Origin of the sequence: Ruminococcus sp. XPD3002, assembly GCA_900119535.1 — a bacterium.
Taxonomy (GTDB): Bacteria; Bacillota; Clostridia; order Oscillospirales; family Ruminococcaceae; genus Ruminococcus; species Ruminococcus flavefaciens_H.
This window is the reverse complement of sequence record FPJT01000005.1, coordinates 1-57671: the sequence shown is the minus strand read 5'-3', so window position 1 is coordinate 57671 and position 57671 is coordinate 1. Positions and strand designations below refer to the sequence as shown.

46 protein-coding genes and 2 pseudogenes (1 of these 48 running past the window's edge) are annotated in these 57671 nt (G+C 36.4%); 25 read left to right on the top strand and 23 right to left on the bottom strand.

Annotation, left to right across the window (positions count from 1 at the left end):
- From BT127_RS05890 to BT127_RS05830, 13 genes are all read right to left on the bottom strand, one after another.
- Positions 1-677 carry the 5' portion of a hypothetical protein gene (locus tag BT127_RS05890; RefSeq protein ID WP_075424103.1) on the bottom strand. The gene continues 82 nt to the left of window position 1, outside the view, so 677 of the gene's 759 nt are visible here — the first part of the coding sequence; the start codon lies at positions 675-677; the stop codon falls past the left edge of the window.
- A complete protein-coding gene (locus BT127_RS05885; protein ID WP_075424102.1) occupies positions 667-1425 on the bottom strand; it encodes a hypothetical protein in 759 nt (252 codons plus the stop codon). The genes BT127_RS05890 and BT127_RS05885 overlap by 11 nt, the downstream gene beginning before the upstream one ends.
- A gap of 315 nt (positions 1426-1740) precedes the next feature.
- Entirely contained in the window at positions 1741-1923 is a 183-nt protein-coding gene (locus tag BT127_RS05880; RefSeq protein ID WP_075424101.1) for a hypothetical protein, read from the bottom strand.
- Between the two features lie 58 nt (positions 1924-1981).
- Complete coding sequence (locus tag BT127_RS05875) at positions 1982-2197, bottom strand: hypothetical protein (protein ID WP_075424100.1); 216 nt, start codon at positions 2195-2197, stop codon at positions 1982-1984.
- A 183-nt stretch (positions 2198-2380) separates the two neighbouring features.
- Positions 2381-3001 carry a vWA domain-containing protein gene (locus tag BT127_RS05870; protein WP_075424099.1) on the bottom strand — a complete coding sequence of 207 codons (621 nt, stop codon included), beginning with the start codon at positions 2999-3001 and terminating at the stop codon, positions 2381-2383.
- 93 nt (positions 3002-3094) lie between these two features.
- Positions 3095-4141: an O-acetyl-ADP-ribose deacetylase gene (locus tag BT127_RS05865; RefSeq protein ID WP_075424098.1), complete on the bottom strand. Its 1047-nt coding sequence runs from the start codon at positions 4139-4141 to the stop codon at positions 3095-3097.
- A gap of 75 nt (positions 4142-4216) precedes the next feature.
- The gene (locus BT127_RS05860; protein WP_075424097.1) at positions 4217-4438 is read right to left on the bottom strand and encodes a hypothetical protein; all 222 of its coding nucleotides are present in this window, start codon (positions 4436-4438) and stop codon (positions 4217-4219) included.
- Positions 4439-4451: 13 nt separating this feature from the next.
- The gene (locus tag BT127_RS05855; RefSeq protein ID WP_075424096.1) at positions 4452-5492 is read right to left on the bottom strand and encodes a hypothetical protein; all 1041 of its coding nucleotides are present in this window, start codon (positions 5490-5492) and stop codon (positions 4452-4454) included.
- A gap of 53 nt (positions 5493-5545) precedes the next feature.
- Complete coding sequence (locus BT127_RS05850) at positions 5546-5779, bottom strand: tetratricopeptide repeat protein (protein ID WP_175541918.1); 234 nt, start codon at positions 5777-5779, stop codon at positions 5546-5548.
- Positions 5766-6884: a tetratricopeptide repeat protein gene (locus BT127_RS05845; protein WP_075424094.1), complete on the bottom strand. Its 1119-nt coding sequence runs from the start codon at positions 6882-6884 to the stop codon at positions 5766-5768. The genes BT127_RS05850 and BT127_RS05845 overlap by 14 nt, the downstream gene beginning before the upstream one ends.
- A gap of 37 nt (positions 6885-6921) precedes the next feature.
- The gene (locus BT127_RS05840) at positions 6922-7566 is read right to left on the bottom strand and encodes a leucine-rich repeat domain-containing protein (protein WP_075424093.1); all 645 of its coding nucleotides are present in this window, start codon (positions 7564-7566) and stop codon (positions 6922-6924) included.
- A 33-nt stretch (positions 7567-7599) separates the two neighbouring features.
- A complete protein-coding gene (locus BT127_RS05835; RefSeq protein WP_075424092.1) occupies positions 7600-8496 on the bottom strand; it encodes a leucine-rich repeat domain-containing protein in 897 nt (298 codons plus the stop codon).
- 68 nt (positions 8497-8564) lie between these two features.
- Positions 8565-10043: an AAA family ATPase gene (locus tag BT127_RS05830; RefSeq protein ID WP_075424091.1), complete on the bottom strand. Its 1479-nt coding sequence runs from the start codon at positions 10041-10043 to the stop codon at positions 8565-8567.
- A 264-nt stretch (positions 10044-10307) separates the two neighbouring features.
- On the opposite strand from BT127_RS05830, the gene BT127_RS05825 reads away from it, so the two are divergent.
- The 3 genes from BT127_RS05825 (at position 10308) to BT127_RS05815 (ending at position 13313) form a co-directional block, all read left to right on the top strand.
- Positions 10308-11453 carry a tyrosine-type recombinase/integrase gene (locus BT127_RS05825; protein ID WP_075424090.1) on the top strand — a complete coding sequence of 382 codons (1146 nt, stop codon included), beginning with the start codon at positions 10308-10310 and terminating at the stop codon, positions 11451-11453.
- A gap of 151 nt (positions 11454-11604) precedes the next feature.
- Entirely contained in the window at positions 11605-11814 is a 210-nt protein-coding gene (locus tag BT127_RS05820; RefSeq protein ID WP_075424089.1) for a helix-turn-helix domain-containing protein, read from the top strand.
- Between the two features lie 290 nt (positions 11815-12104).
- On the top strand, positions 12105-13313 hold the full coding sequence (locus BT127_RS05815) for a Fic family protein (RefSeq protein WP_075424088.1): 1209 nt from the start codon (positions 12105-12107) through the stop codon (positions 13311-13313).
- Positions 13314-13364: 51 nt separating this feature from the next.
- On the opposite strand, the gene BT127_RS05810 is transcribed toward BT127_RS05815, so the two are convergent.
- Positions 13365-14363, bottom strand: coding sequence for a serine hydrolase domain-containing protein (locus tag BT127_RS05810; protein ID WP_075424087.1), 999 nt, complete (start codon positions 14361-14363; stop codon positions 13365-13367).
- 347 nt (positions 14364-14710) lie between these two features.
- Between BT127_RS05810 and BT127_RS05805 the strand changes: the two genes are divergently transcribed.
- The gene (locus tag BT127_RS05805) at positions 14711-16021 is read left to right on the top strand and encodes an MATE family Na+-driven efflux transporter (protein ID WP_139275435.1); all 1311 of its coding nucleotides are present in this window, start codon (positions 14711-14713) and stop codon (positions 16019-16021) included.
- Between the two features lie 95 nt (positions 16022-16116).
- On the opposite strand, the gene BT127_RS05800 is transcribed toward BT127_RS05805, so the two are convergent.
- Positions 16117-16359, bottom strand: coding sequence for a helix-turn-helix domain-containing protein (locus BT127_RS05800; protein ID WP_075424086.1), 243 nt, complete (start codon positions 16357-16359; stop codon positions 16117-16119).
- A gap of 144 nt (positions 16360-16503) precedes the next feature.
- Between BT127_RS05800 and BT127_RS05795 the strand changes: the two genes are divergently transcribed.
- The 19 genes from BT127_RS05795 to BT127_RS05700 all read left to right on the top strand — a co-directional run bounded on the left by BT127_RS05795 (position 16504) and on the right by BT127_RS05700 (position 47826).
- Complete coding sequence (locus BT127_RS05795) at positions 16504-16983, top strand: SLOG family protein (protein ID WP_075424085.1); 480 nt, start codon at positions 16504-16506, stop codon at positions 16981-16983.
- A gap of 186 nt (positions 16984-17169) precedes the next feature.
- On the top strand, positions 17170-18669 hold the full coding sequence (locus tag BT127_RS05790) for a hypothetical protein (RefSeq protein WP_139275433.1): 1500 nt from the start codon (positions 17170-17172) through the stop codon (positions 18667-18669).
- A gap of 1 nt (position 18670) precedes the next feature.
- A complete protein-coding gene (locus BT127_RS05785; RefSeq protein ID WP_075424083.1) occupies positions 18671-21361 on the top strand; it encodes a hypothetical protein in 2691 nt (896 codons plus the stop codon).
- Positions 21354-22358 (top strand): hypothetical protein, encoded by a 1005-nt coding sequence (locus BT127_RS05780; protein WP_075424082.1) that lies wholly within the window; start codon positions 21354-21356, stop codon positions 22356-22358. Before BT127_RS05785 ends, BT127_RS05780 begins: the two co-directional genes overlap by 8 nt.
- Positions 22359-22363: 5 nt before the next feature.
- Positions 22364-27595 carry a DEAD/DEAH box helicase family protein gene (locus BT127_RS05775; RefSeq protein WP_075424081.1) on the top strand — a complete coding sequence of 1744 codons (5232 nt, stop codon included), beginning with the start codon at positions 22364-22366 and terminating at the stop codon, positions 27593-27595.
- Between the two features lie 155 nt (positions 27596-27750).
- Positions 27751-28062 carry a helix-turn-helix domain-containing protein gene (locus BT127_RS16450; protein WP_075424080.1) on the top strand — a complete coding sequence of 104 codons (312 nt, stop codon included), beginning with the start codon at positions 27751-27753 and terminating at the stop codon, positions 28060-28062.
- Positions 28059-28457: a hypothetical protein gene (locus BT127_RS16445; protein ID WP_075424079.1), complete on the top strand. Its 399-nt coding sequence runs from the start codon at positions 28059-28061 to the stop codon at positions 28455-28457. The genes BT127_RS16450 and BT127_RS16445 overlap by 4 nt, the downstream gene beginning before the upstream one ends.
- Positions 28458-28774: 317 nt before the next feature.
- Positions 28775-31777 carry a tetratricopeptide repeat protein gene (locus BT127_RS05760; protein ID WP_075424078.1) on the top strand — a complete coding sequence of 1001 codons (3003 nt, stop codon included), beginning with the start codon at positions 28775-28777 and terminating at the stop codon, positions 31775-31777.
- Positions 31778-31792: 15 nt separating this feature from the next.
- Positions 31793-35197, top strand: a complete 3405-nt coding sequence (locus BT127_RS17150) for an ATP-binding protein (protein ID WP_075424077.1) — start codon at positions 31793-31795, stop codon at positions 35195-35197.
- A 4-nt stretch (positions 35198-35201) separates the two neighbouring features.
- Positions 35202-35795 carry a hypothetical protein gene (locus BT127_RS05750; protein ID WP_082334915.1) on the top strand — a complete coding sequence of 198 codons (594 nt, stop codon included), beginning with the start codon at positions 35202-35204 and terminating at the stop codon, positions 35793-35795.
- Positions 35792-36451 (top strand): PoNe immunity protein domain-containing protein, encoded by a 660-nt coding sequence (locus tag BT127_RS05745; RefSeq protein ID WP_075424076.1) that lies wholly within the window; start codon positions 35792-35794, stop codon positions 36449-36451. The genes BT127_RS05750 and BT127_RS05745 overlap by 4 nt, the downstream gene beginning before the upstream one ends.
- 157 nt (positions 36452-36608) lie before the next feature.
- Entirely contained in the window at positions 36609-36827 is a 219-nt protein-coding gene (locus BT127_RS05740; protein ID WP_075424075.1) for a DUF3791 domain-containing protein, read from the top strand.
- Positions 36827-37339, top strand: coding sequence for a DUF3990 domain-containing protein (locus BT127_RS05735; RefSeq protein WP_075424074.1), 513 nt, complete (start codon positions 36827-36829; stop codon positions 37337-37339). The genes BT127_RS05740 and BT127_RS05735 overlap by 1 nt, the downstream gene beginning before the upstream one ends.
- The gene (locus BT127_RS05730; protein WP_075424073.1) at positions 37332-37562 is read left to right on the top strand and encodes a hypothetical protein; all 231 of its coding nucleotides are present in this window, start codon (positions 37332-37334) and stop codon (positions 37560-37562) included. The genes BT127_RS05735 and BT127_RS05730 overlap by 8 nt, the downstream gene beginning before the upstream one ends.
- 916 nt (positions 37563-38478) lie before the next feature.
- Positions 38479-39654, top strand: coding sequence for a type II CRISPR RNA-guided endonuclease Cas9 (cas9, locus tag BT127_RS05725; RefSeq protein WP_350339276.1), 1176 nt, complete (start codon positions 38479-38481; stop codon positions 39652-39654).
- Between the two features lie 41 nt (positions 39655-39695).
- Positions 39696-39836 (top strand): hypothetical protein, encoded by a 141-nt coding sequence (locus tag BT127_RS16730; protein WP_175541917.1) that lies wholly within the window; start codon positions 39696-39698, stop codon positions 39834-39836.
- Between the two features lie 288 nt (positions 39837-40124).
- Entirely contained in the window at positions 40125-43307 is a 3183-nt protein-coding gene (locus BT127_RS05715) for a DUF4116 domain-containing protein (protein WP_075424070.1), read from the top strand.
- A 581-nt stretch (positions 43308-43888) separates the two neighbouring features.
- Complete coding sequence (locus BT127_RS05705; RefSeq protein WP_075424068.1) at positions 43889-47323, top strand: DUF3289 family protein; 3435 nt, start codon at positions 43889-43891, stop codon at positions 47321-47323.
- Positions 47323-47826 (top strand): hypothetical protein, encoded by a 504-nt coding sequence (locus tag BT127_RS05700; RefSeq protein ID WP_075424067.1) that lies wholly within the window; start codon positions 47323-47325, stop codon positions 47824-47826. The genes BT127_RS05705 and BT127_RS05700 overlap by 1 nt, the downstream gene beginning before the upstream one ends.
- Positions 47827-48079: 253 nt before the next feature.
- On the opposite strand, the pseudogene BT127_RS05695 reads toward BT127_RS05700, so the two are convergent.
- The 7 genes and pseudogenes from BT127_RS05695 to BT127_RS05665 all read right to left on the bottom strand — a co-directional run.
- Positions 48080-48598, bottom strand: a pseudogene (locus BT127_RS05695) (recombinase family protein); the annotation flags it as partial.
- A gap of 478 nt (positions 48599-49076) precedes the next feature.
- Positions 49077-49271: a mobility-associated LCxxNW protein gene (locus BT127_RS05690; RefSeq protein WP_075424066.1), complete on the bottom strand. Its 195-nt coding sequence runs from the start codon at positions 49269-49271 to the stop codon at positions 49077-49079.
- Positions 49264-49461: a hypothetical protein gene (locus tag BT127_RS05685; RefSeq protein ID WP_318257168.1), complete on the bottom strand. Its 198-nt coding sequence runs from the start codon at positions 49459-49461 to the stop codon at positions 49264-49266. Before BT127_RS05685 ends, BT127_RS05690 begins: the two co-directional genes overlap by 8 nt.
- Before the next feature lie 11 nt (positions 49462-49472).
- Positions 49473-49784, bottom strand: a pseudogene (locus tag BT127_RS05680) (transposase); the annotation flags it as partial.
- Between the two features lie 73 nt (positions 49785-49857).
- A complete protein-coding gene (cas13d, locus tag BT127_RS05675; RefSeq protein ID WP_075424065.1) occupies positions 49858-52761 on the bottom strand; it encodes a type VI-D CRISPR-associated RNA-guided ribonuclease Cas13d in 2904 nt (967 codons plus the stop codon).
- A 635-nt stretch (positions 52762-53396) separates the two neighbouring features.
- Positions 53397-54341, bottom strand: a complete 945-nt coding sequence (locus BT127_RS05670; protein ID WP_075424064.1) for a WYL domain-containing protein — start codon at positions 54339-54341, stop codon at positions 53397-53399.
- On the bottom strand, positions 54328-55566 hold the full coding sequence (locus BT127_RS05665) for a WYL domain-containing transcriptional regulator (protein ID WP_075424063.1): 1239 nt from the start codon (positions 55564-55566) through the stop codon (positions 54328-54330). Before BT127_RS05665 ends, BT127_RS05670 begins: the two co-directional genes overlap by 14 nt.
- Positions 55567-55740: 174 nt before the next feature.
- Between BT127_RS05665 and BT127_RS05660 the strand changes: the two genes are divergently transcribed.
- On the top strand, positions 55741-57111 hold the full coding sequence (locus BT127_RS05660; RefSeq protein ID WP_075424062.1) for a hypothetical protein: 1371 nt from the start codon (positions 55741-55743) through the stop codon (positions 57109-57111).
- Between the two features lie 48 nt (positions 57112-57159).
- Here the strand turns inward: BT127_RS05660 and BT127_RS16435 are convergent, their stop codons facing one another.
- Positions 57160-57312: an RtcB family protein gene (locus tag BT127_RS16435; RefSeq protein ID WP_139275427.1), complete on the bottom strand. Its 153-nt coding sequence runs from the start codon at positions 57310-57312 to the stop codon at positions 57160-57162.
- A gap of 104 nt (positions 57313-57416) precedes the next feature.
- Between BT127_RS16435 and BT127_RS05655 the strand changes: the two genes are divergently transcribed.
- Positions 57417-57671: transposase (locus BT127_RS05655; RefSeq protein WP_175541916.1), on the top strand; the 255-nt coding region annotated here is incomplete at its 3' end.

Sequence of the window (57671 nt, the reverse complement as noted above, 5' to 3'; positions counted from 1 at the left end):
TTAGCGTCATCTTCAATCTTTCCACATTCTATGATATTTGATGCGATGTCTATGTAAAACGTACATAAGTCATAGTATTCACGTAACGATTCATTATTAAACGTATATAGGTTATGGTCATCAATGATATTCGTCAGTTCATTCATTATTACTGCAACCTGTTTGAAGGTTTCACATACTGGTGCTTCTGTTATATCGACATTCTTTGCTAAACTCGTTATCTTCCTAATTTTTGTAAACGCTACGATATACTTCTTAAAACGGTCTATAGCATCGTTAAATTTATCAAGTGCGGCGCAATAAGTTTTGTTTAATTGCATTAAGTGTAAAAGTGGATAATCCTCTGTAGAGTGTGCCTTCAGATATCTTATGAATATATTTAGGTAATCAGTACCTTCTTTACAAATCTTCACGGGATTGTTACGATGAATCCAACAAGACGTAGGAGCTTTAGCATAGAATTCATCGACAAATTTCTCAAATAAGTCGATGACAGAAGTCCACTCCTCTATGAATAAGGAAAACGTCTGAACGAATTTATCTTTGGATACATTTTCATCAAGCTCAAGAAGAGTTCCTTTCTGGATCGAATTGTAATCTTCTTCTTCGAGGACGAATTCCCCGAGGTATTCTGAAATGATGAAATGAGGCTTTGATAATAATTCATTAATGGTCATATATGACTCCTCCTTTCTGAAAAATGTTCACCTGTTGTAAAGTCGTTGACAGTTTAATAGCTTTCTTTGTGAGCTCTTCTTTACTGCCATATTCCTCATTATCAATAAAGAACTGATAGTTTTCTTTGAAGAGACGCAGTAATTGAGTTGAGGCATCAATATATAATTGAAGTTCTTCCTGAGTAAATGTGTCAAGAGTGTATTCGTCGATAATATTTGCATACGCAGACAGCATTTTTATTATATGCTCCGGAGTGATATTCTCCTCCTGTTTACTTGTTATATCCCTGATTATTTCTAGATACGTATTAAACCTCTCGGACAGTTCATTACATCTCTTTGAAAGATTTCTCAAATTACTACTTATATCGGAATAATGAGATAACTTTGCATAGCTTTTAATTTTGGCTTTATTATCTAACATATATTCCCATGCTGTTTTTGACATCGTTGAAATCTTAATGAAGATTTCGTTGGATTTTTCGATATTATGGATTCGCTTAAAAAAGCACATCCAGATTTTATTGATTTCCTTTTCAAACATGGAAATACAGAGATCTGCTTCCGGAATGTACTGCTTTTCCAGAACCTCAAAGAACTGATCCGGATCCTGATTTGTGTCGATTTCCAGAAGAACGCCCTTCTGGATAGAGTTATACTCCTCTTCCGAAAGCAGATTTTTGGCAGATATTTCGGATATGTCAAAATGTGGCTTTGATAATAGATCCTTAATCTTATTTGTATCCATAATTAAATTCTCCTTTCTGATATACGCTTTAGAGATATCATGATCATCTGATATGTAATTATATTCCAACATCCAGTATCATTTTCATCTAAGCACAGAATGCAGTAGATCTGTTAAAGGTCTCTACATAATTGCAATTGAAGCTATGATGCTTTTTTGAAGTTTTCATTAATTGAATCCATACAACTCACCCTTTCACTTGCTTCTGGAATGTCGTTCTATGTTTATCTTCTGCTTATATTATACAGCATTTCAAGAATAACTTGGTCGCCGTAAAGGCGACATTTTTTCCTCTTAACAAAAAAAGAACTCCCATCACTGGGAGTTCCTTATAAGTTCTAAGCCTTCTTCATCGGGTTTGGGTGTGATGGAGTATACACATGTTTCATCACCAATACGTGAACATGTACATGTGTATTTTCCGATTTCGATATCTACAAAGGCATCCGCTAAGCAGTAGGGATAATCTCTCTTTTCTTCATTTGTAAGAATTCTCATAAAGGAACTCCTTTCATATGCATGCGAAAAACGAAAATGTACCGGTGAGACTTAGCGATCAATCTTCATACCTTTGCTTGAAATATTGACAGGTATAAGTTGAAAAAGTTTCTATTCCGCTGCCTTTTTTAAAACAGGAATGTTTCTCGTTGTTGTCAGCGGTGAATAACATACCGCCGCGAACTATTCCGATAGTGGTACTGCCGATCGCACCATTCCAGTGTTTGCAGAGCAGGCAGCATTTCTGAGTGCGGGAGAATTGTATATTTGCCATTCCGCTTACCTCACTTCTTGGTTATATTCCTGAAAGGGTCGGTCTTTTCTCCGCTCGCAATGCAATCCGGACAAGGACTTGTCACGCATTTTATCATTCCCAGTTTGTAGGGACACTCCTTGCATTTGCGCATATGTTTTGGTATCTTCACCTTGGTCATTTCACTCACCTCTCTGAAGACTGTCATTTTACCTTCTTCTTCCAGTTCCTTTCTATCGGAACACAACCTCTCACTGATGAAGTTACAGCAGACATCGCATCATATACAGAGGCTGTTCCGCATGCAGAAGCTGTATAATTGACAGCTCTGTCCTCAGATATTCCGATATCGGCAGCAGCGGAAACAGCATCAATATTAGCGCCTATGAAAATGAACTCCCAGCCAATCTCTTTCTTGGCTTCTATCATTTTCCTGACCTTTTTCAGATCATATTTGTGGCTTGCATTTTCCATGCCGTCGGTAGTGATGCAGAAAAGGGTGTGTTCCGGAACGTCCTCTTTACGGGCATATTTGTGAATATTCTCGATGTGATGTATCGCACCGCCTATAGCATCAAGAAGAGCAGTACATCCACGCGGGAAATATTCTTTGTCGGTCATCTTGGGTACCTCCGCAAGATCTATTCTGTCATGAAGGACTTCGCTCTCATTATCGAAAATAACCGTAGAAACATAGCATTTCCCATCAAGCTTTTTCTGCTTTTCGATCATTGAATTGAAGCCTCCGATAGTATCGCTTTCAAGTCCTGCCATTGAACCTGAACGATCGAGTATAAGCACGAGTTCTGTAATATTGTTTTTCATAATGATTCCTCCTTGAAATTGGCTATCTGTTTTCTTCTGTGATCATATGATACCATATTTCAAGAGGTAAGTGGTCGCTTTCAAAGCGACATTTTATGAACCTATCAGAACCTGATCAAACTGGAACAGAGCTTCATTTATCTCATTGATGTTATAATTACCGCTCTCAATAAAATACCGGACAATTATATCAAATTTACTTGAATTTGACAATCCGAAGCCTGCCTTTAAAAGCATCTCTTTTGTTTCTTCAATATCTAGTTCAAGGGCGATAGCGAATGCAACAGCAGTGACCTTTTTGGGGTGATAATCCTTGTCTGAGCGTATTTTTGAGAACAACTTCCGGTCGATATTCGCCTTTTTATAGCAATCCACATCTTTCATTCCTTTTTCGTCTATCTTTCTGAGAAGCATTTCAGTAAAGCTCTCATCTATCATTTTCAGCTTTTCTTCCAGACTTTCAGAGCAGGCATATTCAAGAACAGGTAAATCTGAATGAACTGAATGAGCTGTTTTTCTGCTTTTAGAAGTCTTCTTTTTGAATGGACGAAGGACGTCATTTAAATCTCCGGGAGTACCTGCAGCTGCTGTATACGCCCAGGTTCTTGATTCATCATAGTAATTATCATCAATAAACGCCTGGATATCTTTCAGCTTCTTCCTTCCGATATCAAACGACTCCCGGTCGAAGATCACGATAGTTATGTCCATATCATGAGTCTTTAGAAACTCCGAACAACTGTCCACAGCGATTTTCAAAGCCTGCTCCTTAGGATATCCATAGGCTCCCGATGATATAAGGGGGAATGCGATACTTTCAAACTTGTTCTCCGCTGCGATAATAAGGCACTCTTTATAACAGCTTCGGAGCAGCTTAGGCTCATTGTTCTTTCCGCCGTTCCAGACAGGTCCGACGGTATGTATGATGTGTCCGGCAGGAAGCTTATAGCCCTTGGTCATTTTTGCTTTTCCGACTTCGCAGCCGCCGAGTTTTCTGCATTCATCCAGCAGCTTTGGACCTGCAGCACGGTGGATTGCGCCGTCAACTCCGCCTCCTCCAAGAAGGAAGGTATTCGCAGCGTTGACTATTGCATCGACCTTCAGCTTTGTTATATCATCACGAATAAACTTCAACGGCATAATATCGCTCCTAACTATGTTTTTTCATATTATAACACGGCTGATGTCGGATTGCAATAGAGATATTTTTGCGTTTTATTTCAGATAAGTCCATTTTTTGAAATTATTACAGCCATAATCGGGTAAAGTATTATTCTTTCTCATTACACAGAAAGCCTGAGAACCGTTTTTGCTTGTTGCAGCAGTTCCACCATATGTGATATCACGTTCGCCTTTCCAGTGTTCACATCCAACGCAATGTTTTTCATTATGATTTGGAAAAGATGTTATTATACCGACTGCTCCTCGAAATGCCATATGGATCCCTCCTTTAATTCATTTCCAACTGTTTGTTTTTATTCTTGTTGAAGAACGGCAGATGAATCTTTTTAGTCATAAATCCTTTTACGGAGTTAGCTACTGATTTTAAAACGGTTTTTAATTTTGGCTCGTCTTCTGTTTTGGTAAATAGTCCATTTATTGCACCGGCAATTACAGCCCCTTTAACTCCGAAGATGTACCCAACGCTTTCAACCACTTCCTCCTTGATGACTTTTTTATTCTGCTCCCATACCGCAGCAGCGGTAGATACAACTGTATTTTTGATCTTTGACAATGCCTGAATTATGGTAGTTTTTCCTTTGATTACTTCTTTAAACACCCTTGCTTCTTCAACGGCTTTGTGTGCAATTGTAGCAAGTGCTCCGAAAGTTGTAGGAGGGATAATCCCGGATTCCTCTGCAATAACAAGTCCGGCAGAAACAGCAGCCTTTACGCCGTTACCAGCAACATCTATCACCGTATCTATAATAAATTCCTTGTCGCTGATTACTGCTCCTATACCTTCTTCAGAGGCTTTCATATAAACATCAGCAGCAATCTCTCTGAAGCCGGTTTTAACAATTTCACCTACTGTTTCTTTGGCTGTGTCTTTCAGCTTGAAGTTGTTCCAGTTGTTGTCGTTCCATTCTTCGGCGTCCTGTGTATCGATCTCTTCAACGCTTGTTTCCTCAATATCGATCACATTTTCATACTCGGCGTTCGCCTTATTTATTCCATTAAAGAATACCGCAAGATCTCGTGCCTTTTCGCTGTTTGAGCTGCTATCCGCTACAACTTCATTTGCAAACCAGGTTTCAGCCGATTGACCATTCACCATAGCTGCTTCCATAGAAGCCTTTTTCGCCTCAATAAGGTCGAGAGTGCCAAGTATCTCGCCAGATATGCTTTTGATTGCATCGACCGATTTTTCGGGCAGTTTCTCGCCTAAATATCCCTGCAACCATTCGGCAGGAGTTTTCTCTTCTGCTTTAGACGTATAATCAGATACTGCATCTCGCAGGATCTCTGTTAGTTTTGATTTGTTTATCATTTTTCTCCTCCCAAATCATAATCTTTAAGAACTAAAATAGGATATTCTTTTGTTTATATAGTCACATTCCATTGTTCTAGCTGAAGTATAGCAAGTCCATTTCCTTGTTTAGCAGCTAATTTGTACCATGCAATAGCGAGAGACTTATCGCGAACAACACCATATCCATATTGAAACATCCTACCAAGATTAGCTTGTCCCCAATCATCTCCCTGCTCAGCAGCTTTTTTATACCACTCAACAGCATTTGCATAATCATTTTCTACCCCTAAATCACAATAGTTCATCAAGTCTATTCTGTGCATCTACATCACCTTGCTCTGCTGCTTTACGAAACCACTTGACTGCTTCTGCGTAATCCTCCTTGACACCTCTTCCATAATAATACATCTGACCAAGAATGTACTGTGCACATGAATACCCTTGAGCTGCTGATTTTCTATACCACTCAATCGCCTCTGCACAGTCTTCTGTCACGCCTTTTCCGGTATCAAACATCCAACCAAGACTGTACTGTGCGTATGCATTACCTAGCTCTGCTGCTTTACGATACAGCTTGGCTGCTTCTGCGTAATCCTCTTGGACACCTTGTCCATAATAATACATATCACCTAGGAAGCTCTGAGCAACAGGATTTCCAAGTTCAGCTGCGAGCAAAAAATAATCATAAGCATCTTTATATTCTTTTCCTGCATATAAACTTTTGGCAATTTCTAACGACGAATCAATATCCTTTAAAATTCGTGCTTTGAAAAATAATTCCAAATCTTCATCGGCGAAAATAAAATTGATATTTTCAAATTCAAGCCGAAAGATCTCACACATTGGACCAGCACTACTATCAATATGTAATGTCGCACCTTTACCTATAAACTTACAATCATATAGTGAAATACCAATATCTGCTGGAAGAGGACTGCCGTCTTTTTTCACTATCTTCCCATCACTTATCTCAAACGGGAACTCAAATTCGTTGTCTATAAGGTAGATCTCTTTTATACCTTTTTCGATGATCTGTATAATATCATCTTCATTAAAAGCAACAGCATCAATATTGTTCAGCAGCTCCGGCTCAGGATATTTTTCGAGAAGCTGCTTTCTTTTTTCGTTATATCGGTTTATTTCATGAACATCGACATTGACAGCTTGTTCCTGAGCTTCAACTCCAAGAATACTGCATATCTTAGTTACAAGCTCAGAGTCATTTGGATCAAGCTCGCTAACTTGCTGAGCTTCATCATCAAAGTATCTGTCTCGCAGCCAAGTCTGTAATCTGCCATCGGCAAAATAGCCAAGAACACTTTCAAGATCGAAATGCTCTCGAAGTTCCTCGATACTTCTTGCATCGTATCCATCTTTCATTTTCAACGGAAATTTTATTTTTCTTGCCATAATAATCACCTTTTGTTTTATTAAACGCCTTTGACACTCAGAATAATCCCTTGAATTTGTCAAAAAGAGACTTTTTTTGCCCCAAACCCAACTCTCTAAAAACTTCTGATGCTTTGTTTAGACGGTAAGACGAAACAGTCGACCATTGAGGCGAAGGACGATTCAAATCATGTTCGCTGAAATGATCTGGTAATGTTATATCGGTTAAATTATCGCATCCGCTAAATGCAAAATAACCTATCTCTGTAACACTTTCAGGAATAACGACTTTTGAAAGATTTGTACAATCAGAAAATGCGAGATTTCCAATACGTTCAACACCCTCTTGAATTATAACGCTCTTTAAAGAAGAACATCCTGAAAAAGCGTCCTCTCCAATCTCTCCAACATTTTTGGGAATTGTTATATCAGTTAAGCTTGTACATTCTTTAAATGCTTCATTTCCGATAATCACAATATTTTCAGTAAGTGTTATGTCAGCCAAACTCTTACAGCCTTCAAATGCATGCCATCCAATGTGTGTAACACTTTCTGGAATTGTTATTTTGGTTAATCCTACACAGCCTTCAAATGCATATTCTTTAATAATTTTAATACTATTTGGAATAGTGACATTTTTCAAGCTTCCACAGCCTCGAAAAGCATCGTGTTCAATAATAGGTCTTTCTATTAGTCTCGGCATTATAATCACCTTCCTAAATCATTCGTTTATTAGTTAATCAGTAACTTTTATAACATTATCTTTGACATAAACATTAGTCAAACTTTCACATTCACAAAATGCAGCGTGATCAATATGTGTAATACTGTTTGAGATAGTTACATCTATTAGGTTTTTGCAGTAAGCAAATGCATAGCTTCCAATCCTTTTAACACTATCTGGAACAAAGATTTTTATTAGTTCCACACACTCTTCAAAGGCATTATCTTCAATTCTTTCAACACCATAGGGGATAACACAAACTCCATTTGAATCTGGCTTACCTTTATAGAGAACCCCGTCTTCGATTTCATATTCACCGACAGGGGTAAGATAACGAGTTTGAAAAGCACCTTCTTCAAATTCCACATTTCTGAATGATATGCCATTTTCCTCAAAATCCTCAGAATATTTACTTTTATCTATAATGACCAAAGGCTTATTAATGCCAATATAACTGATATTTTCCTTTCCAAACGGGATCTCAAACTTATCACCATACAGATAAACTTTCTCAGGTGATTCATCAAGAATGTCAAACAGCTCGTCCTGATCCATAGCTACACGATCAATATTATCGAGTATTTCTCTATTATCGGTAACACCGCTGATTATCTGAAATTTTTCTCTGCGCATTGCGATGAGCTCCACATCTGTTTCGTCAGCCTCTGCTTCGTACTCAACTTCAAGTATCTCGCAGAGCTTTGCATTTAGGTCTGGCATATCTGCCGACAAAGCAGCTACAGCCTCAGCCTTTTCATCATAATAACGATCGGAAAGCCATGTGGCGAGCCTACCATCTGTGAAATATCCAAGAACTGATTCAAGATCAAAGTTTTCCTTGAGTTCGTCCAGTGTACGGACATCTGTTCCGTTTTTCATCTTTAATGGAAATCTGATTTTTTTTACCATAATAGACACTCCTTACTATATAATGCTACTGATACTCCGGCGCCTGCCGGAGTATCGCATTGATTCTTTTATTTAGAAGCACTCTTGAAATGTCTGTTTTCGTATTCCTTTGAGAGGTTAGTAAGCGACTCCTTCATTATCTCTGAAAGCGAATGCGTGTTTTCGATAGCCCGTTGGATATGCTCTGTTGTAAGAGCACTGCTGCCGTCCACGAAGGCGTTTTCGACTGCATCAATGACTACACCCTCAACGTCAGCTCCGCTGTATCCCTCTGTTTTTGATACCAGACTACTTATGTCAATTGATGACAAGTCATTCCTACGGCGTTTTTTGATATGTATCTCAAATATCTTCTTGCGCTCATCAGGATTTGGAAGACCAACATAGAATATTTCATCGAATCTTCCTTTACGCATAAGCTCCGGCGGCAGTTTGGTTATATCGTTTGCAGTTGCCACAACGAAAGTGGAGCTGGTTTTCTCCTGCATCCATGTCAGGAAAGTACCAAACAAACGAACTGTGACTTCATTTCCAGTACCGTTGACGCCTGCAAACGCCTTTTCAAGCTCATCTATCCAGAGTATACAAGGTGATATGGCCTCAGCAAGAGTTATTGCCTTACGCATATTCTCCTCAGATTCACCAACATACTTGCCCATGATCTTTCCCATATCGAGACGAAGCAGCGGTACTGCAAACATCTGAGCTGTAACCTTTGCGCAGAGAGATTTGCCACAGCCGGGAACACCGGCAATAAGAACTCCTTTTGGCATATTCACTCCGAACTCAATGGCCTTATTTATCGACTTAAATACTTTTGATTTTTTATCAAGCCAAAGTTTAAGATTTTCAAGTCCGCCTATATCTTCCGGACGTTCTTTCAGTGGTATCATTTCGAGGATACCTGATTTCATTATCATCTGCTGCTTCTGATCGAAGATAAGCTTCAAGTCGCTGCGAGTGAACATACCATCATCTGCAAGAGCAGCAGCCAAAAGATTATCTATCTCAAATTCTGTGAGTCCTTTAAATGCCATTGACATTTCTTCAAGGAGAGCATCTGCTATGGACACTTCCTGCTCCTTGGCAAACGCAATTATCTGCTCCTTAATTTCATTTTGATCAGGATAATCCATTTCAAGTATTGTAATAAACTTTTCGAGTTCTTTGGGGAATTTTAATATAGATGAAACTATTATAACAGCTGCATCAAGTCCATTTGATATTTTTATAGCTATTGCTTTTAAGCAATTTATAACAGTTGGATCATCAAAGTAAAGGTGAGCATCTTTTAATACTAAAAATTTGCGTTCCAGCTCATTATCAGCACATAGTAGTTTTAATGTTTCTGCAAGTCCCTTATCAGCAATCATGCTCTGCTTTGTTTTGAATTCACAAAATCCGTCTGCACCATTCCACTCATAGCCTTTTCTTCCGCCCATTACTGATGAGATGATACCATCAACTTTTGTCTCCTCGAAAGAATTGATGTATATTATTGGGAAGCCAGAATCAACATAAGAACTCAGCTCTTTATCTATTTTCATTTTTATCCTCCTTTGATGACATAACACTGCAAAAATGTTATAATTGTTTTAAAGCTGCCGCAAATTTCTACAATTTACGGCGGACTCAATATATACTTTGTATGTTATATTTTACCACAATTTTGCGTTAATTTCAATTGAATATGATAAATTTTAACAATCGTTATTATAAAATCAGCAGATTACACAAGGCTCAAAGACTCGTTTTGTATATATTTACTGCTCATTTATCGTCAGGATTTTGGTCAAGGAAGAAGGAGAAGCATGGCACGGAGAGGAGAAAATATTTATCACCGCAAGGACGGACGCTGGGAGGGGCGATATAAGTCGGGATACGATGAAAGCGGGAAGGCTAAATATTGCTCTGTATACGGTCACTCCTATACGGAAGTTAGAGATAAACTTGCTCCATTGAAAACAAGACCTCCAGCTCCTCCTGTTACTTGTCAGATGACGGTAAAAGAGCTTTTCTCCGAGTGGATGTTGGCGATAAAGCTCCGTGTGAAGACATCTACCTTTGCCAATTATCTGATGAAAGTTGAGAAGCATATTCTTCCTGTGTTTGGCGGTATACGGTATGATATGCTGACGGTGCAAATGCTTAATAACTTCATTCAAGAAAAGCTGGATTCGGGGTTATCAGCAAAATATGTTTCCGACATTGTAATTGTCTTTAAGTCTATGGCTAAGTATACCGCTAAGATTCATGGATTTCGCAATATACTGGCAGATGTTGAACTCCCAAAGGTGCACAGAAGTGAAGCTGTACTCCTTACACGAAATCAACAGTTGCACCTGTGCAGATATCTCCAAAGAAATCCGTGTACGACTTCGCTTTGCGTGCTCCTGAGCCTTTATACAGGACTTCGTGTCGGTGAGGTCTGTGGTCTGATGTGGAGAGATATAGACTTTGAAAAGAGCATTTTAACCGTCAGACGTACAGTGCAGCGGATACGTAACAGCACACACGAAACTCGACTTATAGCTGATACGCCGAAAAGCCGCACTTCACGGCGATCTATCCCTATACCAAAATTTCTTATAAAACTGCTGCGGGATTCCCGCAGCAATGAAAATTGTTATATTCTCTCCGGCTCTGAACATATTATTGAGCCTCGCACATTGCAGCGGCGCTTCAAATCCATTCTGAAAAAAGCTGATTTGCCGTCAGTCAGCTACCATAGCCTCCGCCACGCATTTGCCACTAACTGCCTGCAAGCCGGGTTCGATGTGAAGACGCTTTCCGAAATACTCGGTCACGCAAGCGTTGAAACTACGCTGAATCGATATGTTCATACTTCTATGGAGCGGAAGATAGCGTGTATGGCACTGCTTGAATCAAAAGTGTATTCGCCGTCAGAAATATCGTCAGATAATACCCATAATGTGCCTATAATCCTTAATCTATGATGCCTGTGACAGTAAGTGTAGAAATTTGCGGCATTTTTATTATATCACAGCTTTGATATGCTCATAAATATGACCATATACTATTATAGTCTAAAATACGACTATTTTCAAGTAGTCGAGCATAAATTATAATAGTATTGGTGATATTTTTATGATAACTTACAAACCGCTTTGGGATACAATGAAGAAAAAAGGCGTTTCCACCTATACTCTTATCAACAAGCACAACATCAGCAGCAGTACCATACATCGTCTTAGACATGATCAGGGCGTTACTACTCAGCTGATAGACGACCTGTGCCAAATACTTGACTGCAAAGTTGAGGACATTATAAAATACGAACCGTCTGACGAAGGCTGATGAAAGCCATCGACAGACGGTTTATGGTTATTATATGTATTTGTGCCGCCTACGGGCGGCACTGCTGTTTCTAGCGTGCTTTTATTCAACTTGAAACTTCTCTTGTTATGTGGGAAATGTCTGTTCTATATTGACTTTTACGTTTGTATATGATACAATCGATATGTAAAAATCAAAATTTGTATGTTTTTGAGTTTGGCTTGGGGTGACACTTAGATGAATACTCAATGCATAATTGATTATGAGCTTCAGATAATAACAACGACAACTGTCATAAGGAGCTGGGATATATGTCAAGGAAAACGCTAAAAGCTTTGTTCCATATGGGAACAAAAGAGTATAAGACAGAATATGAAAGCAGGTATAACGCTGCTGATACTATTCATCTGTCTGTAAACATAGGAGAGAATGCCGCTTTTATCTGTCAGACTCCGGATATATATAAGCAAATAATCGCAATAGAGCGTATGGACAAGGCTGTTGACGCTGTTGCGAACACGCTTCCTAAGCTTGCGATATCTCAGTTCACTTCCAAGTGCCTTATAGACGAAATACTTCTCACAAACAACATCGAGGGAGTTCACAGTACCCGGAAAGAGATTGGTGAGATACTTCAGGATCTGTCAACTCATGATAAACGTAACCGTTTCGTTGGACTGGTGGCTAAATATGCAGCTATAGAAGATGATAACACAATGCCGTTTAAGACCTGTCAGGATATACGCAAGGTCTATGATGATATCTTCTATGAAGAAATAAAGGCTACTGATCCTGAGAATCTGCCTGATGGTGAATTGTTCCGTAAATCCGGCGTTGAAGTGCAATCGGCAACTCAGAAAGTTATTCACAAAGGTTTATCACCAGAAAACAAGATAATCGATACCATGAACCAGAGCCTTGCAGTGTTGAACGATGATGATATCGATATCTTCATCAGGATAGCTGTATTCCACTATCTGTTCGGATATATACATCCATTCTACGATGGAAATGGAAGAACGAGCCGATTTATCAGCAGCTACCTGTTATCGCGTCAGCTTAACCCCTTGATAGGATACCGACTGTCTTATACAGTAAAAGAAAACATCTCCAAATACTATAAGGCTTTTGAAGTATGCAACGATGCACACAACAAAGCTGAACTTACGCCGTTTGTGGAGATGTTCCTGAATATACTGGAGATATCGCTGCAGCAGTTGCTGGAAACTCTTGAAGAAAAGAAGTATAAATGGGAATACTACTGTCAACGTGTCGGTAGCTTACCTAATGCTGAAAAGAACGATATTGCTCATTTGTACGAACTCCTGATACAGGCAGCGTTATTCTCAAATATCGGTATCTCCCGTGAGGAGCTTCTTAATGAACTGAAACTGTCAGAGAATACATTACGGAGCAGATTAAGGCTTATTCCTGAAATTCTGCTCATTGAGAATCGTCAGAAAGGCAGGAAGTATTATCTTCTTGATCTTGATGAAGCAGATAAACTTTTTGATGTGTAATAATGATTGTGCCGCCATTAATGGCGGCACTTCGTTTATACAGTTATTGTCTTAAGTCAACTCGCATACAAATGGTTCGATGTATTTTCTTATGAAATCAGCTCTGTCCATTACAGTAGACTTGAAATAGGATGCTACCGCAATAACGATATTCTTTTCGGGATTGATATAAATTACGTTTCCGCTGTTTCCGAGAGCTGCGTATATTTTCTTTTCACGGTCCAATATCCACCACAGATAGCCATATTCCATGCCCTGCCAATTCTGGCTTTCAATAGCTCTGGGATGTGTCATTTCTTCAATCCAGTTTGCTGAGATTATTCGCTTCCCGTTGTAAACGCCTTTATTCAGGCATAGCAGACCTATCTTAGCCATATCCTCCGCCGACATACAAAGTCCATATCCCGGAGTTCCAAGACCGTCGGTATCGCTGAACCAGACGTTTCCTTTAGGAGTTTTCTCTATCGTAAACTGCTTATGTTCTTCGGCTGTTTCAGCATAATAGTTTGTGTGCGTCGTGATACCGAGCGGCTCAAAAAGATATTTGTTTGCGTAATCCACAGTCTTCATATTGGTTGCCTTGTATAATATTCCCGTCAGAATATGCAGACACACCGTCTTATAGTTGAACTCGTCTGTCAGCTCGTTCCTTCCGCCAAGAAAGTCAAGAGAAGCGTATGTCCAGTTATCACTTGAACACACCTTTGACCACGGATCGCCCTTGCCTTTATAAGGCGCTCTCATTGTCAGCAGATGCTTGATAGTAACATCGTATATGGTCTTTTCGCCACGTTTGACTTTATAATCAGGAAAATAATCAATAACTTTATCGTCAACACTGCCTATCTGTCCCTTATCTATGGCAATACCTATAAGCAGCGACATAACGCTTTTTGTTGCGGACATTATGTGTACGCAGTCGTTTTTCTTGTAATCATGCCATGTGTCACTGTATACCATCTGCCCGTCTTTGTAAGCGCAAATCTGGCAGATGTTGCTCTCATTGCCCTTGCTTTCCTCAATATATCTATGAAGTTCGTCTTTTGTCATAATATACCTCCGTATTGATAGAGTCTGTATATTCGATCGAAGTTTCATACAGTATCTTTATTGTAGCAATATCATTTTTAATTGTCAATACTTTTTTCTAAAGGAGTATGAACCTAATACATGAATCATCATATGGAGGATAAATGCTTGTACAAGAATTATTCATGTATATATCTGCTGATATTTTTATAATATTCACGGATTATTACATGAATAGATTCTAAATTAATGCAGTAATTGACATGAGAAGTAATTCTAATCTGAACAACTGTGAGCAAATAAGTGATTGAAAAATACATATTCTCATGATATAATGAAGAAAAAGTTTTGCATAAGGGAACTGAATAATGGACAGAATAAAGAGATCAATTAAGAATATAAACGGAAGATTGTTTCTGGCGCTATTAGTCATGGGACTTTGCCCGACGCTGTACACAACGCTGCGAACCTTTTTCCTCGGACAGCTTCCCGGAGATTGGTCCTACTCAATAGCAGGACAGCTTTCGTGGGTAAACCTGCTATATGAGGTCATAAACGAGGCAATAGTCCTGCCGCTGTACTTTTTTATGGGGCAGGCTGTTTCGGATAAAAAGGAGTACTCCAACAGGATACGAAGCGGACTGCTTGTATCGCTTGAAATATATACGGTTTGCTCCGTTCTTGTGATGATATTTGTCAATCCGCTGCTGAGATTCATGGCGGTATCACCTGATATATTATCGGAGTCCGCAAGCTATATCAGGATAGAGTGTGTTGCAAATATCTTTGGCATACTGCATAGCTTCATATGCGTAGCTATTATTACCATAGGAAAGGATAGGCTGGTTTACGCAATAACCGCTGCTAAGTTGATTCTCAGCCTGCTCCTTGATACATTACTTGTCTCAACACTACCTGTATCGCTGAATTGCGGAGTCAATGGCATAGGAATATCCAATATCATATCCAACCTGATACTGTTCCTGATTTCGGCATTTCTCATATGCAGATGCGGTTATCCGTTGTTCGAGAAGGAAAAGCTGTCCTTTGCGTGGATGAAGGATTTCTTCAGAATAGGCGGTATCTCAGGACTTGAATCCTTTGTCAGGAATATCGCGTATATGCTTATGGTCTCACGTATGGTCAACATGGTCGGAGAACAAGGTACATACTGGGTAGCAAATAACTTTATCTGGGGCTGGATGCTGCTACCTGTAACTCAGCTTGGAGAACTCATAAAACAGGATACGGCTAAGGATAAGAATGCTGTAAAGAATAATACCCTCGGCTATTTTACGATAACGGCTGTGACATGCCTGATGTGGGAGATTACAATTCCGCTGTATAAGCCTTTTATGCAGCATATTCTCGGATACAGCGACGTAGATAAACTGTTCAGGCTTGTAATGGTATTGTTCGCTTTCTATGTTATGTACGCATTCCAGAACGTTTTCGATGCGACCTTCTACGGCAGAGGAAAGACAAACTATATGCTTTTTGAGTCTGTAGTGACAAACAGCGTTTATTATGGAGCTTTCTTCATACTTTACCTCTGCGGAGCATGGAAGCCTACGCTCATTGGCATTGCCCTGATGTTCGGCTGTGGAAATGCCTTTGATACAGTGGTATCTTATCTTGCGTATCGTCATTTTCTTAAAAAAGAGAAAATAAGAGTTTGATCTGAAATGAACAGTGCCGCCTTTTTGAGGCGGCACTTTGTTTATATAGTTTAATACTTCTTATGATCATCAATTAGCTTCGATTACAGGATGCATTACTTTATTTCTTGTTCGAGATCATCAAATAAGTCAGAATCAAAGAAGTACCTTAGGGAAATATCAAGTCCATCGCAGATTTTCTTTATGGATACTACGCCAGGATTCTGGCTTTTTTTATTGAGCATACTATATATGGTTGAAGGCGAAACACCTGAAATGTTTGCAAGTGCGTTTATTGCGATACCACGTTCTTCACACAGTTCTATTATTCTTTTAGCAACAGCTTCTTTAGCATTCATAACAAATCACTCCAAAATTTGCGATATATCGTATATCTAATATTACCAAACATTGAAATCAAATGTATGGGATATATCGCAAATTTGGTCGAGATATGTTATAATATACGATATATTCCAAAATATAATGAAAGAGTGATTTTTATGACTTGTACGATCATATCAACTGGTGAGGAATTGAAGCTTGTCTGTAAAAATGAAAATGAACCTCCATATCCCGAGATAAAAGCAAAGCTCCTCGAGAAAATATGCGAGCTTTACTGCAAGGGATATGACAGGTTCTGGATAAACTGTGAGTATGGAGTTCCGCTGTGGTGCGGAGAGATAATAACAGCATTGGCAATGTACAACGGTATTGAGCTGAACATCGCTATGCCATATGAGGAACAATCTACGGACTGGGTAGAAGAGCATCGTAATCGCTTTTTCAGACTTCACGCCGAATCGGATAATGTTGAGATCATTTCACATCATTACACTGATGACTGCTATGAGCTTGCAGACAAGCATATGATCGATGAATCAGATCTATTGCTTGTGGTTGGTACTGAACAAGAGTGTTATTCAGTTTCGTATGCGAAAAATCAAGGTATAGTGATTAACAAATTGCTCATTATTTTCTGAAACTGAAATTCGATCTTTCATAATGATGGTTAATCAGTAATAAAAACAAATTATCTTATTAATATTAATAATTCATTTACAATTATTTGAAGTTATCAGGAGTAATTTGTATTGACATTTGTCCATAATTGTGGTATAATATTTAAAGATAATTGTTTATATTCCATAAACAATGGTGGTGAAAATATGGCATTAACAAATGTTGTGATGTGGACTGACAAAGGCTGGAAAAGTGTAACCAGAGATGAAGCTATAAGGATATTTCCTGATGATAAAGTCTCGGCAAATAGCGGAATTTTTATGTGCAGACTCTGTAAAAAATATGTTACGCTCACTGCTCCAGGAATCTATGCCCGCTGTTTTAAGCACAGTCGTGGCGATATAGATAAAGAATGCGATGATCGCGCCTTATCTTCTCCTATACAAAATTTTGAATTGCATACTTTTATTCCGCCGATGAGAATAAAAATCTATAATAGTCAGTCATATACCCTGGAAATAGGATTCATTCTTCCACCTGATATCAAGAATAACAGAGGTAGTATCATTATTAAAAATGGCAATCTTTCAACTAGTGAATTCAAATATGATATTTCTCGATTGAGTTATGATACTCTGACATATTTACAATTAGGATCTGTTCCTGCCGAAAAATACACTATAGCTGTTTTGGAGAGTTCTCTTTCCTTGCCACCTATTGTTGATGGTATAAAAAAGATCGGTGCGTTATTTGATTATTATACAAGGAAGAAGTTACCTGATGATGCGGATGTTGTAGTAAACCATGACTATTATTTTCTTACAACAAAAAAGCTCTATGTGTCGTCAGGTATTATAGCTAATCAAATATGCATTATGAACGGTTGGTATATCTATAAGATTAGAGCAAAAGTGTTTAATAGATCCAATGCTGATTTCTTTTTTAATTACGGTTATTTGTTAACTGAGAAGCAGGCTTCATTGACTTTTTTATGGCCTGAATATATTCTCTCTCCATATGTTATTAAACATAAAGCAGACAAGATCAATTTATATATTCAAGGAGATTCTATAATACCGAAGATATACCCAACTGGAAATATCCTCTGCTGTAAATATTGTGACAATGATAATGGGGTGGCTGTTACTGTAGAATGCAATGCAAGGCAACAATTATTATCTGCTGGAAGAACAAAAGTGCTGCGCTATACATACTTGTGGAAAGATAATCTTGATACATGTATTGAACCTTCAATCGTCAGAATAACTGATATAAAAGGCATTGAAGTGATTGCTGGCGAGAATAACAGACTTCCTGAGAAGGGCATCTTGCAAATTACGCCTCAATTTGATGGCTATATTGAAATAGTAAAAGATGGCTGGATAATAGAAAAACGCAGAATAAATGCAAATGTTATTTCGGAAATAGACCGGATCCAATTCGGTATAACTATAAATATTTATCAAGGTCTTGAATGTGTTTGGGCGGTTTCATATGTGAGACAGAAGAAACTTGTTTCTGATAATGAAGAAGAATTATTGCAGCAGTTACAAAGCGCTGGTGGTAAAATGATTCCGATTTCACATTTATTTGGAGTTGTAGTGAAGAAATATAATGGATATCCTCTTGTACAAAAATGGATATATTCACAGATTAGAAACGGCTGTATTTCTGAAAGGGCATATAAGCTTATAAGGGGGAAATGATATGCTTTCAATTATTAAATTAAACAAAGATGAAATCGATTTTTTGATTAATACAATTGGAATTGAAAACATTCGGAAACAATTTCAGAAGAATCCTCGCGGCCTTCAAAGGATAACACCTCTTAGAGCAAAGTCATTATCAGCCGATCAGATAAGAACTCTTGTTCATAATAATCTTTCGGAAGATTTTATCTATGGATTTTTCCAGAGTAATACCGAAGATATTGTTCGTCAAATTGATGAAAGAGTTTCAAAAAAAGAAAAAGATATAACAGACAAGAATAAGGCGATTATTATAGTTTTAGCTGAAAGCCTTTTCAAAGATAATGTACCTATATATTATAAATTGAAAGAGAAAACGATTAATGATGATTATTTAAAGCTAGTTTCGTTAATTGTAAAATCACCTAAACTGGTAAAAGACCTTTCAAGTGAAAAAGATGATAACGATTTATCAGATCAGATTGAAAAACTCACAAAGCAGCTGGAAGAAAAAGAGACATTGATTGAATCGGGCAATGAGAGAATGAAACATCTTCAAAAGGAAACTGATCAAAAAGTTACTGATATAAGTAAACAGCTTGATGAAGCAAACACCGCTATTCTTTCTCTTCAATCAGAACTAAACACGTTAAAAGCCGCTGAACAAATACCGGAAGAAGATATAGATGATGGGTATACATATCATTCATTATGTGAAGTATTTACCGATTACAATGGAAAAGTATGGTTGAAACGCTTGGCTGATATTGAAAAGAACAGAATTATACCTTTTGAATGTGACGAGTTTAAGCCGAGATTATTTGGAAATCGTAATAAGCTTTATCACAAAAATGGACCTGTATCTTCAGGAACAATAGGTATTTGGGCTTGGAATGCTACGGAAAACTGGAATGATCCTTCGACAGATTATATTGTAACTTCTTTCAGTTACGATATATTAGCAATTCAAATTATCGAAATACAGGGAATACATAATACTGTCGATATCATTAATAGTATAAAGAATGGTATCAAGATAGCAGCATCTTCAACAAATTTTTTGTTCGCAATGAAAAATAGCGAGAATGGATACAAGGGAGTATTATGTTCAACGAAGAATAGCGTCATTGAAAATGGTATATTGAAGCTAAAGAATGAATGCTATTCTATCGATGAATACTCATTTAATGAAGATGATACCATTGAATTAGATGGAAAGATGTTTTATAAATATCTTAAACTCAAGGGAATTCCTAAAACCATAAAGCTTTATGATCCTATAAAAATAGTAACAGATATAGTGCTAAAACGTGCATCATGGAATGTAATAAAGCAGAAGGGCGTTTCTAAGAACACTTGGAAGATATGCAGAGATTATATTACGGAACTTCCTCAGGATGATTTATATAAGGAAATATGCGATGCATGCAAATGTTCAGAATCTGAAGCTAAACAGTATGTTACTTTACTTATCGAAAATGCAGAGACATACATAAATAATGATAATGTAGAAAATGACATCATTGCCAATATAATTCCTAAACATCCCGAATTAATCGAAAAGTGCAAAGAACTGATCTATCATGATTGGGAAGCTGAAAACGAAGAGAGAATAGCCGCTGCAAATGAAAAGTTATTGACGCTTGAAAAGGATATCTCTGATAAAAAGAATGAATATGATAGTGTAAAAAAGGAACATGATCAGCTCTCATCTGAGCTTAGAACTATTTCCGATGAAATTGCCGATAACAAAAAGCTTGCATCAGATGTTGAAGAACAGATAAAGAAAAAAATAGATGATGCTAGGAAAAATGCGGCTGAATTTATAAGTCAGATGGCATTTGTTGCGCCTATTAATTCTAAGGCTTCTATCCTTCCTAAATCATATTATTCTTCTGGCAGCCATCTCGGTTCAGAAGGTATTGAAGAATATGATGATATGAATTCTTTGCATGCTCTTATTTCAGAAGAATTGCAGAATGCTGGCGTATCAAGCAAATTCAGAGATAGTCTTGCAGCATATCTGTACTCAGCATATTTAACACATACTCCTGTACTGTTAGCCGGTCCATGCGGTAAAAGCATTGCCAATGCTTTCTCAGCAGCAATAAACGCTAGACTTGCTGGTGTTCTTAACTGTTCCAATAGCTACGAAAGAAATGCACTAACAGAGGTTATGGACAGTGATGATAAAGTAATCATCATTGAAAATCCATTTAGCAGCGAGTGGGTATACTCAATTATGGAGCTAATTAATATGCAAGATAAGTTCTTTATTCTTGTTACGCCATTTATAGAGGATTTATCAATTGAACCTAAAGGCTTGCTGAACTATGTACTTCCTATTTTTACGGAATTATTTGTTGATTCAGAGCCGACAAACGCATTTGTTGGTTCTATACCTTCCAAAGATTATATGCCTACTTTGGGCAAAAATGGAAGCAATAGAATTAACAGTCAACTACTATCAAAAATGAGAATATCATCATTGGCTGTAAAAAAGATGTGCTCAGTTATATCTCAGGCTGCTTCAATATACGAAATAAGTGAAGGAACTGATCTTGTCTATGTTCTACTTCCTTGTGCCTATATTACTGGAAAAGAAGAATTGCTTTTAGAGGCAATTCATAATCAGAAGAACGTACTATCAAAAGCTGCGCCTGAGTATATTAAACTTGTTGAAAATTATTTAGGAGAATATGATGAATAAGTACAACTGCCTTTTATCACGTATTGCAACTGATTTGAATATTCGAAAAGGTGATACAGAGACAGAGGAGAATTATAAATCAAGATTGATATATAGTGCAGTATCAAGGATAGGCTATTCTTCGCTATGGGATAAGCTTGAGGATAATGTTCCTGTAACAATAGAGCATTTCAAGCGACGGATTGAAATGACATTAACCAGCTACTTGAAAATGTATTCTGAAGTCGCAAGCTTATATCCTGAACATTTTGATGAAGTCAGTGATTATATCTATAATACATTTTTAGCTACTGGAAATGTCTATCATTCTCTAAAAAGGATTTCACCACCTGCAAATAGACAAGCTTTCATTAATGGAATAGAATTCCATCGCGGAACATCTTTATCGGAAAAAGTGTCAATCAGTGGTATTGGTACATTTGCGAGAAAAAATGCAGTAAATAATACGCTTACTGTCAGTAAAATGTTTGGCCTTATGCCACATCCGATTATTGATTATTGGAAACACTACTCTGAACAGGCGGTATTTAATGTTTTGGAAACAGATAATAGATTTGAGTTCTTAAACACAAAACCTTCCTTGAGGCATAGTTATTGGAGTGATAAGCCTGATATTAATACTGGAATATCGTTAATGAGAACTTCTACTCCTGGAACAAAAATCTATTACTTTTATAAGCATAACAATAATGAAGTTGAGGCGAGTCAGATTCCGTATTGGCTAACTGAGAACATGAATTACTTATATCTTTCAAATGGACTTTTAGCCTCAAAAAAAGAGTTGCCTGATATTAAATACCAAATTGACGGTGCTATTTCATATTTGCAAATGGGATATCTTCTTCCTCCAGCCGAGCAGAATATGATAATGCTATATAGCTGGCCAAAGACTTTCTTAAATGTTAAGAGTAGTTTTTCAAGAGTAATTGATACGGACGTATTACAAGCAATCATAGGATTATTAAAACAGACCGGATTTAGTTTTAAAGAGGGATAATAATTATGTCGAATGGTGCTAATTCAGTTCATAAACAGCTCAGATCAGAGCTTGAAAACTATATAAAATCTCAGTATTTCGGAAAATCTCCGATTCTATTGTCGGCAATAAGTTCGCATCTTGATGATGAATCTTTATTATATCAAAGACCTTATATAGAATCATCGCCAGCCTATAAAAGTTGTCCTGATGGAATAAAGAAGACTGATCTTCCGGATTGGCTTAAACAATTTATGGGACAATTATCTGCGGCAGGATTAGGAGTGTATTCAGCTCCTTTTGTTCATCAGATTGATGCACTTAAAGCAGCATTTGCCGGAAAAGACCTTTTTGTTTCAACAGGAACAGGTTCAGGTAAAACAGAGTGTTTTATGTGGCCTTTATTAGCAAAGCTGGCTGATGAAGCGAAAAGTCCTTCCGGAACATGGGGAACACGCGGTATTAGAACAGTTATCATGTACCCTATGAATGCGCTTGTTTCTGATCAGGTTAGTCGATTAAGAAGGCTTATTGGTGATAAAGATAATAAGTTTGTAAGCATATTTCGTGATATATGTGGAGCCGAAGTTCGTAGACCGCAATTTGGTATGTATACTGGTCGTACTCCATATCCTGGAACTGAACCTAAAGCTTCTGAAGACAAACAGCTTGTACAAACTTTATCTCGAATGGCATTCCCTAGAACTGATAACGATAAAGATTATCTTGAGAAGCTTAATAAAGAAGGAAAGATTCCTGCGAAAGCAGATATGGAAACATATCTAAATGGAATAAAAAAAGGATTGCATATTCCTGATCCTGAGGATGCGGAATTGATTACGCGCTTTGAAATGCAGGAAATCTGTCCAGATATTCTTATTACAAACTACTCAATGCTTGAGTATATGCTATTACGACCTCGCGAAAGAAAAATCTGGGATTCAACAAAAAACTGGCTCAATGAAGATAAGAACAATAAGCTCTTATTTGTAATTGATGAAGCACATATGTATCGTGGTTCTTCTGGTGGTGAAGTTGCGTTATTAATCAGAAGAATGTTTCATAAGCTTGGAATCGGCAGAGACAGAGTACAATTCATACTCACAACAGCAAGTATGCCCTATGGAACTGAGGATGAGAAAAAAGCTGTTATGACATTTGCCAGAGAGCTTACTGCTTCCGATAATAATGCTGAATTTGTTTTTTTACGTGGAGAACGCGAAAAATTAGATGGTATGCAGAAGTATGATATCCCTGTTCACAAGTTTAGTAAAGCATCAATTTCAGACATAGAAGAGAATGAAAATGCTCGCTTAGAGGCTTTGAATTATTTCTGGAATGGAGTTGAAGGAGTTCCGAAACAATTTACAACTGTCGAAGAAGCTTGCATTTGGATGTATGATAATATAATTCACTATCGTCCATTCTACGAATTGATTCGACTTTGCAGAGGAAATGCTGTCTCTTTGGGTGAACTTTCTAAAGGTATATTTCCAAGTTTAGATAAAGATGAAGCCCTTAATGCTGTAAGTGTACTTCTTGCTATAGCACCATTAGCAAGAAAAAACGATATGGTTTTGTTCCCTGCGCGTATGCATATGTTATTTCGTGGAATCAAAGGTGTATATGCCTGTGCAAACTCACTTTGTTGTCATTCTCATTCACATAAATCTCTAACATTAGGAGAGATTTTTTTGAATGACGGACATATGACTTGTCCTGAATGCGGAAGCGTTGTTTATGAGCTATATAATGATCGTAGATGCGGATCATTATTCTATAAGGGCTATATACTTGATGACGAAATAGGAGTATCTGGTTTTGCTTATTTATGGCATTATTCCGGTCAATTGCTGGATAAAAATCTTAAGGAGATACATTTGTATATCCCACCTGAAGATTTTACATATCAGAAACGTGGAAAATACCCTATGGAGATTTGCTATCTTGATATTAAGAGCGGATTTTTATACTTTAAAGATGATTCCAAGTCTGGCGATCCAAATATGCGCAAGCTGTTTTATTGTCATTATACAGCTCCAGGCAGACCACAAATAATTACTTTCCCTTCATGCCCTCATTGTCATCATTTATTATCTCAGATGCAGCTTACATCGTTCAGCACTCGCGGTAATCAATCATTCTATAATCTTATAAAAGCACAGTTTCTGGTTCAAGCTCCCGTAGCTGGAAAGGATAACGATCCGGATAGAATCCCTAACGAAGGTAGAAAAGTGCTTCTGTTCTCTGATAGCCGCCAGAGAGCTGCTAAACTTGCAAGGGATATGTCTGATATTTCTGATATTGAAGCTGCTCGTCAATTATTCTCATTGGCAATTGATAAAATGGAAGACACAGATTCAGAAGATATATCTTTGAATAGCCTTTATGACTATTTCTGCCTTGAAGCTGGAATGAATAATGTTCACATATTCAACGGCGATGATAGTGATAATTTTGCTGAACACTGTAAAACCGCAATAGAAAAATATAATAGGTGCTTAAAGAGACATCAAAAATACAATCCAAGATATGACTTAACGAATGCTCCTATACAAATGCAGAAATACCTGCTCAGGTTGTTCTGCGGTGGATATAACACCCTTATGGATTCAGGCATTAGTTGGATAGAACCCACACAAACTGCACTTTATGATTCTATAGACAGTTTGGAAGAAAACGGTATTAAAGTCTCAGAAGATGAATTTATCAATTTCTTTAATGCTTGGATAATGGATGTATGTGATTCTGCAACAGCTTTAGGGCACATTATTTCTGATGATATTAGGCTCGATGTCAGAAGAAAATTTGAGAAATATGGTCTTGATAAAGAATGGAGCTTTTCTGAAAACATCAAAAAAATAATGTGCTGGAAAGATAATGATCAGGATATGCTTTTATGGAGACGAATTATTACCGAGAATTATCTTGCAATATCAAGTACTGGCAGTGGTCGTTACTATATTGACCTTTCAAGAGTACGACCTCGATTTGATTTGAAACACGAATGGTTCAGATGTGAAATATGTTCAGAATTAACTCCTTATTTACTTAAAGGAGTATGTCCGTGTTGTGGTAGCAATACGATTCATGAAATGTCAGATGAGGAATTGAAAGCGTTAGATTTCTGGAGAAATCCAGTTTATGATGCTATGAACGGTGCGAAAATCAGGGTTATAGATACCGAAGAACACACTGCTCAGTTGTCTCACAAAGATCAAAGAGATGATTTATGGTCAAAAACAGAAAAATATGAATTACGTTTTCAAGATCTGATACAAGATAATGAAACACCAGTTGATATTCTATCAAGTACTACAACAATGGAAGTAGGTATTGATATCGGTTCACTTGTTGCGGTAGGATTAAGAAATATTCCTCCGATGAGAGAAAACTATCAGCAAAGAGCTGGACGTGCAGGACGTCGAGGAGCAAGTTTGTCAACAATAATCACTTTTTGCGAAGATGGACCTAATGATACAATCTACTTCAATGATCCTGTGCCGATGTTCCGTGGAGATCCAAGGAAACCTTGGATAGATATTAAAAGTGTAAAAATACTATTCAGGCATTTGAATATGGTCTTGATGCAGGAATTCACTTCAAGTATAGATGTTAGCTTAGATAGCTTGCCTGTTTGTGTTTTTATGGATAAATGCTTTGATATATGCTTGAATTATATTGATAACTATTGTGTCAATAACAAAAGCACTCTTATACCTGATGGCGCATATATAAATGAAACCGAGTTTAAGAGAAGTCTTAAAGAAGAACTTGCAAGCTTAAAAATAAAATTCGAATCACATCCTGAATTGTACGGTGCAGATGATTCTGTTGAACTTGTGAAAGAAAAGAGCCTTTTAGATGCATTATACGAGGAAGGTATAATACCTACATATTCTTTCCCTAAAAATGTAGTGAGTACTTATATAACTGGAAGCAATAACAAAATTGAATATCAAGTAGAACGAGGTCTTGATGTTGCAATAAGTGAGTATGCACCTGGAAGAGCGATAGTTGTAGATAAAAAAACGTATCAATTAGGAGGACTATTTGTTCCAGGAAGCAAAAATACATTGTCGCCAGCTAAAGCTTTTCTTGACGATCCTAACTACTTAAAAGGTGTACAATTATGTCAAAAATGTGGGTGGTTTGGACTTGAAGATGAAAAGGTGAAGGCTTGTCCGTTTTGTGATAATAAAGATATTACATTAACTACACAGATGCTCAAACCATGGGGATTTGCTCCTAAAAATGCTGAAAAGATACATGATGCTCAGCTTGATGAAGAATATTCATATACTCAACCTCCACTTTATTCAACTTTACCTGAATCTGATGATATTAAGGAAATTCCTGGATGTGAAAATATAAGAATAGCTTCCAGAACTAATCAAAGAATTATTATGTTAAACAGTGGACCAAGCGGTGCGGGATTTATGGTATGTGAAGACTGTGGTGCAGCCATGCCAGGTGACAGCAGAAAGGTGCTTGATGAACTAAAAAGGCCATATAAGTCATATCGTAATCTTCCCAAATGTAAACACCAAAATGCAAAACATGTTAACCTTGGATATGATTTCATTACCGATATGATGGTTCTTGAGATTGCATTGGATACAAGTAAAATTAATATCGATCCAGATAACCGAATATGGCTTAATCGAGCAGCTCAATCATTAGCAGAAGCCCTTAGATTAGCTGCAAGTCAAGAATTAGATATTGAATTTACTGAACTTGTATCAGGATATAGATTCCGTAATAATTCACAAGGAGCTTTCTTTGATGTATACCTTTATGATAGTCTTTCAAGCGGCGCCGGCTATTCGGCAAGTGTAGCTAACCAAATCGAATTATTACTTGCTAAAGCTGAGGACATTCTTACAAATTGCGATTGTGATAGTTCATGCCATAAATGCTTGAGACATTATAGAAATCATTTTGTTCATGGACAACTTGATCGATTTGCAGGCCTTGAATTGCTTCGTTGGGGAAAATATGGAGATCTTCCAAAGAATATCTCCCATTCATTGCAAGTTAAATATATAAGTCAGCTTTCAGGCATACTTGAGTCCTCAAATCAAAAAGTCATTATTACAGATCAGGGCATTTCTATCTCAAAGAGTCATTATTCAAAGAAGGTTATAGTATATCCTGCTATGAAAAAAGAGCCTATTGATGATGATACAATATACGTTAGTGATGCATACATTAAGTTTGCCAAACCATATGCATTACGTAAATTAACACTCAAATGATTATAAAATTAAATATAATTCTATTATGTGACCGCCAAATGGCGGTCATTTTTTTATACAGTTATAAAAAAGTTTTGAATGCACAAATTTGCAATATTACAGTTTGTTTATGCCAAACCATAAATATTATATACTTATAATACGAGGTGATGAACATGAGCCAGGAATCAGTTAACAAATTTGCAGAACGCTATAAGCGCATAGGCCTTAATATAGCTCTTCAGAGAAAAATGAAGGGGCTTACACAGATACAGCTTGCTGAGAAAATCGGTATCAGCCGCACACATATGAGCAACATCGAAGCTCCGAATATGCTTACACCTGTATCTCTTGAGGTCATATTCGAGATAATAAAAACGAGATCACAGGCAGAGACATTATTGTCAGCGACTTCGAGGTCGCACCGTATGATCCTGACGAGTACGAGTATGCGGGCGATCAGAAGTGTCACGGTCAGCTCATCGTGAACAAGCAGGAGAAAACTATAACTTTCAGGCATATATCAGGAACTTGTCCCATATTTCACGTTGTTCTGGCTGCTATGTCCATCAACAAGAACTGGTTCAGAATATTTGATGCTATCGAATGTGAAGCAAAGTATAAAGACTATATGCTTCTTATCAGAGACTGGCCTGCTGCGTATTACGTTGCGCATGTAGGAGAAAACGGACTGCCCGTAGTCGAGAAACAGATTAAAAACGTTCCGTATTTTTCTGAAGCTAAAGAGCTGACTCTCAACGAACTTGAGTTTTATCTTCTGGCTGAATTCAAGACTATGCTTCAATTTAATAATGGCGACAGAAAAAGGGCGCAGAATCTCTTTATGAAAGTATGGGAGTTCAGGTTTACAAGGGGATTATAATAATTATGAATTTGGTATCAAATGTCGTATTGGAATTGTTGTTTGTATATAAATATCTATAAACTAGTAAAAAGCTCTTCTGACGTTGTATCAGATGAGCTTTTTATTTGTTATGGATCTTGGTGGTATCGAAAAGTGTTAAAATACACAGCTATCAAATTGTTAATAATTGATTAAATTATTGCTTTTGTGGTTGATAATGTGTGCAATATGATGTATAATTATAATGAAAATAATGTGCTGATTAATGTCGGTTTGTGTATTAATATGTCAATAATATAAAATGCTGATTTACTATTAAATGCGAGGTGTGTTTTATGCGAAGAATTGGTATTGTTGTTAAATATTCGAATCAACTGGATGGAGTAATAATTGATTATAAGGATAATCTTAATATATCAGCTATCAAAAATAAACCAATATCTGAATGGTTTGAAAAAATAGATGGAAGAATCAAATGGAATGGCTTAATTCGTCAAATACGTGAATATATTCAGGAAAATCAGTTGCCTTTAATATTTGATTTTAAAGGGCCTGAAGAGAAGAAAAGAGAATTTGAAGAGCAGTTAAAGATACATGGTATAGAACCATGTACTGCTGATGGATTAACTCATGAAGAAATAACTGACATATGTATTAAACGAGCTGATGAAGAAAGAAGTAATAATAATCTCTCTTCTGTTTTTAAATATTATTATATTGCAGCAGATGAAGGTAATTCAGCCGAATATCAATATAAGGTTGCAGACATATATAGAAGAATTGCTAATGGTGAAAAAAATGAATATGAAATAGATGAAAAGGAACCCTTAAAAAAAGCGTTTGAGTTCTATCTTAGATCTGCAAAGCAAGAATACAAAGAAGCATATGTTTATTTAGGCGATTGCTATTATTATGGATATGGAACTGATAAAAACTATTCTGAGGCTTTTAAGTACTATTATCTTGCATACGAAAACAGTGATTTTCGAATCGAAAATGAACTTGCAGAATGCTATTATAATGGATTAGGTTGCAAAGTTGATAAAGATAAAGCATACGAGCTTTTCTTAAAAAACGATGACCCCTCGAGACTAATGGAGTGCTGCTTCTATGGCTATGGTCGAAATGTAAGTTATAATGAAGCTTTTGAATATTTTGAATATTTACCAATTTGTTTTATTCGTTTTAATGGTGATGATATTGTTAAAGATGGTGATCCTGATGTGGAAAATGAGCTTGGAATGATATTCGATCCCACATCAGGGAAAAAAGCTGAGTCCGTGAATAAAGATGGGAACAAAGCATTTAAGCTCTATAAGAGTGCAGCTGAACAAGGTCATTCTTTAGCGGAGAATAATTTAGGCTATTGCTATCTTAATGGTATTGGTACAGATAAAGACGAAGCGGCTGCGTATAAGTGGTTTTCAGAATCAGCCTATAAAGGAAATGAATTCGGACAATATCACTTTGGAAACTGTTTTGAAAATGGAATTTGCTGTAGTAAAAATCTTTTTACTGCGTCTATGTGGTATAATAAATCTGCTCAAAAGGGACTAGCTTCTGCTCAATATAAGTGTGGTTATTTTCTTGAAAATGCGTTAGTTGAATCTGCAAATTATTCTAAAGCATTTGAATGGTATAGAAAATCTGCTGAGCAAGGTTATCCTAAGGCCGAAGCAGCTCTTGGAAAATGTCTATATAAAGGCATAGGTATGAGAGTATGGTATTTTGAAGCATATAAGTGGCTAAAAAAAGCTTATGAAGATGGGTGCATTGATTCGATAAAAGAACTTGGAGAATGCTATTATTATGGCAAAGGCACTTCAACAGATTACGAAAAGGCATTTGATTTATTCAAAAAAGCCAATGATAATGTTATGCTTATGGAGTGTTATGCTAATGGAAATGGAACTGAAATAGATATTGATAAGGCTTACTTATGTTTTGCAGAAACAACAATTGGTGGAAACAATAGTACTCTTCTAAAATTAGCTAATGCGTTTGATTCGTCTAATGTAGAAAAGAATGTTAAAAAAGATGATCTCAAAGCAATAAAACTTTATCAAAGAGCCGCTGGGCAAGGTGATTCATCTGCTCAGAATGATTTGGGATGTTGCTTTTATAATGGGCGCGGAACAGAAAAAAATGAAAAAGAAGCATTTGATTGTTTTTTAAAATCAGCTTCTCAAGAGAATAAATATGCTCAATTTAACCTTGGAGTTTGTTACGAGAATGGAATAGGCTGTTTAAAAGATGTCAATAATGCAATTATTTGGTATAAAAAATCTGCTATACAAGGATATGCGAAAGCTCAATATAAATGCGGTCGTTTTCTTGAATCAGCTTTGGCTGGAAATAAAGACAGTGTTAAAGCATATGAATGGTATAAAAAATCTGCTGAACAAGGTTATCCACAAGCTGAAGCAGCTCTTGGGAAATGTTATTATTACTCTATTGGTATGGCGGTACATGATTATTTTAAAGCGTATGAATGGCTAAAAAAAGCTTATGAAGATGGTTGTAAAGATGCAATACAAGAACTTGGAGAATGCTATTATTATGGAAGAGGAACAGCTGTTAATTCAAAAAGAGGCTTCGATTTATTCTTAAAATGTAAAAGTTATATAAATCTTATGCAGTGCTATTATGATGGAAAGGGAGTAGATAAAAACTATGAAAAAGCTTACGTCTGTTTTTCAAAAACATCTTCTGGTGGCGATGTAAAGGTACTGAATGATATCGGTTGTTATTATTATGAGAAGAAAGAAATAAAAAAAGCAATCAAATTATTTGAAAGAGCTGGTGAAAAAGGGGATAATGTTGCACAACGTAATTGCGGATTTCTGTATGAGACAAAATTATCTATTTTTGATTATAATAAAGCATTTAAATGGTATAAACTATCTGCTGAGAATGGGTATAAAGAAGCGCAGTATGATTTAGGAAGATGTTATGAATACGGATACGGAATTTCTAAGGATAAAACCGCTGCGTTTGAATGGTATCATAAAGCAGCTGACAATGGTCACATAAAATCACAATTGGTATTAGGTGATTGCTACGCTAAGGGCAAATTGAATATAATAAAAAATGAAAAACAGGCTTTTTTTTGGTTTTTTAAGGCAGCTAACAACGGTAACCTAAAAGCACAAATACAAATAGGAAATTGTTATGCTAATGGTAAATTAGGCGTTGAAAAAAATGAAGAGCAAGCTTTTAAATGGTATCGTAAAGCTGCAGATCAAGGCGATAAAAAATCAATAAAATATTGTACAGTAGATGGAACAACCTTTAAAACATATGAAGATTGGAAAAAAGCTAAAGACCAAAAAAGATAAAAAAGGGGTGTATTTATGAGTAATGATAACATTAATGAAAATATAGAATCCAAAGATGATATTAAAGGACTCGAAACAGAAGATGAAAATAGCAATAATCTTCCAATAGATTTGGAACAAGTCAAAGATTTAGATAAAATAGATTATTATCTGAATTTGACGCAATATACGGTTTACAAACGTTATTTACCTGATTTATGTAAATATCCGGTTGCTGAGCCAACAGAGTCGTTCCTAATGCAAAATCCCGAGAAGTGTGCCAGGTTTTATAAGCTCAATAAGCTGGTATATAAGCAGGGGGAGGATAGCCTTCAAAAGCTTTCAACGGTTTATTATGCAAGTATGGCTCTTGGGTGTAGCTTAATAATCATGCTTGATCAAAAATCCAATTCACCTGTAGATATTTATATCGGTGTAAAAAATGATGGTAAGGATACAGATAAACTTATTACTTCATCTAAGACGTTAATAAAAGAAATAAAAAGTAATTTCCCTGGTTCAGAATTAGATGTAATGGATGCTGAATCAAAAATGCAGCCAATAATAAATGAAATGTTTTCAGAAGAAGTTGTTCAAAGTATTTCAACAGTATCGTGTGTTGCTGCATTGAGAGATAAATCCAAAACTGAGAATAAATCTTTTATTCAAGGTATAGAGAGGTTTATTGACGCAATGCATGGCGAACCATATACTGCTATGTTTATCGCTGAACCAGTTACAAATGAAGAATTAGCAGATATACGTGATGGATATGAGGGACTTTATAGTTCGCTTTCGACATTTCAAAAAAGTACATTATCTTATGGAATTAATGAAAGTCATTCTGTAATGAAAGGTATAAACGAAAGTATTTCAAATACAGTAACCAAAAGTATTAGCAAAACTCAATCACATACAGTTACAAAAGGAGGAAATTTAGGTATCAATATAGGTGGTTCTATTGGAAAGTCAGAAGTAAATCCTACTGGTATGGGACGAGCTGGATCAGCATTATCTGTATTAGGATCTGCTCTTTCTGGAGCAGCAGCTTTGGCTCCGGAAATTGCTACGGCAGTAGGGGCTGCAGCGTGTCCACCTTTAGCAATATTAGGCCCACTTATTGGAGGTGGTTTAACTTCAATTCTTGGGCAAGGGATGCAAGGAAGTTCTGTTGGTAAATCAATTGGTGGAATGTTAGGATTAAACGCTGGAGTTCACAAAGATAAAGCTGATACTACGGGTACAACTAAACAGAAAAGTGAAAGTAAAACTATCCAAAAAGGGTCCCAGAAGGCAGATACAGATACTTCAGGAAAAAGTCAAACTATTCAATTTGAAAGAGTCAATAAGCATATCGAAGAGATACTTAACAGAATTGATGTACAATTGAAGCGAACACAAGAATGTGAAGACTATGGTGCGTATAACTGTGCTGCATATTTCTTGTCAAGTGATTCTGCAATATGTCAGCTTGCCGCGAATACGTATCGTGCATTAATGATAGGAGAAGGTTCTTCTGTAGAAAGTAGTGCCATTAATAATTGGAATTATACGGAAGGTGATAGTAATCCTGTTAGAACGATGAATAAATACCTAAAACGTTTTTCCCATCCAATATTTGGTATGCCATATGGAGAGCTATCAGATATGACATTACAATTTGTCGACTTATCTGCAGGAACGGTTATTAGTGGATTAGAGTTACCATTACATATGGGATTACCCACAAAATCCGTATATGGTGTTCCAGTTGTTCAACATGCAGAATTTGGCCGAAGTGTAAATACAATGGCAAATAAAACAGATTCGGATAAAATAAAAATTGGTTGTATTTATCATATGGGAAGTGTTGAAGCTGGAGAAGTTAAACTTGATAAAAAATCCCTTGCTTCTCATACTTTTGTTACTGGTTCAACCGGATCAGGAAAAAGCAATACAGTATATAAACTGTTGAGTGAGTTGAAAACTTCATCTGATAATACTAAAAAAGATGATGACATAAAATTTCTTGTGGTGGAACCTGCAAAGGGAGAATATAAGGAATATATGCGATCAGAAGACGTGAAAGTATTTGGGCTGTTACCAAATAGAGAAGATTCAGAATTGTTAAAGATTAATCCGTTTAGTTTTCCTGCTGATCCAGATAGAGGAATACACATTTTGGAGCACCTTGATAGAATAACTGAATTGTTCAATGTTTGTTGGCCGATGTATGCAGCTATGCCTGCCATATTAAAAGAAGCTATACAGAAGGCATATGAAAAATGTGGTTGGGATATTAATTTGTCAATAAATCGCTATGGGTATCCATTGTTTCCTGATTTTTCTGATGTTGAATGTGAAATACGAAAAGTATTAGAGAAAAGTGAGTATTCAGCAGACAATAAGAGCGACTATATTGGATCGCTTGTTACAAGAATTCATTCTTTGAACACTGGTATGTTTGGAATGATATTTAGCGGAAGAGAATTAACAAATGAGACATTATTTGAGAATAATGCAATAGTTGATCTTAGTCGTTCAGGAGCTTCGGAAACAAAGACACTTATTATGGGAATTCTTGTTTTAAAACTACAAGAATACAGAATGAGTTCTGCTATCGATAGTAATGCCGATTTGAAACACATAACTGTTCTTGAAGAGGCACATCATCTATTGAAAAGAAGTGCGGTTGGTCAATCTGAAGAAGGCAACAATCTTCAGGGAAAAGCTGTGGAAATGCTTACAAATGCTATTGCTGAAATGAGAACATATGGCGAAGGGTTTGTTATAGCTGATCAAGCGCCAGGTCTTCTTGATCCGGCAGTAATTAGAAATACTAATACCAAGATTATTATGAGACTGCCAGATTATTCGGATTGTGAACTTGTAGGAAAGGCAATAGGGTTAAATGAGTATCAAATTAATGAAATATCTGGTTTGAATCAAGGAGTTGCCGTTATAAGGCAGAATGAGTGGCTTGAACCAGTTTTGTGCCAGATTGATGAATATCATAAACCCCAAAATGAGGTATCAACGACAATCAATGATACAAAGCTTTGTGATAAGGAAATTGAGAAGATATTATTTGAGCACATTACAGAAAAGAGAGCAATAGATGATATTATAGATATTAAGGATCGAATCATGGCTTCAGATCTTAAGACAAGTCTAAAATGCAACATCCTCGATTATATTGATGCAGAACTTGAAAGAACACAAATTTATTATTCAAGGTTTGTATACGAGTTCCTTAGCGCAGAAGAGGCTATTGATAGTTGTAATTGCTTGAATAATAAAGAGAATCTAATATTTAATATTTTGATATCTTTAAAATATCCTATAAAAAACTGCAATTATCGATTAAAACAAAAGATTTTATTGTTGATTTTTAAAGAGTACCTAATTAGAAATGGAAAGACAAATGAGGTTATTAATCAATTCATAAGAGATAAGGAGTGATATAATGAACACTAATGAATTGAACAAGCCTGAATTAAAAGAAACAAGGCCTATATTACCTACGATTTCCGATTTAACAACTAAACTTGATAAGATAGAAGTTCAGGTCGAAATGAAGTTTGCTATATCTGAACAGAACAAGATCCTTGAAGAAGTTAAGAATGGCGAACGGAAACTTGAAAACTCTCAAGAAAAAGGAAACTATGGGGAAATGAGGACTGATCAAGATCTTAAAGAAAAAGGATATGAGAGAATATCTCTTGATAGAGTTACTGATTTAAATTCTGCAGGACATCAGGGTATAGATGGCGTTTACTATAAAGAAGGTGGAGAACCGGAATATATAATCGTAGATTCTAAATATGGATCAGCGCAATTAAGCGAAACTGCTGATGGCAAGCAAATGAGCGACAAATGGATAGATAATAGGTTGGATAATGCTGTTGGAAAAGAGAAAGCTGATGAAATCAGAATGGAAAAATTGGCAAACAGTGAAAATGTAGGTTCATTTGTTGCTCATGTAGGGGAAGATGGCATTGTAACATATGACAGGCTAGATAGCAATGGCGATATTAAAGAAAGGAATGTTCAGTTATGAAAAGAGCACAGTATAAAGATGAGTTATACTTTGATGAGTATATTTTTTCTCAGGAGGAACGAATAGAAAAATTCACTAAAGTATTGGAAAAATTAAATACAGATGATGAAGATAAGATCAAACAGTGTAAAAGCTATTTAAGTGGTTTTTATTTTGATTTGATTAATGCAAAGTATTCTCTTGGTTTACAAAGGGATGAAATAATAACTGATGTAAATGAATTATTCAATTACGTATGTGAAGTTAGCAGTTATAACGATATGATCAATTATTTATCATTAGCTATTGTTTTTGATATTGATAAAAAGAGATTAAAGAGTATTCTGCAATGCAAGACATATGATGATATACTTATTAGTGAATTAAAAGGTTATATTCTGGGAGAAAAGAAAGAATATGATAATTTATTATTGAAGTATTCTGATCATTACAAACCTTTTTGTGATTTCATTGATGAGAAAATTGAGAAAAGTGAATTTATAGAATTCATGGATAATCAATGGTATGATACATGTAAGGATTGTTCATTTTATGATTCACATAAAAATGATAAGAAAACATATACAGGTTACTGGTGTTGGCTTGCGGCAGCTATAATTAAGATGAAATCAATTAAGGATATTTCTGGTATATATATTCCTACTGAGGTTATTTAATTATCTGAGCAATACAATTAGGGCGCAAAAGGATATAACTATAAGGGAAGAACAAGTTTAATCGTTAGATGAATAAGTATCATATTTATTTGTATTGCTTTTTGTTATTGATTATGATATAATATATTTAATGATAACAAATGAAGAGGTGATCATCATGACAGAACTAAGAAAAGAAATCAATTACGCGGTTGCTTGCGTAAGCGAATTTGCTGACAGACATAATATGTCCCAACAGGATGCATTTCAGTATCTATATAAATATAAAGCAATAGCTTTTCTTAAAGAAAATTACGAAATAGAACATACTCTATCACTTGATGATGCACTTGATGATTTATTTATTATTTGCCGGAATAATGGAGGAACATTATAATGCTGCTATATCATGGAAGTAATACTGACATAAAAAGTATCAGTTTAACGATGTGCCGTCCATATAAGGATTTTGGCAGAGGCTTTTATTTGACTGAACTCAAAGACCAAGCAGCAAAAATGGCGAAAAGAGTGACCAGGATATATGGAGGAAAGCCAATAGTTAATGTTTATGAGATTAACGATGGCTTTTTTAATGAACATGGTTTGAATATTCGCAAATTTGATGATACTCCTTCAGAAGAGTGGGCGAGATTTGTTATGAATAATCGTAGCCATAGTTTTACGGACTATTCAAATTCTGAATGTAATTTGGATAATAAATACGATATCGTTGTTGGACCTGTTGCAAATGATGACATGGCTATGCTATTCAGGCAGTATCAGAATGAACTAATAACATTTGAGAACCTTATAAACGGAATGACTTTTCGTAAGACAACAAATCAGTACTCTTTTCATACGGATAGGTCGATAGCGTTGCTTAGAAAGGTTGGTGTTGAAGATGACTAAACAAGATCAACTAATGGAGTTTTGCGTACAGGATATTATTGAAAGAATTGTAAAAGAACAGAATATCGATTATGATGAAGCAATGAATCTTTTTTATTCATCTCAGACATTTGCTAAGCTTAATGACATTGAAACAGGATTATATCTTGAAAGCTCAGATTATGTGTATACGCTGTTTCAGGACGAACTTAATTTTGGGAAAATTATTCAGACAGAGATATGAAAAAAGCCTCCTTTACGGAGGCCTGAAGTAGTGTGCTCAATATAGTTTGAACCGGAATGTTTTATCATGACAAAAGGTATTAAATGTGATATAATAACATTACAATTTATAGATTAGGACAATATTGCTTCTGGATGATAGAATTGCTGTAGAGCAATAATAATACAAATTAAGTTTTGATTATCCAAACAATATTGCTCCAGCGTTCTCAAGACAATGTTTTTCAGTGTTGTGCAGCAACGCGTGCAGCAACCGGCGACAAAAACGCTTCGCGATGCTCCATTGAGCTAATATGAAAAATGCCTATTTTACGCACTGTGTGACACTTAGTGATACTCAGTGAAACATAAAATAGGAAGCTCATAACCCGAAGGTCGTTGGTTCAAATCCAGCCGCCGCAACCAACGTTTTGGGACTATATTGCAAAATATAGTCCTTTTAATTTTTGCCTGAATATAGGCTTATAACAGTTATAAAGAACTGCTTGCAGAAGTGATTTAGTATCATCTTGCAAGCAGTTATATTTTTTGATTATATCGTTAAAAATGGAAATGTACACCAAATGTACCTTAATTGAAATATTAAACCATTATTATGCTTTTGAAAGTGTTATTTGGTGTTAACCAAGTGCAACAAGATTGCTTGGAGCCATTCTTATAACGTTCCTGCTTTATCATAAAGGCAAATTACTTGAAATAGAATCGTCAATGATGTATAATAAAAAAAGAAGCTCCCGAAGGAGCTTTAAAACAAGATAGACGAAAAATGAATGAGATACTCTTTTCAGTATTCTTGATTCATGCACAATGTTAAAACTTATCTTTATAATTGGCAAGAGCTCTAAAAGCAAACTCGCGATTACCTCTATGAGTTCCAGCCTGAGCTGATGAATCATTAATACCATTATAAAGCAAGTATTGTGTCTGAATTCAGACAGGAAATGGATATGCTTAAATGTCGTGAGATAAACGATCTTCATCATGCCAAAGATGCCTATCTGAATGTAGTTATGGGAAATGTCTATAATACTAAATTTACAAAGGATCCACTCAATTTCATAAAAAGTGGTGAACGCTACTCAATGAAACTTTTTAAGAAGAATCAAGACGGAAAGGAAAGCGGACTGTTGACAGGTATTGTTAAACGAGGAGATACTATCGCTTGGAATTCTGAAACCTCATTTGATATAGTGAGACGTATGATGTCAAAGAATAGTATAAGATATGTAAGATATACATATAAGCGTAAGGGTGGATTTTTCGATCAGATGCCTGAACGTAAGAAGGCAGGACTTGTTCAGCGAAAGAAGGGCCTTGTTACAGAAAAATACGGCGGATATAACAATACAACTGCAGCTTGTTTTTCATTGGTTAAGTACAAGAATGATGTTATAATAATTCCCATTGAAAATATGTATCTAAAACTCTATGAAACTGATACAGCATTTCGCATTAAGTATTCAGCTGTTCAGTTGAAGGATATCCTTACAAGTGAGATAGATATCAAAGGTATTTCATTTCCTTTTGAAAATAGAATCATAAAGATCAATACTTTGATTGAAGTTGATGGATTTAGGTGTAATATAGTACAAAAATCAAACAAGGGCAGAACTTTAGTTGTATCATCAGCAGAATCTCTGATCGTAGATAAGAAAATGAATGATTATATCAAGAAAGTATCTGCATATCTTGAAAAGAGTGAAAAAGGAAAGAAATTCTCTCCTGCTTTATACAGCGGACTTAACGCTGATGATAACACCAAACTTTTTGATTTGTTGTGCTCTAAAATATCTAATAAACCATTTAGCAGCGTATTACAGAAAATCGGTAACAAGATTCAGAATAAGCGAGAAGACTTTTTGAAATTAGAGCTTAAAGAACAATTACTTTTCCTTAGCAATATGATTCTGCTCTTTAAAACAGGACGCTCTACGGGCTGTGATTTGAAGCTGATCGGAGAAAGTGGTCAGGCAGGTGTTATTACACTCAACTCAACGCTGACAAAAATAGGCGGAAGGCAGATTATTCGAATCATCGACCAATCTCCCACGGGACTTTTTGAGAAAAAGTCTGTAAATCTGCTTGAACTATGAGCTGGCGAACGGTAGTTATATCAAAAAGAGCCAAGCTTGATATGAAAACGGGATATCTCGTTGTAAGAAGCGAGGAAGAAACCCACAAAATAAATCTTGACGAGATATCCGTTTTAATCATCGAAAATACGGCAGTATCTATTACAGGATGTCTTATATCAGCTCTTACAGATAAAAAATAAAAGTGATAATCTGTGATGAAAAACGAGATCCGACGTGTGAGCTTGTTTCTTTGTAGTGTAATTTTATAAGGTAGCAAAACTGAACTAATTGAAAGGATGTGCGGTCAATGTTTGAGAGTAGTGTAATTTTATAAGGTAGCAAAACATAAATGCTAAATGTGCAGTAATCTTTCTGTTTTAGCAGGGAAGTCAACAAATCAGCTGGCAGAGCATATAACAAGTTTACTTCCGACTTCCCTGACTATTTGAGATAGAGGGAAAATGCTTTTTGACGAATAGGAGGGACACATGGCACATCAAAAACTTACTAAAGAAGAAACACAGTTAGTAATTAATTCTTTTTATGAAAATCCATCTTCTGATACGTTCAAAAGAATCCCAGAGTATAAACAATTGAGGGGAATGGTAGAATTAGCAGTAAAAGAAGATGGGTTATCTTTACAATACGTCAAAAATAGATTGATCGATAAAGAGTTATGTGATATGGCTTTTAACCAGAATCCGGACTCGATACAATTTATTCCATTGGAATTCATATCCGTTGAACAATGTATAGAAGCATTTAAATATAATTATAAAAATTTTGAATTTGTGCCTCAGAAGTATATTAATTTAAGGATTTGCGAAAAGGCGATTCGAGTAAATACGGCTACTATTCGATATATACCGGATGAATTCAAGACGAGTGAAATGTGTATGAAAGCCATAGAGACAGATGGAATGCTTCTTGAATTTGTTCCTGATAAAAATATCACAAAGGAAATATGCATTTCTGCAGTAAGACATAATGGTTGCGCTATCAAATTTGTTGATAATAAATTCATTGATCAGCAATTATGTAATTTAGCTTTAGATTCTAATATATCAGCATTTCCATTTATCCCTAATGAATATATTAATCAAGATATCTGCATTAAGGTTTTCGAATCTGATTTGAATTTATTTCAATTTATTCCTAAGAATTATCAAACTAATGCAATGGTAATAAAAGCAGTTAGTCAAAACGGTAAAATGTTGGAATATGCTGATAATAGATTAAAAAATCAGGAAATATGCGAAAAAGCAGTAAATAATAACGAACTGGCTGTACAATTTGTGCCTGAGCAATTAATGAACTCAGATTTTGCATATAAAGCCATTGAAGTTTCAGTGGGGGAAAATGGAGAACTGTTATTTGATCCTTTTATGATTATTCCTAAATCGCTTTTGAATGATGATATTATATTGAGCTTTTTAAAAAAATATAATCGGGAAATTAAAATAGTTCCTGTTGAAGTATTGTCGGATGAAGGATTAATAAGTGCAATTGAAATTGACACAAATATCTTTAATTCTATTCCTGATAATAGAAAAAGTAATGATTTGATAGTTGCTTTTCTTAAAGCAGGCGGTGCATTTTATATGATACCAAAAGAGATACTGAATAATGATATATACAAGGAAGCGTTCAAGATTGATCACGAATTAATAGAAGAAATACCGGGTAATTATATTTCCAAAAAAATGTGGAAAGATTACTTATCAGATGTATATGTAGCCCCTTCATTTGAAAGTGTTATTGGTAAAATCAGAAGAGATTATTTGAATGACACTTCAATATTAGATTTATTAATTATTAACTTTGGCTTTCATGAGATATTGGCATGGCAAAAAAAACAAGCTTCTGAAAACAAGACAAACAGAAAAAATATCGATAAAGAGATATTTAGTAAGTATGAGAAGTTATACAGAAAAAATAGCGATCATTATGATTTGTCTATTGTAAATATAGATATTGGTAATGAATCTTTTGGTAGTTATTCATTGAAAGAATATGAATTGCCGAAAATACATTTTTCAGCTAATGTATCAGGAAATCTAAGAAAGATTTTTTATATTTCTGATATACATCTTGAGCATCAATTAAAACCATATTACAGTGAAAATTCAGCTATATTAGAGGATATTGAGGAATTCATTAAGCTGAAAATTGATGAAATGCTGCAGAGCTGTTATAATGTTGAAAAATCGGTAGATGCTTTTATACTTGTTGCCGGAGATGTTGCACACAGTTTTCAATTGACGTCGTTATTTTACAAAGTTTTATTCGCTAAATGGAAAGGTTCTGTTATAGGTGTTTTAGGTAATCATGAACTTTGGGATGGACATGTTGAATTGACAGGTTATATGCCAAGGAAGGTTGATGAAATAGTTGATGATTATACGAGTGAGATAAGATGCAATTATTTTGATGGACGAATAGATGCTATCCTTGAAAATATGTTGTATGTAAAATATAAGAATGATGTAAACAGAATATTCAGCGAAGAAGAAATACTCGCTTTTACTGAGAAAGAACTTCATGATATTCTTGTAAATTCATCATTGATAATACTTGGTGGAAATGGATATTCCGGAAATAATCCTGTTCATAACGCTAAAAGTGGATTATATCGTGGAACTATTTGTTCACTTTATGAAGAGAAACAGTTTTCAAATCGATTTTGTAATGTGTATCATAAAGTCAAAAAATGTGCGAGTGATATGACAGTGATAGTTTTGACTCATACGCCAATTAGCGATTGGTCAGATGAGAATTATATTAAGAACTGGATATATATATCGGGGCATACTCATAACAATAAAAATCTCAGAACACATGAAGGAATAACGGCATTATCAGATAATCAGGTTGGATATAAACCTCAGAAATGGCATCTTAATTGTGTTCAAGTACATGGACAATATGATTCGTTAAAAACATTATCGGATGGCGTTCATAATATATCGTATAGGGAGTACTGTGAGTTTTTAAAAGGAAAAGGAATTGATATACGTGGGCATGAAGATAAAGAAGAAATATATGCATTAAAGAAAAAAACATTGTATATGTTTATAATTAAGCGAGCAGACAGACTTTATCTTCTTGAAGGCGGAAAAATAAATAGACTTTCATCAAATATAATACAATATTATTATGATAATATGGATAAGATGGCTGAAATACTCCGAAAAGCGTTAATGCCGTATCGTGAAGAATTGGATAGAATTTCCAGGGAGATAATGAACATTGGAGGCAATGGCCGAGTTCATGGATGTATTATTGATATAGGAGCCTATACACATATGTGGCTTGAGCCGACCACAGGCTTATTAGAAGCTTATTATGCTCGTGAATCATGGAACTATGATCCATTTGAGCTTAAAGAACTTCTTAAGATATGGGAACCAAAAATTTATTTAAATTATGAAAATACAATAAGAAATAATTCGTTGACTATTTTGAATAAATATGAAGTGTTAAATAAAGAAAGCCATGAATATATTCCTGCTTTAATATCTGAATCTATTTTGAATAAATATAAGGAAAAACAGAAACGCTCACGTATTATGCGATCAATTCAATATCTTTTGGATGATAATATTCTTCGTTATTGGAACGATGAGTTATTATCCAGGCAAGATAATGAATCGCAAAACTTATTACTATAAAATGAAAATCTGCATATTTAATGGATGCTTTTAAAATATCATTCTGATTTTTCTTTATAAACTCTATATAGGAAAGATGGTATTATTTGTTGATTCTTTGAAAGTTGAATATATGAGTCAGCTTTCAGGCATACTTGAGTCCTCAAATCAAAAAGACATTATTACATATCAGGGCATTTCTATCTCAAAGAGTCATTATTCAAAGAAGGTTATAGTATATCCTGCTATGAAAAAAGAGCCTATTGATGATGATACAATATACGTTAGTAATGCATACATTAAGTTTGCCAAACCATATGCATTACGCAAATTAACACTCAAATGATTATAATATGAAATATAATTCTATGAGGAGCGTCTTGAGCTTAAAGAACGCAAAGACGCAATTTCTGACCTTTGTAAGTGACAGATTAGGACACTATTCCAAAGCAGCATAAAATCGGTAGAAAAGCATCTGTAATAGAAAAAATATTACATAAAACAGGCTGATTCATATTGACATTTTATTTGAGAATGAGTATAATTAAAGTACATAGTAATGTCCCCGTACTGTGTCAATTCATTATTTGGGAGGTATGGATATGAAACAGTTGCCGAAAAAGAGGTTAGCTGCAGTTGCACTTTGTTCCTGCCTTAGTTTTATGACTATGGGTAGTCTGCAAGCATATGCAGAAACCGATTCAACAGATATGGCGTTAGATCATCTGTCTGTTGCTCTTTCTGCAGACAAAGATGAGTATGACATTAATGAGCAGATCTATTTGAATCTTGACATCGAGAATCCACATTCATACGCAATTAATGATCTTTCTGTGAATATGGATCTACCTAACCACTTGATCCTCAAGTCGTTGGAGGTTCCTGACAACAAGACTATGTTGAATGCAGGTGAACACATAACGGCTCATGCTGTAGTTGCGGTTCAGGCTGACGGCGAAGAAGGTACATCGATTCAGTCAACAACAACTACCAATGCGACTACAACGAACAGCGCTACTGGAACTACTACTATTTCATCGGCTACAACAGCGGCTGCTACAACTGCTATTTCTACAACGCAGGTAAAATCTGATGGAAATGTAAAAACTGGTGACGAAGGAGTATATGGTACAGTTATTGTTCTTCTCGTTGCATTTTCTGTTGCGTTCTTTACAACAAAAAAGAAAAAAGGTGCTAATCGACTGTTCAGTATTTTGCTGTGTGCTTTAATACTTGCTAATTATCTACCTGCATCAGAGATCAAAGCAAACGCAGTAGATATTCCCAAAGTCGTTGATGACTCTATTAAGTCTCAGACTACCATTACGGCTGACAACGTTTCGTATGATATTTCTGCAATCGTATCGTATTCTTTCAGTTTTAAAGATGCTGTGGACGAATATGAAATTGATACAGACTCTGACGGTATTCCGGATATCATGGAGAAACAATTAGGACTGAATCCAAATAAAGATGACACCGATGATGATAAGCTGAATGATTATTTTGAATATGTAAATGCTGTTACCAATCCAAGAATTGCAGACACTGATGGAAATGGTGTTTCTGATTTTGAGGAAGACAGCGACGAGGACGGTCTGAAAAACGGTGATGAGCAGGCTTCAAATTCTTACGCTTTTGATAAGGATTCAGATGATGACGGATTAACCGACGGTGATGAAGTACATAAGTATTCTACTGATCCTACTAATCAGGATACAGATGGCGATGGACTGACAGATTATGAAGAAGTAAAGCTTGGTCTTGATCCGCTAAAGATCTCATCGGATGGTTCTGTAAATGATTCAGAGAAAAAAATACCCCAGACTGCAAGTGATGCCACTAAAGACACTGCATTAATTGAAAGCGATAATTGGCTTGTACCGCAGCTTTCCGGTAATGTAGCAGGATTACTCGACAATCAGGTCTTTATGAGAAAAGACGAATCCATGTCTTTTAATGACAATCACTCTATCCTTAGTGATGTGATTGAGATAGATTCGTCATGCAGTTCTGCTTTAAATCTTGAATTTTCTTTCAAGGAGAATTATACTGGCAATCCTGAACAGCTTGTTATTGCGTATTACGACAACGAAGCCCATGAACTTCATCTGGTGGATTCACATTTATCGGATGCACAGAACAAACTTGAAGGAGAAATCAATTCAAGCGGCTACTATTTTGTCATGGATATAGATGAGTTCCTTAAGAGTATTGGCATAGATGTTATTAATAATATTTCGGATATTTCTGAGGGCGTATCCACTGAATCATACTTGGCACCGCTTATGTTTGCTCCAAGAGCAATGGCATCTCCTGCTGAAGTTTCAATCGGAAAGGCAGATATTGTATTTGTTGTTGACACTACTGGTTCCATGTCAGATGCTATTTACAACGTTCAGGACAACATCAACACGTTTGCTGATAAAATTAGCAATGAATATCATGTTGATATGAACTATTCGCTGATTGAATACCGTGATATTGAAGAAGATGGTGTGGATTCTACGATCGCACATACAAATCTTTCTTCAAGATGGTTTACTAATGTTAATACATTTAAGTCCGAAGTGAGCAAGTTGACTGTTGACGGAGGTGGCGATATTCCAGAAACCCCCATTGATGCTTTGGAATTGGCTCGTAAATCTAACTGGCGAAACGGTGCAACTAAGTTTGTCGTTCTTGTCACTGATGTGCCTTCTAAGGACGATAATACATCTGGAATCGAAAACATGGATGAAATGGCACAGAAATTCGCTGCTGATGGCATTGTTGTTTCTGTAATTACAGATTATAGAGCTGATTACGCAAATCTTCTTGATCAGACGCACGGTCTGTATGGCGATATTTATAGTGACTTCAGCAACATTCTTCTTCAGCTTGCAGGTATTATCGGTACTGAGACACATGAGGGTGGAGACTGGATTATCCTTGATGACTACAGCATCGTTCAGCTTAAAGGTTCAATCGATGATATAGGAGTTCTTGACTCTGACGAAGATGGTTTAAAAGATTCTGATGAATTGATAGGAAAAACTACAGTTGATGTAAAACCTCTTGTTATGGCAGCCCTTGCTTTACATGGTGTGCCAATGGATCGATATATCGGAAAAACAGAAATTGAGGTTTGGAAATTTATATCAAATCCTACATTACCCGATACTGATTTTGACGGATTAGATGATACTCTGGATAAAGAGCCAAGAAATCCAAAGGTTCACTCATTTGTAATTTATGAGACCCGTGATGATGAAGCTGGCTTACAAAAGCAGAAGACTTATAATGGTAACGATTCACGTCGAGCCGAAGACTTCCAATATGCAGATAAAACACACGATCAGTTATGCGATATGGATTATATTTGGTGGGGCGACGTTATGTTCCCAGATTCTAAACTGTATATGTTGCATATGAGGGAGTTTCCACCTTTGGCATCTGCAAGTGATACAGCAATGATCGGTGTTGGACAAGACATGATTAGTCATTTCGCTGATGGAAGCGGCAGTGATTACCGTAATTCAACTTTAACAAATCGAGTTGAAAATCATGACAATACAAAAAAATATGCGAATGCAGTTGAGGCTGTTTTTAAGGAAGTCCTTAAAGAGAATAATGGCAATCTCGGACGTCTAATGTATTATAATACAGATGGAATGAGAGATGAATATTCAGTAATGGTAAAAAAAATGAGCCAGGAAATCGATGCTGGAAACAAGGATTTGTTCCAACCTTCATATCAAGATAAGTTTAATGGCTTAGGTATTACTGTTGACGGACTCTACGGAAACCGCATTGAAGTCACATCATATTCTTTGAATGGCAACCATTATACTGCAAACCTACACTATGTTATGTATGATGTTTATGGGCTTGACAGCACAGATATAACAGATGAATATATTAGCGGCTTCCATTTTGGACTAATCGATTGTTTTCGTGCGTGGTATATTCTCCAGCATTGGGATACGTTTGATGGAGATTATAAGCCTTTTGTAACATTTATGGAATTTGACAGAGTTGTTGAAGGCGATATATAATGAAAAAAATAGTCATTAGCGCACTAAGTGTCATTTTCATTGCAGGTATATGGATGTTAGTTAATTTTTCAAGATTTTCTAAAGTATCATATGATAAGCAAATATTGCTTGACAATCAAAGTGCTTACAATACACTTGTTCAAGTGTGCCTGTCTGATTTTGATACTGTGAAAGATTCATCTTCAATATGTACTTATAGCATCTCAAAGGATAATCAATCATTGCTTTGCTATAATAGTGAAAAAACTATTCATTTAAATTCAGTTCAAAAGCAAGCTGCAAAAGTTGTAAATGACACATTTAGGCTGGACAAACACAGCTTAGAATACTTACGAGTTACAAGTGACAATGTAATATTTGCGATTGCAAACGGAAGAGCCTCATTTATCTATTCTAAAGACGATGTAAAGCCAAACTTTGTAAATACTCCAAATGAAAAAAATGGAAAAATTTATATAGAAAAAATGGCTGATAACTGGTATTTTGTTTGCAAACAAGATTGACAGAATTAATGTTCTGATTCCCTACAATATCGCTAATAGTTTAGCCTAATGGCGCACCTGTTTTTCGTTCCACACAAGTCTGATTAGGCATTGTTGAGCATACCACAACAGGCACAAACCCTATTGGAACAAATAACCGCAAGCTCTCGGAAACGCTCTGTAAGCGTTTCTGAGGGCTTTTTCTTTTCAGCGGTTAAGTTTTCCGCTCCGCAGGCTCGGACGGTGCTGTGGGGCTTTTCCGTTCGCCAGACGGTCATGCTGAGGTTTGCTCGGTGATACTGTGACGGATTTCATACTCACGCACACGGCGATAAAAGGTGTTTGCCGACATATCCATTCTCCGCATAAAGTCCCTGCCTGTGATGTGCTTCGCTCTCCATTCCCCATAGAGCTACCCGAATCTCGTCCAGTCGGTGGGGATAGGTTTCTGTCCCGTGTACTTGCCCTTAGCCTTAGCAATCTCGATGCCCTCACGCTGTCGCTGTTTGAACTGCTCACGCTCCAACTGAGAGAGGGCTGCGAACACGGTCAACATGAATTTGCCCGCAGGCGTGTCGGTGTCGATTTTATCCTTGTGGCTGATGAGAGTAACGCTCTTGTCGATGAGGGTGTCGATAATGTTCAGCAAGTCCTTTGTGGAGCGCCCTAATCGGCTGATACTCTCCACATAGAGAGTATCTCCCTCACGCACATAGTCAAGCATTGCTCTGAGCTGAGGGCGGTCGGTATTCACTCCTGACAGCTTCTCGGAATAGATGCGGTCAACCTGATATTTGATCTTGTTAACCTGAATAACTATTCCGTAACAAAGCTATACTCTACAGAATATGAGGATTGCCTATGGATAACAATCGATTCACAAAACATGACTTTTGAAGAACTATGTAAAGATTTTAGAATTTACAACGACTCTATTGTAACACAAGTTATCTTGCGAGCAGTTATATTTTTTGATTATATTTCGAAATTTGGATTTGTACATCAATTGTGTTATTTTTTCCCTATTGTATATACCGCTCAGACTGCCCACTCTGCACGGAACTTTTGCCCACACTCGCCGCTTCTGCCCACGGTGCTGCTCATAAGTTAAATAATATACTTGCAACATGAACAAATGTACTGTTTCCGGAACGACTGCAGTGAAGCAATATCTGCCTTTGTCAATAAAAACTGAGCCACAGCGCTAATAAAAAAGTGAGTCGGTTTTGATATCCTTCCGGAAACAGCATATCATTGTTCAATTAAATGATTCAGATATCAGGATATTCAATTTCGTTCTTGTCAAGCAATGACTGAAGCAACTCAATGTAGTCATTAAGTTTTTGTATTTCAATTTGATTGCAGTGGCAAAGTTTATCCGCTTTTTCAAGCTCGTATCTGGTCAATTCGTAATCTGTCCATTTGAGGCATTTATGACTTTTACTAAAAGCACAGTAATCATTCATAAGCAAACGCCTCCTCTGAATTCTGAACTCCGTATCGTTCTCTCATGGACATTTTTCCATCAATTGCTATGATATATGCATTGTTGATGATTCTATCCATGATTGCTTCGGATACAGGACTGTCACCTTCAGGATTGGAATTGATACGTTCATACCATCCGCCGGGTTCGTACTGTGTACAGAATATCATTAGGCAGTATCTTTTGGTTCAAATTCGCCATTTCTGTCACGAGGCACTTCGATATCCACCTTGCCCATACTGGTGCGAAGAGTCTTCTTGCTGTGACCATTGCGACTGTTGTCGGTTTCCTTGTTCTTAACGTCATACGGCTCGTATCCAAGCTCAGAATCAAGCTCTGATTCAAAGCTGCCTTCCATAAATCCTGCAAGCGCTTCCTTGAATAGTTCCTGAATATCATCCATGCTCTGGATATTCGCTGCCGACAGAAAATCGCTTATCAGCTCTCTTCTTGCACGCTGTTCTTCTGTTTCATTTCTTCGCCTTCTGCTCATAATTAAAACCTCCAATGTAGTGTTCTTCTATTATACACTACTTTGGAGGTTTACACAAATTTTTGGATAGACTCTATGAATTACCTGATACTTTCTTCTTTTCCTTGTCAAACTTAGCTGCTTCGTTCCTGTCGAACAAAGCTTCAATGGAGAGATTCTTGAATCTCGGGATGCAGTAACCAAATGGAACGCACAACAGCTTCAGAAGCCTGTCGTTGTACTTCTTTTCATCGTTCACAGCATCGAAGTATTCGCTTACCTTTCCAGAAGACTTTTCATATCTTTCGTTCATGATGATTCTCTGCATGATGTAATGATAAAGCTGGAAATAGCTGTTTACTTCGGCAATATCGTTGATATATGCATGAACATATCTTGCAACTTCAAGATGAACGGCCTTATTTCTAAAGAGCGTACATGTCTTATTATCGATTCTAAGAAGATCTTCCCTGATTATCACATTCCACTTAGTATTTCTGAGATATGCATTCAGAGCGGTCTTTGCCTTCTCACGGTTGATCTGTCTAGTAAATTCCTCAGCCTTCTTCTCGTCAGAATACTTGATATAGTTTGCGTAAAGCTTAGGATTTGCAGATTCAAGGCTATCGATAGATTCCTTTGCACGCTCAGCCATTTCCTTTTCAACATCCTTACGCTTGTCAGGAGCAGTCTCATCAATACCTGCACACAGCTTTGTGACTGATGAAAACCCCTTTTCTTCGAGCTTCTTGAGGTTGATATCATAGCCCTTTTCCTTATAGAGCTGTGCATCACGCTCAACGCAATGGAAGCCGATAACGTAACGCGCATTGATATTAACAATATTCTTAAGGATGTGATAAATGACAGTAAGATAGAGGCTGATGATCTTCTTGAACTTTTCTCTCTCAGCGTTTTCTCTTCCAGTATCCTCAATAACGCTTCTCTTCTTATCGAACTGATCGTAGTTCATACCGGTGATAATCTTTGTGAGGGCATCAACCTTTTCGGAGACAGACTTGCCCTTGTCCTTGCCGATACAGGTCTCATAGTACCTGTCGATCTGATTCTTTCCGTTCTGTCCCTGCTTCTTCTGGATATCAGCTATCCTGCCGAGGACGAACTTTACAACAGCTTCATTCTTGGCGATCTCATGGAGATGTGCAGGATCACCGTAACGAATGAGATAATGGAAGCGCTTGTTACTGATTACATTATTAATGATGAAGTTTCTCATGCCGTGCTTGCCCTTCTTAAGCTTGTTGCCGTTTTCATCAAGCGAAAAAGTATCGGCAAGGGCCTTAAGCTCATCATAGCTGAGGTTTGTTCCGAGAATCCTGATAGCATCGATATACATAGCACGTCTTGCATCTGCGATAGGTTCTCCCATTCTGGCAAAGCTCTTAATCAGCCTGAGTTCGTCAGCAATCTTTGCGCTGTCCTTGAAGAAGGCATATTCCTCAACAAACTTTGCATTCACTCCGATAAGAGGCATTACCTTGAGGAAACTCTGGATGTTATCGAACTTATTGATGAGCGTGGTGAGAAGATCATTGATCTCCTTACCATCAAGGAACATGGTAAGAGCGTACATCAACTTTGAGAACGCGGAAACATCCCTTCCGGCAGGAAGAATTCTGGGGAGTCTTGGAGCATCCTTCTTCTTGTATTCACGTGTCTTATTGCCTCTGAATTCCTTGATATTGTGCATAATGTTTTCGAGCTTTCTCCAAATACGATTGGCCTCATCATAATAAAGGGCATCCTTCTGATCATCGTTAAAGCTTCCTCTGAGATTTATAACAAAGATATCCTTTTCACTGAGGCTTTTTTCGTTATCCGGCAGAGACTTGTTGGCAGCAGCAACCTTTGCATCCTCTTCAATGTAATATCTGTAGATAACGAAATCCATCATAGTATAGACCTTAGTACGGATTGAATCAAAGACCTTATGATTTTTACGGATCTCAGACATATCCTTTCTGTCAAGCATTACTTCTCTCAGCTTAGTAATATTGAAACCGAGATTCTTCTGTTCCTTCATGATACTGAATCTGAAATACTGCTCTGCAAATTCAGCAGGATTAATACCAAGGGTTTCAGCGATATAGTTTACGTTGGCTGCACTATTCTTTGAGAAGGAATTTGTTAATTCGTTTGTAATTCTATCATACAGATAATTGAGAGTAGAGATATATTCGTTGTCAAGATTCTTGTCGAGATTATAAAGCCATGTACGGGAAATCCTTGATTCTTCCTCATTATTATGTACTACCCAGTGACGCAATCCGCTGAGTAAAGCAAGAATATCATAACACTCGTTGCCGTAATTGATAATGTAATTTCTGCCTTCCTTACTGAAAAAAGCCTGTCCAAAGTAGCCGAGACGAGGATTATCAAGGAAATTGTCAAATTCATCATACTGTGCCTTGATGGCATTAATTAACTTATCGTTATTGTTGAAAGCTGCTCTGTGATGTTCAGGATCCTTGAACTCATCATAAGTATAGACCGTACTGAACTTACCAAAACCGATGATATCCTTATCAAGACCGGAAATATTGTTTACCGCATAAGCAGCATTGGTTATATATTCAGCGAGGATCTTTTCGATATCGAGGATATTATGGATGACCTGAATACAGATATTATCATTTCCGTCGGCAGACTCTCCAAAATATCTCTTTTCAAGCGTTTCCTTCAGACCGAGCATATCCTGCTGTACCGGTCCGGTGTATAAGGGGTTGTTTGCAACTACAGCATAGCCCTTTGGGTGGCTGAACTTTGCGTTACCGATCTTGTAGCCTGCATTCTTATCAGCCATTTCAGCTGAGAACGCTTCTCCTTCGTTGACAGATCTGATAGAATCGCCTTCAACGATCTTTTCAAGTCTGGCATCGCTTCCTTCTGCGAACGTCGTCATGTATACCTTTGAACCGGATACAAGTGTTGATTTTACTCCCATGCCCTTTGCAAATGACTTCTTCTTTTCGATCATAATCAAATCACTCCTTTATAATTATCTTGTGATTAATGAATTACTAACAACACATACAATATATTATACCACATACTTTGGATTTTGTAAATATATTTAGCGCAAATAAGAATCGATTTTTGTTCGTTATATCCGCATTCTTCTCTTATGTTTATATTATACACCATTTTGAAACAAAAGTAACGGGAGAAAAGTGCGAAAAAACTCATGCAGATCATTGTTTCTGCATGAGTTTTTTGTTTTTTGTTCAGTTAAAAACAAGTAACCCCGACCAGTTGGTAGGGGTTTACTTGTACACAAAGAAGTATAACGTTGAGAATGCAGGGTTTCAAACCCCGACCACTTGGCAGGGGGTTACTTGTGCAACCTTTATAACTCTCGGCGTTCTTTACAGTTTCAAACCCCGACCAGTTGGTAAGGGTTTACTTGTATGCTCCAGCACTTGGACTTTATATTCTCTCGTTTCAAACCCCGACCAGTTGGTAGGGGTTTACTTGCTGAGCTCAACTGGACTCAGGGTGATGCACTGTTTCAAACCCCGACCAGTTGGTAGGGGTTTACTTGAGGAAACTATACAAAGTATATTTCTCTTTAATTGTATTATACATCAATCATGTACAAAAGTCAACAGTTTTTTAAACTTTTCTGAGAATATCTGTTATTCTTTTCACGACATAACGAGGCGACTCTACTTTTATATCAGAACCGAAAGCAAGAATATCCTTTATAAGAAGATCAAGATCCATTGTATAATACTGAATAGTAAATCTTGCAGTTTTCTCATCTATGGGTTCAACAACATGATCATATACCGAGAAAGCAAGCAGTGCTCTGTCGATAGCCTTTCTGTTTTTATCATCAGTTACTGTAAAAACAACAGGGAGGTATGCTTTCTTATTGAGCATATCATCCTTTATTTCAGGAATAGTATCAATGCTGTTTTCTGTTATATAGATATCAGAAAGCTTTGAAATATCGGATTTTACAAATCTGTTGCCGTCATAAATGATCATATATATTCTACAGGTTCTTTCATCATACTCTATCCTTACAGGAAAACCCTCACAGTTTTTATTTTTGAAAGTGTATGATAAAGCTTGTTTTTCATTTATAGCTTTAAGTATGATCTTGAAATTTTTCTCAACTTCTTCCGAAATATCTTCATTGCTGCGCCACATATCATCAATATTTTTGTAATATTCAGTATAATCCGATAATTTCGCATCAATAGATATTCTTTCCTCGTCAGACAGAAATAGTTTACTCAGCTTATCGTTAAGAGCATTATGCAACCATGTTATTTCAGATTTCAGTAATGTATCAGATATATGCTTGTTACTGCATTTATCCGGTTCTCCGAATAAACGAACTTTGCCTTCACGAGTATCAAATATAGGCAGTTTATCATTATATAATGTATTCTTATAGAAAACAGAGGTTATTTTTTTGTTGTCACCTGAAAGACGATAGTATTCAGCTTCAAATTCATCTATGGATAGTTCTTCGCCATAAGAGATGCGTTCAGCGAGTTTTAAAAAAGCTCTAAGGCTTTTGTTTCTATACTCATTAAATAATTCCATAGTTTTTCTTCATCTCCTCTATATCCTCATTAAGTATTCCTGAAAGTTCATCATCTGTCGTTCTGATTAGTCCCATATTTGCCCTGAGATACGGTATCATCATTTTTTTGCTCTTGACTGTAACAATAGCAGTATAATTCTTTCTGAACTCAATGCAGCTGAAATCACGCTCTAACTGACTTCTGATGCCTCTCTTATACTTCAGCTCAACGGTGTCGTTTTGGGCAGAGGAATCGATTTTTCCAAAGAAGCTGCATTTCTTCTCGGAATCATAAAGCTCGCTATATTCCTTAAAATCAGCTTCCGTTATATCTTCGTCGGAGTTTGTGATTTTCAGATTATATATCTTAGATAATCTGAAAACAAAAAATTTAAGCTTATTCCTGAATCTTTTCACAGCAAACAGATAGCAACGATTATATTCGTTCTCAGTAAAGATCTTTACAGGTATCAGTCTTTCTTTTATTTTGCCGCCATACTCAAAAGCAACATGCTGTCGATTATCAATCGCTTCGATCAATGTCCAAAGAACATTATCATCAAGAATGTTGGCAAGATGACTGTATTTGAACTGGAATGGGGATATGTATTCATTGCCTGTTCTTTCTTCATATATTTTTTTCAGAGCAGCAAAAAGATCATACCCTAATACTTCCGGATATACGAGATTTTTCATGAAATCCGCCATATTCAAAAGACTTAGCATAATAGAAGTGTCAACAGAGTAAAGAGAGCATTCGTTAAGAGAATACTTCTTGTTCTTGTAAGAGATCATTCCGTACTCACACATGTTTTTCAACTTGCCTCTGATTGTCTTTTCATCAATATCAAAATCGATATCACCAATTCTATTATAGATATCAGAACTTCCCATTTCCTTATCAGAAAGAAAAAGGAGAATATATAGCGTTAAGCAGGCATCAAGCGAAGTAAGTGTTCTCAACTGGAAACTGTTTGCAAGCTCATTATAATCAGACTCGAGCTGAGAAATGTTATATCTGAAGGCTAATCTCTTGTTGATTTTAGGAAATTCTATTTTTCCGCCAGCAATTAGCTCGATAATATTCTTGTATTCATTATATTTTGTGGTTCCAATGCTTTTTATGAACATTCCTTGCTGCCCCTGAGAAAGGGAGCAGTAATAGAAGTTAGTTTTCAGGAATCTACGGAAATTTTCGTATGTTGTTATTTTGAAAAAGCTGCGGTTCTTTTCTTCATTTGCCATATTAATCACCCCATGCTAATTTTATCACTTTTATAAATATTTATATAGTGTTATAGTAAACAAAAAGAAAGACTTTTGTTTGTTCAATGCGCCTGTTTTGTTTTTATGTTATTTACATTGATCATTCGTTGTGATAATATATTAATAACATCTAATACGAAAGGAAGTTGAAAGATGCTAATTTATTCAACAAGATTCAAGGTTAAGGATATTTTCACAAAAGAACAGTTCGTAAAAAGCTTGATAAAATGGTGCACAGAGAAAAAGCAACCTTTGAGCGGACTTGAAAATCACAAATCTGATTTTTCTTTTTCAGAAATAGACGGTAATCAGATGATCGAGGTCGTAGACGTTGAAACAGACAGCATCATTGCTGCAAGACAGATCTCTGAAACATTAAAAGGCAACTGGACTGTAGATGCTGTTCTTGATTACGGTAAAAAAACGCTTTCAGTATACATGGACTATACGGTAAACGATAGTTCTGAAACTTCCAATACTCATCTCAGGGCACCTCGTCTGATAAGGCAAATAATAAACGATGGTTTTGCTGAGAATAATCTTGGTTTTGAAATGAAGACAAGCGCAATAACACTTGAAGATAAAGACAGAGAGAAGTTGATATCTGCATTAAACGCAAGTGATACATATGCATTGCCATTTGTATATCTTTCATCAAGATCGGATGTTGATGCTGATGTTTTGGCTCAAAAGCTCTCTGGACTTGCAGTTGTTATAGAGGATACATCAGATATTCTTAATTCCGTTGCGCCTGAGCGCTTTACTGCACCTATCTATGTTTTGCTTCCACATAAGGGCGCCGATCCGTTAGCGTTCGGCAATTATCCATTACACCGTGAGATAATTCATACGGTTGCCAACTATCTTAACAGAAGAGTTTATGATAAACTTGAAACCTGGGATGGAGTGAACGGCAAACTCCTTAGAATCCGAAGCCGGGAGACAATTGAAAAACTTAAGGAAAAAAGTGATAATAACGATTTTAACAAGATATACCTTGAAGAGCTTGAAGCAGAGAATGAAAAATATTCACAAAAATATGAAAAACTCGCTGAGGAGTTACAAAAGCTTAAGCTTGAAAATGAGCGGCTTAATTACAGGCTTGAATCGTATACAGGGGCAGGCAATTCGCTTATAGTAAGCGGAACTGAGAATGACCTCTATCCTAACGAGCAAAGGGAAATAATAATTGACTGTCTGAAGGAATATCTCGACAAAAATGTTCAGAGTGCTTCAAGGAGAGCAGACATAATAAAAAGTATCATCAACGCAAACCACGTTGACGGAATACCTGATCAGTACAAAAAGATCATTAAGGCTGCATTTGACGGATACAAGAAGTTTGAATGTTTTGAGATAATGGATGCTCTTAAAAAAACCGGCATCGTTGTGGTCGAGCATACCGGCCACTATAAGATACAGTATCATAAAGATCCGAGGTATTCATTTGAGGCCTCTGCTACAGCAAGCGATCATAGGGCCGGAAAGAATGCCGCTTCGATCATAAACAATCTGATGTTCTGAAAAAATAAAATGCGGATATCGTATCATCAAAATACGATATCCGCATTTTTAGTTTGCCTTGAAGTTGTATACAGTTCTTGCGATATGCTTCACATCAACAGTATCCTTAAGATAACGTATTATCTCATCTGAGGGCTTATATGCCATTGGAGATTCATCGATCGTTGAATCGTTTACAGACCAGGTACGTATACCATTCATGCTGTTGACATATTCTTCGAGCGAGATCTGGAGTCCATCCCAAATCTTGTGTAAACCTCCAAAGTAGTGTATAATGGAAGCAGCACTACTTTGGAGGTAATATTATGGCACGGAGAAAAAGAGGGACACCGGAACAGCAAGCGCGCAGAGCCTTGATCAGCGAACTGCTGTCAGCTGCAAATGTCCAGAGCATGGACGACATCCAGAATCTGTTTAAGGAAACGATTGCCGAGTTCATGGAAGGCAGCCTTGAATCAGAGCTGGATGAAGAGCTCGGCTATGAGCCTTATGATGTCAAGAACAAAGCCACAGATAACAGCCGGAACGGTCACAGCAAGAAGACGCTGAAGACCAGCATG

What these genes read in the sequence shown, in the direction of transcription:
- BT127_RS05885 (WP_075424102.1), bottom strand. Translation starts at nt 1,425, where the DNA reads ATGGATACAAATAAGATTAAGGATCTATTATCAAAGCCACATTTTGAC.
- BT127_RS05880 (WP_075424101.1), bottom strand. Translation starts at nt 1,923, where the DNA reads ATGAGAATTCTTACAAATGAAGAAAAGAGAGATTATCCCTACTGCTTA.
- BT127_RS05875 (WP_075424100.1), bottom strand. Translation starts at nt 2,197, where the DNA reads ATGGCAAATATACAATTCTCCCGCACTCAGAAATGCTGCCTGCTCTGC.
- BT127_RS05870 (WP_075424099.1), bottom strand. Translation starts at nt 3,001, where the DNA reads ATGAAAAACAATATTACAGAACTCGTGCTTATACTCGATCGTTCAGGT.
- BT127_RS05865 (WP_075424098.1), bottom strand. Translation starts at nt 4,141, where the DNA reads ATGCCGTTGAAGTTTATTCGTGATGATATAACAAAGCTGAAGGTCGAT.
- BT127_RS05860 (WP_075424097.1), bottom strand. Translation starts at nt 4,438, where the DNA reads ATGGCATTTCGAGGAGCAGTCGGTATAATAACATCTTTTCCAAATCAT.
- BT127_RS05855 (WP_075424096.1), bottom strand. Translation starts at nt 5,492, where the DNA reads ATGATAAACAAATCAAAACTAACAGAGATCCTGCGAGATGCAGTATCT.
- BT127_RS05850 (WP_175541918.1), bottom strand. Translation starts at nt 5,779, where the DNA reads ATGAACTATTGTGATTTAGGGGTAGAAAATGATTATGCAAATGCTGTT.
- BT127_RS05845 (WP_075424094.1), bottom strand. Translation starts at nt 6,884, where the DNA reads ATGGCAAGAAAAATAAAATTTCCGTTGAAAATGAAAGATGGATACGAT.
- BT127_RS05840 (WP_075424093.1), bottom strand. Translation starts at nt 7,566, where the DNA reads ATGCCGAGACTAATAGAAAGACCTATTATTGAACACGATGCTTTTCGA.
- BT127_RS05835 (WP_075424092.1), bottom strand. Translation starts at nt 8,496, where the DNA reads ATGGTAAAAAAAATCAGATTTCCATTAAAGATGAAAAACGGAACAGAT.
- BT127_RS05830 (WP_075424091.1), bottom strand. Translation starts at nt 10,043, where the DNA reads ATGAAAATAGATAAAGAGCTGAGTTCTTATGTTGATTCTGGCTTCCCA.
- BT127_RS05825 (WP_075424090.1), top strand. Translation starts at nt 10,308, where the DNA reads ATGGCACGGAGAGGAGAAAATATTTATCACCGCAAGGACGGACGCTGG.
- BT127_RS05820 (WP_075424089.1), top strand. Translation starts at nt 11,605, where the DNA reads ATGATAACTTACAAACCGCTTTGGGATACAATGAAGAAAAAAGGCGTT.
- BT127_RS05815 (WP_075424088.1), top strand. Translation starts at nt 12,105, where the DNA reads ATGTCAAGGAAAACGCTAAAAGCTTTGTTCCATATGGGAACAAAAGAG.
- BT127_RS05810 (WP_075424087.1), bottom strand. Translation starts at nt 14,363, where the DNA reads ATGACAAAAGACGAACTTCATAGATATATTGAGGAAAGCAAGGGCAAT.
- BT127_RS05805 (WP_139275435.1), top strand. Translation starts at nt 14,711, where the DNA reads ATGGACAGAATAAAGAGATCAATTAAGAATATAAACGGAAGATTGTTT.
- BT127_RS05800 (WP_075424086.1), bottom strand. Translation starts at nt 16,359, where the DNA reads ATGAATGCTAAAGAAGCTGTTGCTAAAAGAATAATAGAACTGTGTGAA.
- BT127_RS05795 (WP_075424085.1), top strand. Translation starts at nt 16,504, where the DNA reads ATGACTTGTACGATCATATCAACTGGTGAGGAATTGAAGCTTGTCTGT.
- BT127_RS05790 (WP_139275433.1), top strand. Translation starts at nt 17,170, where the DNA reads ATGGCATTAACAAATGTTGTGATGTGGACTGACAAAGGCTGGAAAAGT.
- BT127_RS05785 (WP_075424083.1), top strand. Translation starts at nt 18,671, where the DNA reads ATGCTTTCAATTATTAAATTAAACAAAGATGAAATCGATTTTTTGATT.
- BT127_RS05780 (WP_075424082.1), top strand. Translation starts at nt 21,354, where the DNA reads ATGAATAAGTACAACTGCCTTTTATCACGTATTGCAACTGATTTGAAT.
- BT127_RS05775 (WP_075424081.1), top strand. Translation starts at nt 22,364, where the DNA reads ATGTCGAATGGTGCTAATTCAGTTCATAAACAGCTCAGATCAGAGCTT.
- BT127_RS16450 (WP_075424080.1), top strand. Translation starts at nt 27,751, where the DNA reads ATGAGCCAGGAATCAGTTAACAAATTTGCAGAACGCTATAAGCGCATA.
- BT127_RS05760 (WP_075424078.1), top strand. Translation starts at nt 28,775, where the DNA reads ATGCGAAGAATTGGTATTGTTGTTAAATATTCGAATCAACTGGATGGA.
- BT127_RS17150 (WP_075424077.1), top strand. Translation starts at nt 31,793, where the DNA reads ATGAGTAATGATAACATTAATGAAAATATAGAATCCAAAGATGATATT.
- BT127_RS05750 (WP_082334915.1), top strand. Translation starts at nt 35,202, where the DNA reads ATGAACACTAATGAATTGAACAAGCCTGAATTAAAAGAAACAAGGCCT.
- BT127_RS05745 (WP_075424076.1), top strand. Translation starts at nt 35,792, where the DNA reads ATGAAAAGAGCACAGTATAAAGATGAGTTATACTTTGATGAGTATATT.
- BT127_RS05740 (WP_075424075.1), top strand. Translation starts at nt 36,609, where the DNA reads ATGACAGAACTAAGAAAAGAAATCAATTACGCGGTTGCTTGCGTAAGC.
- BT127_RS05735 (WP_075424074.1), top strand. Translation starts at nt 36,827, where the DNA reads ATGCTGCTATATCATGGAAGTAATACTGACATAAAAAGTATCAGTTTA.
- BT127_RS05730 (WP_075424073.1), top strand. Translation starts at nt 37,332, where the DNA reads ATGACTAAACAAGATCAACTAATGGAGTTTTGCGTACAGGATATTATT.
- BT127_RS16730 (WP_175541917.1), top strand. Translation starts at nt 39,696, where the DNA reads ATGAAAACGGGATATCTCGTTGTAAGAAGCGAGGAAGAAACCCACAAA.
- BT127_RS05715 (WP_075424070.1), top strand. Translation starts at nt 40,125, where the DNA reads ATGGCACATCAAAAACTTACTAAAGAAGAAACACAGTTAGTAATTAAT.
- BT127_RS05705 (WP_075424068.1), top strand. Translation starts at nt 43,889, where the DNA reads ATGAAACAGTTGCCGAAAAAGAGGTTAGCTGCAGTTGCACTTTGTTCC.
- BT127_RS05700 (WP_075424067.1), top strand. Translation starts at nt 47,323, where the DNA reads ATGAAAAAAATAGTCATTAGCGCACTAAGTGTCATTTTCATTGCAGGT.
- BT127_RS05690 (WP_075424066.1), bottom strand. Translation starts at nt 49,271, where the DNA reads ATGAATGATTACTGTGCTTTTAGTAAAAGTCATAAATGCCTCAAATGG.
- BT127_RS05685 (WP_318257168.1), bottom strand. Translation starts at nt 49,461, where the DNA reads ATGATATTCTGTACACAGTACGAACCCGGCGGATGGTATGAACGTATC.
- cas13d (WP_075424065.1), bottom strand. Translation starts at nt 52,761, where the DNA reads ATGATCGAAAAGAAGAAGTCATTTGCAAAGGGCATGGGAGTAAAATCA.
- BT127_RS05670 (WP_075424064.1), bottom strand. Translation starts at nt 54,341, where the DNA reads ATGGAATTATTTAATGAGTATAGAAACAAAAGCCTTAGAGCTTTTTTA.
- BT127_RS05665 (WP_075424063.1), bottom strand. Translation starts at nt 55,566, where the DNA reads ATGGCAAATGAAGAAAAGAACCGCAGCTTTTTCAAAATAACAACATAC.
- BT127_RS05660 (WP_075424062.1), top strand. Translation starts at nt 55,741, where the DNA reads ATGCTAATTTATTCAACAAGATTCAAGGTTAAGGATATTTTCACAAAA.
- BT127_RS16435 (WP_139275427.1), bottom strand. Translation starts at nt 57,312, where the DNA reads ATGAATGGTATACGTACCTGGTCTGTAAACGATTCAACGATCGATGAA.